General features: G+C 68.0%; 39 protein-coding genes, 1 tRNA gene, 1 other RNA gene and 2 riboswitches. Of the genes, 26 read left to right on the top strand and 15 right to left on the bottom strand.

Annotation, left to right across the window (positions count from 1 at the left end):
• Positions 1 to 122: 122 nt before the first annotated feature.
• From C996_RS0113005 to C996_RS14420, 3 genes are all read left to right on the top strand, one after another.
• A complete protein-coding gene (locus C996_RS0113005) occupies positions 123 to 452 on the top strand; it encodes a DUF1820 family protein (protein ID WP_026279324.1) in 330 nt (109 codons plus the stop codon).
• Between the two features lie 93 nt (positions 453 to 545).
• Positions 546 to 636: transfer RNA gene (locus C996_RS0113000), tRNA-Ser, on the top strand.
• 37 nt (positions 637 to 673) lie between these two features.
• Positions 674 to 819: non-coding RNA, RtT sRNA (locus tag C996_RS14420), on the top strand.
• 1,153 nt (positions 820 to 1,972) lie between these two features.
• Here C996_RS14420 and nadC read toward each other — a convergent pair.
• On the bottom strand, positions 1,973 to 2,881 hold the full coding sequence (nadC, locus tag C996_RS0112995; RefSeq protein ID WP_018867865.1) for a carboxylating nicotinate-nucleotide diphosphorylase: 909 nt from the start codon (positions 2,879 to 2,881) through the stop codon (positions 1,973 to 1,975).
• The gene (locus C996_RS0112990; RefSeq protein ID WP_018867864.1) at positions 2,871 to 4,262 is read right to left on the bottom strand and encodes a sodium:alanine symporter family protein; all 1,392 of its coding nucleotides are present in this window, start codon (positions 4,260 to 4,262) and stop codon (positions 2,871 to 2,873) included. The genes nadC and C996_RS0112990 overlap by 11 nt, the downstream gene beginning before the upstream one ends.
• A 181-nt stretch (positions 4,263 to 4,443) precedes the next feature.
• On the opposite strand from C996_RS0112990, the gene C996_RS0112985 reads away from it, so the two are divergent.
• The 9 genes from C996_RS0112985 (at position 4,444) to C996_RS0112945 (ending at position 17,817) form a co-directional block, all read left to right on the top strand.
• On the top strand, positions 4,444 to 5,364 hold the full coding sequence (locus C996_RS0112985) for a ZIP family metal transporter (protein WP_018867863.1): 921 nt from the start codon (positions 4,444 to 4,446) through the stop codon (positions 5,362 to 5,364).
• Positions 5,365 to 5,691: 327 nt separating this feature from the next.
• Positions 5,692 to 5,793: riboswitch (glycine riboswitch) on the top strand.
• A gap of 1 nt (position 5,794) precedes the next feature.
• Positions 5,795 to 5,906: riboswitch (glycine riboswitch) on the top strand.
• Positions 5,907 to 6,026: 120 nt separating this feature from the next.
• Positions 6,027 to 7,127, top strand: coding sequence for a glycine cleavage system aminomethyltransferase GcvT (gene gcvT / locus C996_RS0112980; protein WP_018867862.1), 1,101 nt, complete (start codon positions 6,027 to 6,029; stop codon positions 7,125 to 7,127).
• Positions 7,128 to 7,200: 73 nt separating this feature from the next.
• A complete protein-coding gene (gcvH, locus tag C996_RS0112975) occupies positions 7,201 to 7,593 on the top strand; it encodes a glycine cleavage system protein GcvH (protein ID WP_018867861.1) in 393 nt (130 codons plus the stop codon).
• Positions 7,594 to 7,677: 84 nt separating this feature from the next.
• Positions 7,678 to 9,030 (top strand): aminomethyl-transferring glycine dehydrogenase subunit GcvPA, encoded by a 1,353-nt coding sequence (gene gcvPA / locus C996_RS0112970; RefSeq protein ID WP_018867860.1) that lies wholly within the window; start codon positions 7,678 to 7,680, stop codon positions 9,028 to 9,030.
• Between the two features lie 87 nt (positions 9,031 to 9,117).
• Complete coding sequence (gene tpx / locus C996_RS0112965; protein ID WP_018867859.1) at positions 9,118 to 9,645, top strand: thiol peroxidase; 528 nt, start codon at positions 9,118 to 9,120, stop codon at positions 9,643 to 9,645.
• An 82-nt stretch (positions 9,646 to 9,727) separates the two neighbouring features.
• Positions 9,728 to 11,236 (top strand): aminomethyl-transferring glycine dehydrogenase subunit GcvPB, encoded by a 1,509-nt coding sequence (gene gcvPB / locus C996_RS0112960; RefSeq protein ID WP_018867858.1) that lies wholly within the window; start codon positions 9,728 to 9,730, stop codon positions 11,234 to 11,236.
• A gap of 251 nt (positions 11,237 to 11,487) precedes the next feature.
• Complete coding sequence (locus C996_RS0112955) at positions 11,488 to 13,860, top strand: PAS domain-containing protein (RefSeq protein WP_018867857.1); 2,373 nt, start codon at positions 11,488 to 11,490, stop codon at positions 13,858 to 13,860.
• Positions 13,857 to 17,468: a PAS domain S-box protein gene (locus C996_RS0112950; protein ID WP_018867856.1), complete on the top strand. Its 3,612-nt coding sequence runs from the start codon at positions 13,857 to 13,859 to the stop codon at positions 17,466 to 17,468. Before C996_RS0112955 ends, C996_RS0112950 begins: the two co-directional genes overlap by 4 nt.
• Positions 17,458 to 17,817, top strand: coding sequence for a diacylglycerol kinase (locus C996_RS0112945; protein ID WP_038035809.1), 360 nt, complete (start codon positions 17,458 to 17,460; stop codon positions 17,815 to 17,817). Before C996_RS0112950 ends, C996_RS0112945 begins: the two co-directional genes overlap by 11 nt.
• A 151-nt stretch (positions 17,818 to 17,968) precedes the next feature.
• On the opposite strand, the gene C996_RS0112940 is transcribed toward C996_RS0112945, so the two are convergent.
• Positions 17,969 to 19,087 (bottom strand): zinc ABC transporter substrate-binding protein, encoded by a 1,119-nt coding sequence (locus C996_RS0112940; protein WP_018867854.1) that lies wholly within the window; start codon positions 19,085 to 19,087, stop codon positions 17,969 to 17,971.
• Positions 19,088 to 19,185: 98 nt separating this feature from the next.
• On the opposite strand from C996_RS0112940, the gene C996_RS0112935 reads away from it, so the two are divergent.
• Together C996_RS0112935 and znuB are read left to right on the top strand one after the other, a co-directional pair.
• Positions 19,186 to 19,968, top strand: coding sequence for an ATP-binding cassette domain-containing protein (locus C996_RS0112935; protein WP_018867853.1), 783 nt, complete (start codon positions 19,186 to 19,188; stop codon positions 19,966 to 19,968).
• Positions 19,965 to 20,786 carry a zinc ABC transporter permease subunit ZnuB gene (gene znuB, locus C996_RS0112930; RefSeq protein ID WP_018867852.1) on the top strand — a complete coding sequence of 274 codons (822 nt, stop codon included), beginning with the start codon at positions 19,965 to 19,967 and terminating at the stop codon, positions 20,784 to 20,786. Before C996_RS0112935 ends, znuB begins: the two co-directional genes overlap by 4 nt.
• A 258-nt stretch (positions 20,787 to 21,044) precedes the next feature.
• Here the strand turns inward: znuB and C996_RS0112925 are convergent, their stop codons facing one another.
• Genes C996_RS0112925 through lgt form a run of 5 tightly spaced genes read right to left on the bottom strand, consistent with a single transcriptional unit; the run spans position 21,045 to position 23,663 of the window.
• Positions 21,045 to 21,539 carry a dihydrofolate reductase gene (locus C996_RS0112925; protein ID WP_018867851.1) on the bottom strand — a complete coding sequence of 165 codons (495 nt, stop codon included), beginning with the start codon at positions 21,537 to 21,539 and terminating at the stop codon, positions 21,045 to 21,047.
• A gap of 26 nt (positions 21,540 to 21,565) precedes the next feature.
• Entirely contained in the window at positions 21,566 to 21,781 is a 216-nt protein-coding gene (locus tag C996_RS0112920) for a type II toxin-antitoxin system HicB family antitoxin (RefSeq protein ID WP_018867850.1), read from the bottom strand.
• Complete coding sequence (locus C996_RS14410; protein WP_018867849.1) at positions 21,781 to 21,987, bottom strand: type II toxin-antitoxin system HicA family toxin; 207 nt, start codon at positions 21,985 to 21,987, stop codon at positions 21,781 to 21,783. Before C996_RS14410 ends, C996_RS0112920 begins: the two co-directional genes overlap by 1 nt.
• 40 nt (positions 21,988 to 22,027) lie before the next feature.
• The gene (locus C996_RS0112915) at positions 22,028 to 22,846 is read right to left on the bottom strand and encodes a thymidylate synthase (RefSeq protein ID WP_018867848.1); all 819 of its coding nucleotides are present in this window, start codon (positions 22,844 to 22,846) and stop codon (positions 22,028 to 22,030) included.
• A gap of 1 nt (position 22,847) precedes the next feature.
• On the bottom strand, positions 22,848 to 23,663 hold the full coding sequence (gene lgt / locus C996_RS0112910) for a prolipoprotein diacylglyceryl transferase (protein WP_018867847.1): 816 nt from the start codon (positions 23,661 to 23,663) through the stop codon (positions 22,848 to 22,850).
• Positions 23,664 to 23,764: 101 nt separating this feature from the next.
• Between lgt and C996_RS0112905 the strand changes: the two genes are divergently transcribed.
• The 6 genes from C996_RS0112905 to C996_RS0112880 all read left to right on the top strand — a co-directional run bounded on the left by C996_RS0112905 (position 23,765) and on the right by C996_RS0112880 (position 29,852).
• Positions 23,765 to 25,798 (top strand): thioredoxin domain-containing protein, encoded by a 2,034-nt coding sequence (locus C996_RS0112905; protein WP_018867846.1) that lies wholly within the window; start codon positions 23,765 to 23,767, stop codon positions 25,796 to 25,798.
• 152 nt (positions 25,799 to 25,950) lie between these two features.
• Positions 25,951 to 26,364 (top strand): rhodanese-like domain-containing protein, encoded by a 414-nt coding sequence (locus C996_RS0112900; protein ID WP_018867845.1) that lies wholly within the window; start codon positions 25,951 to 25,953, stop codon positions 26,362 to 26,364.
• Between the two features lie 157 nt (positions 26,365 to 26,521).
• Positions 26,522 to 27,337 carry a GNAT family N-acetyltransferase gene (locus C996_RS0112895; protein ID WP_018867844.1) on the top strand — a complete coding sequence of 272 codons (816 nt, stop codon included), beginning with the start codon at positions 26,522 to 26,524 and terminating at the stop codon, positions 27,335 to 27,337.
• A gap of 4 nt (positions 27,338 to 27,341) precedes the next feature.
• On the top strand, positions 27,342 to 28,085 hold the full coding sequence (locus tag C996_RS0112890; protein ID WP_018867843.1) for a 1-acyl-sn-glycerol-3-phosphate acyltransferase: 744 nt from the start codon (positions 27,342 to 27,344) through the stop codon (positions 28,083 to 28,085).
• 26 nt (positions 28,086 to 28,111) lie between these two features.
• Positions 28,112 to 29,347 carry a glycosyltransferase family 1 protein gene (locus C996_RS0112885; protein WP_018867842.1) on the top strand — a complete coding sequence of 412 codons (1,236 nt, stop codon included), beginning with the start codon at positions 28,112 to 28,114 and terminating at the stop codon, positions 29,345 to 29,347.
• The gene (locus tag C996_RS0112880; RefSeq protein ID WP_018867841.1) at positions 29,322 to 29,852 is read left to right on the top strand and encodes a phosphatase PAP2 family protein; all 531 of its coding nucleotides are present in this window, start codon (positions 29,322 to 29,324) and stop codon (positions 29,850 to 29,852) included. Before C996_RS0112885 ends, C996_RS0112880 begins: the two co-directional genes overlap by 26 nt.
• Before the next feature lie 147 nt (positions 29,853 to 29,999).
• Here C996_RS0112880 and C996_RS0112875 read toward each other — a convergent pair whose 3' ends face one another.
• The 7 genes from C996_RS0112875 to C996_RS0112845 all read right to left on the bottom strand — a co-directional run bounded on the left by C996_RS0112875 (position 30,000) and on the right by C996_RS0112845 (position 38,433).
• Positions 30,000 to 30,329, bottom strand: a complete 330-nt coding sequence (locus C996_RS0112875; protein WP_018867840.1) for a hypothetical protein — start codon at positions 30,327 to 30,329, stop codon at positions 30,000 to 30,002.
• 72 nt (positions 30,330 to 30,401) lie between these two features.
• Entirely contained in the window at positions 30,402 to 31,586 is a 1,185-nt protein-coding gene (locus tag C996_RS0112870) for an alanine--glyoxylate aminotransferase family protein (protein ID WP_018881514.1), read from the bottom strand.
• A gap of 64 nt (positions 31,587 to 31,650) precedes the next feature.
• Positions 31,651 to 32,916, bottom strand: a complete 1,266-nt coding sequence (gene glcF, locus C996_RS0112865) for a glycolate oxidase subunit GlcF (RefSeq protein WP_018867838.1) — start codon at positions 32,914 to 32,916, stop codon at positions 31,651 to 31,653.
• A gap of 4 nt (positions 32,917 to 32,920) precedes the next feature.
• Positions 32,921 to 34,030: a glycolate oxidase subunit GlcE gene (gene glcE / locus C996_RS0112860; RefSeq protein WP_018867837.1), complete on the bottom strand. Its 1,110-nt coding sequence runs from the start codon at positions 34,028 to 34,030 to the stop codon at positions 32,921 to 32,923.
• Positions 34,031 to 34,211: 181 nt separating this feature from the next.
• Positions 34,212 to 34,616, bottom strand: a complete 405-nt coding sequence (locus C996_RS0112855; protein ID WP_018867836.1) for a DUF302 domain-containing protein — start codon at positions 34,614 to 34,616, stop codon at positions 34,212 to 34,214.
• A 30-nt stretch (positions 34,617 to 34,646) separates the two neighbouring features.
• Positions 34,647 to 37,430: a TRAP transporter permease gene (locus tag C996_RS0112850; RefSeq protein ID WP_018867835.1), complete on the bottom strand. Its 2,784-nt coding sequence runs from the start codon at positions 37,428 to 37,430 to the stop codon at positions 34,647 to 34,649.
• Positions 37,423 to 38,433, bottom strand: a complete 1,011-nt coding sequence (locus C996_RS0112845) for a TAXI family TRAP transporter solute-binding subunit (protein WP_026279322.1) — start codon at positions 38,431 to 38,433, stop codon at positions 37,423 to 37,425. The genes C996_RS0112850 and C996_RS0112845 overlap by 8 nt, the downstream gene beginning before the upstream one ends.
• Positions 38,434 to 38,584: 151 nt before the next feature.
• Here C996_RS0112845 and C996_RS0112840 point away from each other — a divergent pair, with 151 nt between their 5' ends.
• The 6 genes from C996_RS0112840 to ribBA all read left to right on the top strand — a co-directional run bounded on the left by C996_RS0112840 (position 38,585) and on the right by ribBA (position 44,881).
• Positions 38,585 to 39,379, top strand: coding sequence for a transglutaminase family protein (locus C996_RS0112840; RefSeq protein ID WP_018867833.1), 795 nt, complete (start codon positions 38,585 to 38,587; stop codon positions 39,377 to 39,379).
• Positions 39,380 to 39,651: 272 nt separating this feature from the next.
• Positions 39,652 to 40,911 carry a serine hydroxymethyltransferase gene (glyA, locus tag C996_RS0112835; protein ID WP_018867832.1) on the top strand — a complete coding sequence of 420 codons (1,260 nt, stop codon included), beginning with the start codon at positions 39,652 to 39,654 and terminating at the stop codon, positions 40,909 to 40,911.
• 30 nt (positions 40,912 to 40,941) lie between these two features.
• Positions 40,942 to 41,523, top strand: coding sequence for a transcriptional regulator NrdR (gene nrdR / locus C996_RS0112830; RefSeq protein WP_026279321.1), 582 nt, complete (start codon positions 40,942 to 40,944; stop codon positions 41,521 to 41,523).
• Positions 41,523 to 42,698, top strand: coding sequence for a bifunctional diaminohydroxyphosphoribosylaminopyrimidine deaminase/5-amino-6-(5-phosphoribosylamino)uracil reductase RibD (gene ribD / locus C996_RS0112825; protein WP_018867830.1), 1,176 nt, complete (start codon positions 41,523 to 41,525; stop codon positions 42,696 to 42,698). The genes nrdR and ribD overlap by 1 nt, the downstream gene beginning before the upstream one ends.
• A gap of 365 nt (positions 42,699 to 43,063) precedes the next feature.
• Positions 43,064 to 43,747 carry a riboflavin synthase gene (locus C996_RS0112820; RefSeq protein ID WP_018867829.1) on the top strand — a complete coding sequence of 228 codons (684 nt, stop codon included), beginning with the start codon at positions 43,064 to 43,066 and terminating at the stop codon, positions 43,745 to 43,747.
• A gap of 27 nt (positions 43,748 to 43,774) precedes the next feature.
• Positions 43,775 to 44,881, top strand: coding sequence for a bifunctional 3,4-dihydroxy-2-butanone-4-phosphate synthase/GTP cyclohydrolase II (ribBA, locus tag C996_RS0112815; protein ID WP_018867828.1), 1,107 nt, complete (start codon positions 43,775 to 43,777; stop codon positions 44,879 to 44,881).
• The last annotated feature ends 213 nt before the right edge of the window (positions 44,882 to 45,094 follow it).

The raw sequence follows: 45,094 nt of genomic DNA, 5'->3' as shown, positions 1-45,094 counted from the left end.
GCGCGGGAACGGCGTTGCGGTTCCCTTGTGCAGAATGACTGCACGGCAGTCACCGCGCCTTGTTCGCACGCAAAAGCGACTCGAGCGCGGACGTGCGATTCAATCAGCGTCTCCTTAAGATCATGGACAAGAACATACGTTACCGGATCAGCTTTCTGAACAATGGCAAAACCTACGAATTGTTCGCCCGTGATGTTTATCAGGATGAACTGTACGGGTTCGTGACCATCGAGGGTCTGCTGTTCGGGGAGCGCTCGCAGGTCGTGGTGGATCCCTCGGAGGAACGCCTGCGTACCGAGTTCGAGGGAGTGGAGCGCTTCCACGTGCCGATGCATGCCCTGATTCGCATCGACGAGGTCACCGCCGTGGGGACGCCGCGCATCCACGACGCGGGCGCGGTGGGTGGAAACGTGCATGCCTTCCCGGGGTTGCCAGGCAAGGGTGGGTCCTGATCCGCAAGCGTTTTCCACCGGCCCTCCATTGCGCTGCTGCCGCGCCTGGTTTAGGATTCCGCGCTCTGTAGCCGTCCAGCGGTTGCGGAAAATGGAGAGGTGGCCGAGCGGTCGAAGGCGCACGCCTGGAAAGTGTGTATACGGTAACCCCGTATCGAGGGTTCGAATCCCTCCCTCTCCGCCAGATTCGAGCAAAGGGGCCTGCGTGGCCCCTTTTGCATGTTTGGCCCCGGAGGTGCCGGGATTCGAACCCGAGGAACAAGAACGCTGGTTCGACGGGTGACGCGGAGCGGCACCCGAGCGTCGCCGCAGGCGACGACCCGGAGGGCGAGGCACAACGTGCCGAGTAATCCCTCCCTCTCCGCCAGATTCGAGCAAAGGGGCCTGCGTGGCCCCTTTTGCATGTTTGGCCCCGGAGGTGCCGGGATTCGAACCCTCGATTGATAGACACGATGGTTCGACCGGTGGCGCGTAGCGACGCCGGAACGCCGAAGCGCAGCGGAGGCGGCCCGCAGGGCGGCGACTCCGTCGCCGTAATCCCTCCCTCTCCGCCAGATTCAAGCAAAGGGGCCCGCGTGGCCCCTTTTGCATGTCTGGCATCAGCGCTCGGCATTCGGCTAATGAATGCGGTGGTTCGGCTGGTCCTGGTTCGTCCTCCGGTGTTTACGTGCCTTCGGCCGGCCGCCTGCCATGCGCTGACTCGCCAGCGCGCCCCGAGGTCCTTTCTTGCTTGCCCAAGAAAGGACCCAAAGAAGGGCACCCGGATTCCGCCCGGGAACCTTGCTCCAGGGCCCTCGGGCCGGCGGCGCTGAACTCGCTACGCTGCGCTTCGCTCAGACATCCAGCGCCCCGAATTTATAGAAAACGGGCCGGCCCGAGAACCCTTCCGCAAGGGACTCCATACGGGAGGGGAAGGTCAAAACAGAAGGCATCCCAACGCCACGACACGACAACGGCCCTGCCGCCTGAACCCCCCGGCGCCCGCACCGCGGGCGCGGCACGCTATGGCCGAAGGCCGAGCGTGCCCAAGATGTGCGAAGACCTAGCCTTCATCCACTGGCAAGACCGTCGGGACAGCCGTTGTCTTGACCTTGAGCCCCCCGTTGTCGTCGCGCCGAGCGGAGAGGGTTTTCGCGGGACGATTCAAAATAGAAACGGGGGCGCTGGATGTCTGAGCGGAGCCGCAGGCGCAGCGAGTTCAGCGCCGCCCGCGAAAAGCCTCGGAGCGAGGGAAACCCCGGCCCGCACAGCGGGCCGGGGTCGCGGCAGTCGGGCGTGTTTCTTGGGTACTTCTTTGCACGAGCAAAGAAGTACCTCGCGGCGCGCTGGCGAGTCAGCGCCTGGCAGGCGGCGGACCGGAGGCACCGTAAACACAGGATGCCGAACCAGGCCCAGCCAACAATCGGCAGTATGCGGACCGAAGGCGCTGTAAACCCCAGAGGCCGAGCCAGGACCAGCCTCAACAAGGCAGGCGGCCGACCGAAGCCTTCCCGAACGAAGGCCGGTTGCGGGTCGAGCGGTTAATCGAGGCGCAGGGAGTAGTCGATCGCGTGGAGGTGCTTGGTCAGCGCACCCACGGAGATGTAGTCCACGCCGGTCGCCGCGATGGCCGCCAGGCTGTCGGGCGTGACCCCGCCGGAGGCCTCGGAGATCGCGCGGCCGCAGATGCGCCGCACCGCAGTGGCCAGGTCGTCCAGCGACAACTCGTCGAGCATGATGACGTCGGCACCGGCGGCCAGGGCCTGGTCCACCTCGTCGAGGGTCTCGGTCTCCACCTCGACCCAGCGTCCGGCACCCAGGGTGCGGGCGCGCTCGACCGCGGCGGCGATGGAGCCGCAGGCGGCGATGTGGTTTTCCTTGATGAGCACCGCATCCCACAGCGCCAGCCGGTGGTTGTAGCCGCCGCCGCAGCGCACCGCGTACTTCTGCCCATGCCGCAGCCCCGGAAGGGTCTTGCGGGTGTCCAGGACGCGGCTCTCGGTGCCTTCCAGGCGCGCGACCCAGCGCGCGGTCTCGCTGGCGGTTCCGGAGAGGGTCTGCAGCAGGTTCAGGGCCGCGCGTTCGGCGGCCAGGACGGCCCGGGCCGGCCCCTCGAGCGTCGCGATCACCCGGGGTTGGCCGTCCACGGCCACCCGGGCGCCCTCGGGTACCTGCCAGTCGATGCGGGTCTCCGGCGCGAGGCTGGTGAATACGCGCTCGAACCACGCCTGTCCGCAGACGATCGCGGGCTCCTTGAGCAGCAGCGTGGCGCGCGCGACGCGTTCGGCCGGGACCAGGGCGGCGGTCAGGTCGCCGTCCAGACCGTTGGGGCCCAGGTCTTCCGCGAGGGCGGCCTCGACCTCGCGCACCAGCATGGCGGCATCGGGCCGCGCCGGGCCCTGGGCGAACGGGTCGCTGGGGCCGCCTGCGACCGGGGCCTTATCCGTCATGACGATCCGGGATCGGGCGGTGGGCTACGTAGTCGTTGCGCAGCTTCTTCACCAGGCCACCCAGGAGGATGAGCGCGATCAGGTTAGGTGCGGCCATGGCGATGTTGGCGATATCGGAGAAGTTCCAGACCACGCCCAGCGGGATGGTGGCCCCGATCACGATCAGGATGACGAACACGATGCGGTAGGGCATGACCGCGCTCTCGCCGAACAGGAAGTAGGCCGAGCGGTCGCCGTAGTAGGACCAGGCGATCATGGTGGAGAAGGCAAAAAGCATCAGGCTGATCCCTACCACCATGGCGCCGAACGGGCCCAGGGTGGAGCTGAAGGCGGTGGCGGTCAGGGAGGCACCCACGACGTCGTCGGCGCGGTCAATGTAGGCCCCGGTAACCACGATGGCCAGACCGGTCAGGGTGCAGACCACGATGGTATCGATAAACGGCTCGAGCATGGCCACCGAGCCCTCGCGCGGCGGATCGCCGTTCTTGGCCGCGGCATGCGCCATGGCCGAGGAGCCCAGGCCCGCCTCGTTGGAGAACATGCCGCGCGCGACGCCGTACTGGATGGCGAGGCCGATCGCGCCGCCGCCGGCGGCCCACGGATTGAGCGCAAGGTTCAGGATGGTGGCGACCGCGGCCGGGACGGCATCGATGTTGGCGACGATCACCACGAAGGCACCCAGCATGTAGATCACGGCCATGAACGGGACGATGGTCGAGGCGATCATGGCGATGCGCTTGACGCCCCCGATGATCACCAGCGCCACCAGTACGGCCATGGTCAGGCCGATGATCAGGGCCATCCAGCCCATAATGTCGTCGTCGGCGCGCAGGTCCGGCACGATGAACGTCAGGCCGTCGACCACGGAGTTGGCCTGCACCATGTTGCCGATGCCGAACGAGGCGATCAGGGTGAAGGCGGCGAACAGGATCGCCAGCTTCTTCATCTTCAGGCCGTTGAGGAGCGTGAACATCGGGCCGCCGGCGATGCTGCCGTCCGGGGCGATCTCGCGGTAGCGCACCGCCAGGGTGGTCTCCGCGAACTTGGTCGCCATGCCGAAGAAGGCGGTGACCCACATCCAGAACAACGCCCCGGGGCCGCCCAGAGCGATGGCCGTGGCTACGCCGGCGATGTTCCCGGTCCCGATGGTCCCGGACAGCGCGGTGGAGAGCGCCTGGAACGGCGAGATCTGTCCGGTGCCGCCGGCCCGACCGTCCGACCCGCGCAGGGCGCGCCAGCCCTCGCGGAAGGCCACGACCTGAACCAGACCCAGGCGGATGGTGAGATAGAGCCCCGTGCCCAGCAGCAGGATCAGGGTAATCGGGTTGCCCCAGAGAAGGCCGGCGGTGTCGCCGAGGAACTGGTCGATGGTGTCGAGCATCGGTGGGTCCTTGTAATCCGGGTGGGACGGCCGCAGTGCTGGCCGAAAACTCTACCGCGCACGGCCGTCGTTTACGATAGGTTGAGCGCACCGCGGCCATAGCCTGTGCCTGTGAAACCCGCAGGCGGCCCGGGAATCCATGGTAGAAACACCACGCCGTCAGGACGTTCAAGGATCGAGCATGAGCAAATCAAACGAGCCCGTTGTCGAATACGATCACGGCAAACCGGTCCCCCGGGTCTTCCTGATCGGGTCGCTGATCGCGCTGGCGGCCTTCATCTGGCTGGTCAGTCTGGTCTGGCCTGCGCTGGAAGAGCGGCTCGTCGGCCTGAGTACGCTGCAGATCGGCCTGCTGGCGAGCTTCGTGGCCGGGCTGATGACAGCGGTGGGCGCGCTTCCGATCTTCTTCCTGCGCCGGATCAGCCAGTCGGTGGAGGACGCGATGATGGGCTTCGGCGCCGGAGTGATGCTCTCCGCCACGGCCTTCGAGCTGGTTCTGCCGTCGGTGGAACAGGCCGAGCTGCAGTATGGCGGCGTGGGTATGGCGATTGTCGTGCTGGCGGTGGGCATGGCGCTCGGGGGCGGCGCGCTGCTCGCCTTGCACAAGTGTGTGCCGCATGAACACTTCCACATCGGCCCGCAAAGCGGGGCAGACCCCGCCAAGATCCGCCGTGTCTGGTTGTTTATCTTTGCCATCGCCCTGCACAACCTGCCCGAGGGATTGGCCGTCGGCGTAGGTTTCGGGGGCGATGACGTCCGTGACGGGATCGCGCTGGCCATCGCGATCGGTCTGCAGAACATGCCGGAGGGGCTGGTGGTGGCGATCGCCTTGCTGTCGCTGGGCTATAGCAAGTGGGCCGCATTCGGGGTGACCCTGCTGACCGGGCTGGTGCAGCCGGTCGGTGGTCTGATCGGGGCCGGCGCCATCACGCTGATGGAGTTCCTGTTGCCCTGGGGGCTCGCCTTCGCGGCCGGGGCGATGCTGTTCGTCATCAGTCACGAGATCATCCCCGAGTCGCACCGCAAGGGGCACGAGGCGCAGGCGACGGTCGGCGTGCTGGTCGGTTTCGTCGTCCTGCTGGCGATCGACCTGGCGCTGTAGGGCGCCACGCACATGCACCGTCATTCCGAGGAACCCCAGACGACGCGGCACAAAAACGCGCTGCGCGCTGAACGGCCGCAGGGCGGCCCGAAAGGCGGGCGCAGCGAGTAACCTTCGAAAGCTGGCCGCGCGACAGCATCCGGTGGTTTCGTAAGGAGGTTGCTTCGTCGCTGCGCTCCTCGCAATGACGGTGCCCCGGTTGCGCGAAGGGGGCGCGGGTCGAGCGGTTGCTCCGGGCCGGAAAGTCGCCGCCGGGCGTCCGGGCTTTCGCGCCGGAGATATTTTGGTCTACAATTAGTTTCGTCTGCGGGTGCCCGACAATGCCCGCACACCGTTCTGGAAGAGATCTGCGATCGCGAGTCGATTGGCAGACGCCGAAGGCGCAACATCCGCCCGGAATCGCTCAGGCTACAGGACCGGAACGGTGCAGGAGACACACTCTGGAGAGCGGCCGGAAACGGCCCACCGAAGGGGGCGGTCACGCAGTCCGGAAATGGATTGACGCGACGCAAACTCTCAGGTTTCAGGACAGAGGGGCGGCTGGCAGATAATCCCTGCTGGCCGCCCCTTTTTTTATGCCCGGCGCACGGCGACCGGGCCTCGCGGTTCCACCGGCGGCTGCCGGCGAATCGACCACGAAACGGACGCAAGGCGAGAATCAGATGACGACGTTGAAGACAACTCCGCTCCATGCCGCGCATCAGCGCGCAGGGGCCAAGCTGGTCGATTTCGCCGGCTGGGAGATGCCGCTGCACTACGGCTCCCAGATGGAGGAGCACAAGCACGTGCGCCAATCCGCAGGGATGTTCGACGTCTCGCACATGCAGGTCGTGGATATCCATGGCCCGCAGGCGCAGGCCTTCCTGCGCTACCTGCTGGCGAACGACGTGGCCAAGCTGAAGACCGAGGGCCGCGCGCTGTACAGCTGCATGCTGAACGAGGCCGGAGGGGTGATCGATGACCTGATCATCTACTGGACCGGGGGCGCCAGTTACCGCGCGGTGGTCAATGCCGCTACCGCCGAGGGCGATATCGCCCACATGCAGAAGGTCGCGAAGGATTTCGACGTGAACGTCGAGCCGCGCCCGGAGTTCGCGCTGATCGCGATCCAGGGCCCGCAGGCGGTGGAGAAGACCCTGCCGCTGCTGCCGGATGAGCTGCGTAGTGCCGGGGATCTCAAGCCGTTCTCCGCGGTCTGGAATGACACTTGGTTCGTCGCCCGCACGGGCTACACCGGCGAGGACGGTTTCGAGGTGATGCTGCCGGCCGAGGCCGCCGACGGTTTCTGGGAGAAGCTGAAGGCCGCCGGCGTGCATCCCATCGGTCTCGGCGCGCGCGACACCCTGCGCCTGGAGGCCGGCATGAATCTCTACGGCACGGATATGGATGACCAGACCAATCCGCTGACCGCGAACCTTGGCTGGACCATCGCGCTTAAGGATGCCGAACGCGATTTCATCGGCCGTGCGCCGATCGAGCGGTCGAAGGCCGAGGGCGTGCCGGAACGCATGGTCGGGTTGGTACTGGACGGGCGCGGGGTGCTGCGCGGCGGCACCCGCATCGAGACCGAGGCCGGCGACGGCGTGGTCACCTCCGGCAGCTTTTCGCCCAGCCTCGGGGTGTCAGTCGCCTTCGCGCGGATCCCGGCCGGGGTCGAGGCCGAGGAGCTGCACGCGGACATTCGCGGCCGCAAGCTGCCGGTGCGCGTGGTGAAGCCGGTGTTCGTCCGCAATGGCGAGCCGCAGATCGAACTGAATCGCTAACGAATTATTGCCTCATGCCGCGTGTGCCGGACTACACTGCGCAGGCGGGATCCAAACGAAAAAGGAAGACGTCATGAGCGAAGCACCGAAGGACCTGAAGTACACCAAGAGCCACGAGTGGGTGCGCAGCGAGGCCGATGGCAGCGTGACCGTGGGCATCACCGATCACGCGCAGGAACTGCTGGGCGATCTGGTGTTCGTCGAGGCCCCGGAAGCGGGCAGCAGCATCGAGGCGGGTTCGGCCTGTGCCACAGTGGAATCGGTCAAGGCCGCCTCGGATATCTATGCGCCGATCTCCGGCGAGGTGACCGAGGTGAACGAGGACCTGGCGGACAGCCCCGAGAAGGTCAACGAGTCCCCCTTCGAGGACGGCTGGCTGTTCAAGGTGAAGCCCTCCGATGCCGGTGAGCTGGACGCCCTGATGGACGCGGATGCCTATGCCGCGCACGTCGAGGCCGAATCCTGAGCGTAGCTGTGCATCATCGGTCCCGGCCGCGTCCGGCCGGGACCCAACCGAAGTTCGCCGCAATCGGCGAAAGCGAGACCTGACATGCCGTTTATCCCGCATACCGAAGAAGACATCCGCGCCATGCTCGACCGCATCGGTGCCGAATCCGTCGAGGACCTGTTCGACGAGATCCCCGCCGATCTGCGTTCGCCGCCGCTTACGGGGATCCCCGAGGGCGAGAACGAGATGGGGATCACCCGCCTGATGCAGGAGCGGGCGGCGAAGGACGGCATGCCATCGAATTTCATCGGGGCCGGTGCCTACGAGCACCATATCCCGGCCGCCGTGTGGCAGATCGCCACCCGTGGCGAGTTCTACAGCGCCTACACGCCGTACCAGGCCGAGGCCAGTCAGGGCACGCTGCAGCTGATCTACGAATACCAGACCATGATCAGCCGCCTGACCGGGATGGAGGTCTCCAACGCCTCCCTCTATGACGGCGCCTCCGCCCTGGCCGAGGCCGTGCTGATGGCGGTGCGCGTGAACCGCCGCTCCAAGGCCAAGCGCGTGCTGCTGCCGGGCGCCCTGCACCCGGACTACCGCAAGGTGGTCAGGACGCTGATCGGCAACCAGGGCATCGAGCTGGTGGAGCTGCCGTTCGACGAGACCACCGGCCAGACCCCGGTGGACGCCCTGGCGCCGTATGCCGACGAGGACGTCACCGCCATGGTGATCAGCCAGCCGAATTTCTTCGGCATCCTCGAGGACGTGGACGCCCTGACCGGCTGGGCCGAGGAGCGCGGCATCCCGGTGATCGCCGTGGTGAACCCGGTCTCGCTGGCGCTGCTGAAGCCGCCGGGCGAGTGGGGCACCAACGGCGTCGATATCGTGGTCGGCGAGGGCCAGCCACTGGGGGCGCCGCTGTCCTCCGGCGGGCCGTACTTCGGCTTCATGACCACCCTGAAGAAGCACATCCGGCAGATGCCGGGGCGGATCGTCGGCCGCGCCGAGGATGCCGACGGCAAGCCCGGCTTCGTGCTGACCCTGCAGGCGCGCGAGCAGCATATCCGCCGCTCCAAGGCGACCTCGAACATCTGCACCAACCAGGGCCTGGTGGTGACGGCCGCGACCATCCACATGTCCATGCTGGGTGACGAGGGTCTGACCCGCGTGGCCGAGGCCTGCTATGCCAACACCCACGCACTGGTGGAAAAGCTGGCGGCCAAGGGCATCAAGCCGCGCTTTACCGGCGAATACTTCCACGAAGTCGCGCTGGACTTCGGCGGCAATGCCGCCAGCCGCGTGCAGACCATGGCCGACGCCGGCGTGCTCGCGGGCTTCGAGCTGGGCCGCGACTACGCGCAGCTGGATGGCTGCGTGCTGGCCTGCGCCACCGAGACCAAGACCGAATCCGACCTCGAGCAGTACGTGACCACCTGGGAGCAGGCCGCCTGAGGCGGTCCGCACCAGGGGAAACACTGATCAGTGTTTCCCCAGGGTCAACGACACCACGCGCCATACACACAACGCCGGGAGGCAACCATGGCCGAAATCAAGCTGCAAGGTAACCCGATCAACACCAACGGCGACCTGCCGCATGTGGGCTCGCCGGCCCCGGACTTCAAGCTGACCAACAAGGATCTGCAGGATGTCTCGCTGGCGGACTTCGGCGACAAGCGCAAGCTGATCTCCATCGTGCCCAGCCTGGACACGCCGGTCTGCGCCGATTCCACCAAGAAGTTCAACGAGATGGTGGCCAGCCGTCCGGATCTCGAGATCCTGATCGTCTCCGCCGACCTGCCGTTCGCGATGAGCCGCTTCTGCGCCGCCGAGAACCTCGAGCGCGTGACCGTCCTGTCGATGATGCGCGATCGCAATTTCGCCAAGGACTACGGCGTGCTGATCCAGGACGGCCCGCTGGCCGGGATCACCGCCCGCGGCGTGGTCGTGCTGGATACCGACAATCTGGTGATGCACGCCGAGCTGGTCTCCGAGATCGGCGACGAGCCGGACTACGACGCCGCGTTCGCGGCCCTGGATGACCGGGCCAACCTGAGCCCGACCCAGTAACCGGCGCGGAGAACCACTGCGCCGCCGGCGGCCGGGCCCGTGCCCGGTCGCCGTCACCCGAATATGCAAGCGAGAAACCGCTATGAGCACCACAGACGCCCATCTCATCTTCGAACGTTCCCGCGCCGGTCGCTCGGCCGTGGCCCAGGCGCCGCGCGAGCATGCCGCGACCCGCATCCCCGCGAATCTGCAGCGCAAGTCCGCGCCGGGTCTGCCGGCCGCCTCGGAACTGGACGTGGTGCGGCATTACACGCGGTTGTCGCAGAAGAACTTCTCCATCGACACCGAGTTCTACCCGCTGGGCTCGTGCACGATGAAGTACAACCCGCGTGCCTGTAACAGCCTGGCCATGCTGCCCGGATTCCTGAACCGGCATCCGCATGCCCCGGCCAGCCACAGCCAGGGCTTCCTGCAGACCATGTTCGAGCTGCAGGAGATGCTGAAGGAAGTGACCGGCATGAAGGCCGTGTCGCTGGCGCCGATGGCGGGTGCCCAGGGCGAGTACACCGGCGTGGCCATGATCCGCGCCTACCACGACGCCCGCGGCGATACCGAGCGCCGCGAGATCATTGTCCCGGACGCCGCGCACGGCACCAACCCGGCCACCGCGATCATGTGCGGCTACGAGGTGCGCGAGATCCCCACCGACGAGACCGGCGACGTGAATATCGAGGCCCTGAAGGCCGCGGTGGGCCCGCAGACGGCCGGGATCATGCTGACCAATCCGTCCACCGTGGGCGTGTTCGAGCGGCGGATCTCCGAGATCGCGAAGATCGTCCATGACGCCGGCGGCCTGCTGTACTACGACGGCGCGAACCTGAACGCGATCCTTGGCAAGGTGCGCCCGGGGGACATGGGCTTCGACGTGATCCACATGAACCTGCACAAGACCTTCTCCACGCCGCATGGCGGGGGTGGTCCGGGTTCCGGTGCCGTGGGCGTCTCCGAGCGCCTGCTGCCGTTCATGCCGATCCCGCACGTGATCGAAGCGGAGCAGGGCGGTTACCGTTTTGCCGAGGAGTCCGACCGCCCGCAGAGCATCGGCCGCCTGTCCGCGTTTGCCGGTAATGCCGGCGTGCTGCTGCGCGCCTATGTGTACATGCGCATGCTGGGCCGCGAGGGCATGGTGCGGGTCTCCGAGTTTTCTACCCTGAACGCCAACTACCTGGCCCGGGAACTGGCCGCGGCCGGTTTCGATCTGGCCTATCCCAAGCGCCGCGCCACCCACGAGTTCATCGTCACGCTGAAGAAGCAGGCGAAGGAACGCGGCCTGACCGCGGGCGACGTCGCCAAGCGCCTGCTGGACCACGGTTACCACGCGCCGACGACGTACTTCCCGCTGCTGGTGCCGGAGTGCCTGCTGGTGGAGCCGACCGAGACCGAATCGAAGGAGACGCTGGACGGCTTCGTCGAGGCGATGGCCTGCATCCTGGCCGAGTCGGAGAACGATATGGAGACCATCAAGGCCGCCCCGCACACGCTGCCCAATAGGCGCTTCAACGAGGTGGCCGCAGCCAAGGCACTGGATGTGGTGTTCCAGGCCGCCGACGAGGGAGACGACCGCGCGCCCCGCACCGGTACCCACGGCTAGACCGAGCCCGGTCACTGCCCCGGGGCGCCCGTGCGCTCCGACCGAGACGCCCCCGCTTGTCGGGGGTGTTCTCGTTTTGTACGGCAGTAATCGCGATTTTGTAGGGGCAAGCAGAAACCAGACTCGGCATCTGGTAGTTTCTGGATTCAGTCTACTCAAGCACTGTCAGGCCCGAGGGCAGCCGGCACCGCGAGCGTGTGTCGATCAAGTCTCCGCCAAGAGAGACCAAGACGGGCAAGGAATGCAATCCAATGAGCGAGATTTGTGGCATCCACGGCTATGCGGCGCTGTTCGAACATGCGCCGGTGGGGCTGGCCGAGATGGATACCGAGGGGCGCATCCTGCGCGCCAATCTCCGCCTTGGGGCCCTGCTGGCTTTTGATCCGGCGGATCTGGCCGGTGCCACGCTGGAAGCGCACGTCTGCCCGGACGACCGCGAGCGGGTGGAGGCTCATCGCCATGCCCTGCTGAATGGCGGGTGCGGCAACGGCAAGGTCGAGGCTCGGCTGCTGGATGCCACCGACCAGGCCCAGTGGGTGGAGTTGACGACCAGCCGCATCCCGGCCACCGAGGACAGCCCCGAGGCGCTGCTCGTGGTGGTCAACGATATCGGCACGCGCAAGGCGGCCGAGCAGCGCACCGAGACCCTCCTGCGGGCCAGCCCGGCGGTGATCTACACCATGGATCCGTCGGATCTGGGCACCATGACCTGGCTCAGCCGCAACGTGCAGACGGTGACCGGCTGGAGTCCGGAGCAGATCACGCGCGAGCCGGACTGGCTCCTCACCCATCTCGCCCCCGAGGACTATCGGCGCTGCGCAAGCCAGATCAAACGCTGGTTGGCGGAAGGCGCCCGCGGATTCTGTCGCCTGAACTATCGCCAGCGCATGCCCGGCGGACACTGGCAGTGGCTGGAGGACCAGGTCACCGCGATCCGGGACGATCAGGGGGCGGTGGTCGAGCTGATCGGCGCCTTCCAGGACGTGGGCGCCCGGGTGGAAACCGAGCGTCACCTCGAGAAGATCGCGCAGAACCTGCCGGGGGTGATCTATCAGTACCGTCAGTCCCCGGACGGGCATGCGACGTTCCCGTATGCCAGCGAGGGGATCGTGGATGTCTACGGGGTCACGCCCGAGGCAGTGATGCGGGACGCCCGTTGCGTCTTTGAGGTGGTCCATCCGGAGGACTTGGACCGCGTGACGGTGAGCATCGAGGCGTCCATGCGCTGTCTGACCCCCTGGCGCCAGCGCTACCGAGTGCACCATCCCGACCGCGGCGAAATCTGGCTGGAAGGGCACTCCAGCCCCGAGGCCCTGGACGACGGCAGTGTGCTCTGGAATGGCGTGATCCTGGATATCACCGAGCAGGTGCGGGCCGCGGAGGCGCTCCATCAGCGTGAGCGCGAGCTGGCCGAGGCCCAGCGCATTGCCCATATCGGCAACTGGGTGTCGGACTTCGTGCGCAACGAGATTCGCTGGTCCGACGAGGTCTTCCGGATCTTCGGCCTGCGGCGGGGCCAGTGGGGCGGGACGCACGAGGCCTTCATGCAGTCCGTCCATCCCGACGATCGTGACCGCATCCAGGCCGAGGTGGATGCGGCGATGGCCGGGGAGGGAACGCTCGATACCATCCATCGCGTGTTGCGCCCCGGCGGCGAGGAACGCGTGGTGCACGAGCGCGGCTACGTCGAATTCGCCGAGGACGGCCGGGCCTTGCGCATGATCGGGACGGTGCAGGACATCACCGAGCGTCACCAGCTGGAGCGCGAGCAGCGCCTGCTGGCGGCGACCTTCGACAGCAGTCAGGCGATCTTCATCACCGACGTCGAGGGGACGATCCAGCGTGTCAACGCCACCTTCACCGAGCTGACCGGCTTCACCGAGGCCGATGCGCTGGGCCGGAACCCCCGGATCATGAACTCCGGCCGCCAGGACCGCAGCTTCTACGAGGAGATGTTCCGAGCCGTGCGCGAGCAGGGGCACTGGTCGGGCGAGGTATGGAACCGGCGCAAGGACGGCCGCGTCTTCCCGCTGCACGAGATCGTCACCGCGATCCGGGATGCCACCGGGGCGATCGAGTATTACGTCGCCATGTTTCACGATATCTCGCGGCAGAAGGAGCTGGAGGCGGCGCTGGAACACCAGGCCTTCTACGATCCGCTGACCGATGCGGCCAATCGCGGCCACTTCGAGGCCCTGCTGGAACAGGAGGCCCGGCGCGCTGATCGCTATGCGGATCCCTGCTCGCTGGTGATGCTGGACCTGGACCATTTCAAGCGGATCAACGACACCCATGGCCATGATGTCGGGGACGAGGTGCTCCGGCGCGTGGTCGCCACCACGAGCGATCGGCTGCGCCAGGCCGATGTGCTGGGTCGCTGGGGCGGGGAGGAGTTCATGGTCCTGCTCCCGAGCACGAAGGCCGAGGCGGCCTGTAGCCTGGCGGAGGACCTGCGGCGCCAGGTGGCCGCGCTGGAGTTGCCCCATGTGGGGTCGGTGACCATCAGTCTGGGGGTGGCCGAATGTCGCCCGGGCGAGGCGATCAAGGACTGGATCAAGCGCGCGGACGACGCGATGTACCGGGCCAAGCATTCCGGACGGAATCAGGTGGTGCGACGCGATTGAACGACCATGGACGCCGAGCCGGAGCGGGGGACGCGCGGGCAGAATCCGGGCGTGACGGTCTGTTCGATCGCGCGGCCGTGGGGTTGCTGTATCTGGACGCGAACGGTCGCGTGCGGGCCGCCAACGCGCGCCTGGCGGACTGGCTGGGCTGTGCCGCGGAGGATCTCGAGGGGCGCCCGCTGGCCGAGTGTGTCCCCGAGGACGCGCGCAAGGCCCTGCGCGATGCGCTGGCCCGCGCCGGAGCGAGCGAAGTCACCCTGGACCTGGCGCTTGCGGCCCCGAGTGATCGAGGCGGAGCGGCGCTGGCCTGCACGGTTGTGCTGGCGCCCGATCCGGACGGGCGGCTGGCCACGGTGCAGCGCCGGGAGCCGGGTGACTCGGCGGCCCGGGTCTACGAGCAGACCTTTACCGCCAATACCGCGCCGAAGCTGCTGATCGATCCCGAGGACGGTGCCATCGTGGATGTCAACCCCGCCGCGGAGGCCTTTTACGGCTATTCGGTCGCGCGGCTCAAGGGGATGCACATCCACGAGATCAATACGCTGTCGGCGGCCGAGGTGCGCGCCGAGATGGCCAGGGCGGCGCGCGAGGAGCGCCGGTTCTTCCGCTTCCGGCACCGCGTCTGCGGTGGCGACGTGCGCGATGTCGAGGTGTATTCGGGTCCGGTGGTGCTGGACGGCCGGCGCTACCTCTACTCGATCATCCACGATGTCTCGGAGACCCGCCGCTACGAACGCGAGCTGGAGTTCTACGGTGTGGCCTTCGGCCGGCTGCCGGTGGGCGTGTACCGCAATACACCGGGGCCGGAGGGCCGCTTCGTGCGGCTCAACCCGGCGATGGTGGAGCTGTTCGAGGCCGCGACCGAGACCGAGCTGCGATCGACGCCGGTCCGCGAGCTCTACCGGGACCCTGCCGACCGGACGGCGCTCAGTCGCGATCTGGCGGCGTACGGGCGGGTGGTCGGACGCGAGGTGGATCTGAAGACGCTGCGGGGGCGCCCCTTCCGCGCCCGGATTACCGCCTACCGGACCGAGGATGCGGACGGTCAGTGTGTGTTCGACGGGGTGATCGAGGACATCACCGAGTTGCGCGCGGCCGAGGCGTTCCAGACGCGCCTGCTGGCAAGCCTTGCCGAAGGCGTATTCGGGCTGGATCGCTATGGCCGTTACACCTTCCTGAATCCGGCGGCCTGCCGTCTGCTGGGTTTCGAACGGGAGCTGGATGCCCTGGGGCAGGAATCGCATTCGACCAACCATCACGTGCTGACAGATGGGACGCCCTACCCGCCGGAGGCCTGTCCCATCTACCGCGTCCTCGAGACGGGCAGGCCACTGGAGGCCTGGGATGATCACTTCGTGCGCACCGACGGGAGCCTGTTCCCGGTCAGTGTGTTTGCCGCACCCACATTCGACGTGTCCGGTCGGGTGGACGGCGCCGTGGTCTCGTTCCAGGACCAGACGGCCCGGCGCGAGCGCGAGGCCCACCTGCTGAAGGCGACCGGTCATCTGCCGGGTGCGATCTACCAGTACCGGCTGTATCCGGACGGTCGTCATGAATTCCCGTTTGTCAGCGAGGGTGCGCAGCGGGTGTACGGGGTTTCTCCCGATCTCATCCAGGAGGACGCGGATGCCGCCTTTGCCCGGGTCGATCCAGACGACCTTCCGCGTATCCAGGCGAGCATCGAGGAGTCGGCGCGCACCATGGGCCCCTGGAAGGTCCGTTATCGCGTACGTCATCCACTGCGCGGGACGCTCTGGGTCGAGGGTCGCGCGACCCCGGAGGCACCGCGCCCGGATGGCAGCATCGTCTGGCACGGGGTGATGATCGACATCTCCGAGCAGGTAGCTATGGAGGACGCCCTGCGCGCGCGGGGCGAGGAGCTTGCCGCGGCACAGCGCATCGCGCACATGGGGAGCTGGGTCTGGGACATCGCGGCCGATCGCACACACTGGTCGGACGAGGTCTACCGTCTCTTCAGTCTGCGCAAGGAAGATCAGGAGGCGAACTACGCGGGATTCCTGCAGGCCGTGCACCCGGACGACCGCGATCGCGTGGCCGCGACGGTCGAGGCCTCGCTGGAGAGTGGTGAGTACGACATCCATTTCCGGATCGTGCGCCCCGACGGGCGCGAGCGCGTAGTCCATGCACGCGGATCGACGCAACACGATGCAGGGGGCAAACCCTGTCGCATGATGGGGACCGTGCAGGACGTGACGGAACGCCACGCGTTGGAGGAGAACCTGCGCCGGCTGGTCGGCATCCTGGAGTCCACTCCGGACGTGGTCGCGATGCACGGCCCGGCCGGCAACATGCTGTTCCTGAATGGTGCCGGGCGGCGTCTGTTCGGCCTGCCCCTGTCCTCCGGGGAGCCCTGGGATCCCGAAGGCGGCTGGAACAGCCGCGATCTGCCGGCCGAAACGGGCTCTCTGGAGACCGCGATTCGGCGGTTCCACCCGCCCTGGGCGGCCGACCAGATCCTCCAGGAGGCCGCACCCGTCGCGATGCGGGACGGGGTCTGGGAAGGGGAGACCGCCATACTCGACGCCCAGGGTCGGGAGGTGCCAGTGTCGCAGGTGATTGTCGTACGCCGCGATGGCCACGGGGATGTGCGACAGATCTCCACCATCCTGCGCGACATCTCGCAGCGCAAGGCGGTCGAAGAGGCCCTGCGCGAGAGTGAGCAGCGATTCCGCCAGCTGGCCGGCTCGGTCAACGAGGTCTTCTGGCTCCAGGACGCGGACTCCATCCTGTACGTGAACCCGGCCTACGAGCGGGTCTGGGGCTACAGTCGTGAACATCTGTTGCGCGATCCGGCGGCGATGCTGGAGGCGGTACACCCGGAGGACCGGGCACGGGTGGAATCCGTTTTTCTGGCGCAGCCACTGTGGAATGCCCGGACCGACGAGACTTTCCGGATCCGGCGGCCGGATGGGGAGCAACGCTGGGTGCGCGTCCACCGCTATCCGGTGACGGATCCGGAGGGTCACGTTACCCGAGTCGCGGGCACCGCCGTCGATATCACCGAACTCAAGACCACGCAGATGGAGCTGGAGCGCAATCAGGCTGAATTGGAGCGTCAGGCGTTTTACGACCGTCTGACCGGTGTCTCCAACCGGCGGTACTTCGAAAGCCTGCTGGACCGCGAACTCCGGCGTGCCGAACGCTATGGACAGGCCTTTTCCCTTGTGATGTTCGATCTTGATCATTTCAAGGCCGTCAACGATACCTATGGCCATGCCACCGGGGATGTCGTGTTGCAGGACGTCACCCGGGTGGCGGGCGAGCGCCTGCGCGCTTCGGATGTGCTGGGGCGCTGGGGCGGCGAGGAATTCATGGTCCTGCTGCCGGGGGACGACGCGGAGGCGGGTGCACGGGTCGCCGAATCGATCCGCGCACGCGTGGCCGAATATGCCTTCCCCGAGGTGGGCCGCGTGACCATCAGCCTCGGGGTGGCGGCCTTCACCTTTGGCGAACCGCGCAGTGACCTGTTGCGCCGGGTCGACGAGGCGCTTTACCGGGCAAAGCGCGAGGGTCGCAACCGGGTGGCGATCGCGGACCCGCCGGCAGGTTCGGTCGTCCGGACCGGGGACGAACCCGATGGCGCATAGCGGGCGTCGCGGCTTGAGTCGGGTGTGGCACGCCTTCGGGTATTCCTGGCGCGGGCTGCGCGAGGCATTCCGTCACGAGGCCGCCTTTCGCCAGGAGCTGGCGCTGGCGGTCGTACTCCTGCCCCTGGCGATGGTGCTGGGGCAGGATGGCGCCGAACGCGCATTGCTGGCGGGCAGCGTGCTGCTGATCCTGGTGGTGGAACTGCTGAACTCGGCGGTGGAGGCGGCGATCGACCGCTTCGGCGACGGGCATCACCCGTTGTCGGCGCGGGCCAAGGATATTGCCTCGGCCGCCGTGCTGGTCAGCTTCCTGCTGGCGGCACTGGTCTGGGGCCTGGTCCTGCTCTGATCGTCGGGGCATCCGTGCCGCTGGCCTGGCTCATCCCGGCCGTAGCGAAGTGTAGAGCCGGGATCTCTGGCGCAGGAGGTACCACGAGGCGCGAGGCTCCGGGGTCACCGCTGCGCGGTGCCCGGGATGGCGGACGCGGGGCGTGTGGCGATCAGCGAGCGTCCGCCGCCATGCAGTCGGTGAAGCCGTCGGCCAGGCCCTGCATCAGGTCGAACCAGGCATCCGGGCCCGGCTCCAGCTCCGCCCCGATGGGGTCGAGCATGCCGAGTCGGGTGTCCGTACCTTCGACCACGGTCTCGGCGAGGGCCGGGCGGAACTGGGGTTCGGTGAACAGGCAGGTGACATCGCCCTCGGCCAGGCGCGTGCGCAGTTCGGACAGTCGGCGCGCCCCGGGCATGCGCGACGGGTCGACGCTGATGGAGCCGGCCGCGTTCAGGCCGTAGTGCCGCTCGAAGTACTGGTAGGCGTCGTGGAACACCATGAAGCGCTGGTCGCGCACCGGCGCCAGTTGTTCGGCGATCCCGGCATCCAGGTCTTCGATGCGCTGGAGCAGGCGATCCCGGTTGTCGCGGATGGTGGCGGCCTGGTCCGGGTCGTGTTCCGCGAGGCGGTCGGCCAGTTGTTCGACGACGGCCGTCGCCACAGCCGGCGACAGCCACAGGTGGCTGTCGACACCGCCGTGCGCGTGCCCGTGGTCGTGGTCATGCTCGCCGTGCCCGTGCCCGTGCCCGTGCCCGTGCCCGTGGTCGTCCGACCCGTGTGCATCGGGGGCATGCTCGTCATGGGTGTGTCCGTGGTCCCCGTGCTCGTGATCACCGTGGTCGTGCGCTTCGTGGTGATCGCCGCGCGCGTCATGTCCGTGGTCGCCATGGTCGTGATGACCTTCCCATACGCCGCCGCTACGGCCTTCCAGCAGGTCCAGGTCGAGGTCGTGCATCAGGCTGATCACGGTAGCGCGGTCGGAGATCCCGCGCAGCGGCCGCTCGAGGAAGCCTTCCAGCTCCGGGCCGACCCAGATGACCACGTCGGCCTGTTGCAGGCGGCGCGCCTCGGAAGGCCGCATCGCGTAGCCGTGGGGCGATGCGCTGGCCGGGACGAGCAGTTCGACCTCGTGGGTATCGCCGGCCAGTGCGGCAACCAGACTGTGGATGGGTAGAATCGAAGTGACGATGCGCGGCGCGTCCGCCTGAGCGGGAACGGTCAGCCCCGGCAGCAACGCCAGGGCCAGCAGCAGGGCGGGGAAGATCGGACGGCGAAAGGCGGAACGCATGGGCGGATTCTCCATCGGGGCTATCAACGTTATACTATACCAACATGATCCGAAAAAGCCCTTCCCAGCCCGCTGCAGCGGAAATCGACGCATCGCCCTTGCTGGCGGCCCGTGACGTATCGCTGGAGCGTGCGGGTCGGGTAATCCTGGATCAGGTCTCCGTCCAGGTGCGACCGGCCGAGGTGACGGTGGTGATCGGCCCCAACGGAGCTGGCAAGACCTCTCTGCTGCGCGTCCTGCTGGGGCTGTGGAAACCGGGGCGGGGTCGGGTGCAGCGCCGACGCGGCCTGCGCATCGGCTACATGCCCCAGCGCCTGCAGATCGAGCCGGTGTTGCCGCTGTCGGTGCGGCGCTTTCTGACATTGCGCCAGCGGGCCCCGGAGTCGGTGCTGCGGGAACGGCTCGAACGGGTAGGGGTCCCGCACCTGCTGCACAAGCCGGTGCAGTCGCTCTCCGGTGGCGAGATGCAGCGGGTACTGCTCGCCCGCGCGCTGCTCAATCGACCGAACCTGCTGGTGCTGGACGAGCCGGCCCAGGGCGTGGATATCGTCGGCCAGGGCGAGGTGTTCAAGCTGATCGACGATATCCGCCACGAGACGGGTTGCGGCGTGCTGATGGTCTCGCACGATCTGCATCTGGTCATGGCGGGGGCCGATGCCGTGATCTGCCTGAACCAGCATGTGTGCTGTACCGGCCGGCCGGAAGAAGTATCGCGGCACCCGGAATACCAGCGCCTGTTCCCGGAGTCGGACATGCAGGGCATCGGGGTCTACCGGCACGATCACGACCATGTGCATGACGTGGCCGGGGAGGTGCACGAACACCACGCTGGCTGTGCCCATGGCCGGCAGTCCGGCCCCGGCGGAGGCGGGTCCCGATGATGGAAGGGCTGCTTGACGACTTCCTGGTGCGCGCGCTGCTGGCGGGCCTGATGGTAGCGGCTGTGGCCGGGCCGCTGGGGGCCTTCGTGGTCTGGCGGCGCATGGCCTATTTTGGCGATACCGTGTCGCATTCGGCCCTGCTCGGCGTGGCCCTCGGGGTGTTGCTGGGGCTGAACCTGAACCTGATGGTCACGCTGGTATGCGTGGCCATCGCGATCCTGCTGGTGCTGCTGCAACGCCGCCAGGAACTGGCTGCGGACACGCTGCTCGGGATCCTCGCGCACAGCGCGCTGTCGCTGGGGATCGTCGCGATCACCTTTATCGAAGGGCTGCGGGTGGACCTGATGGCCTACCTGTTCGGCGACATCCTCGCGGTCGGGACCGGGGATCTGCTGTCGATCGCCATTGGCGGCGGCGTGGCCCTGCTGCTGCTGATCGTCCTGTGGCGCCCGCTGCTGGCGCTCACGGTGCACGAGGAGCTGGCACAGGTGGAGGGCGTACCGGTGCTGCTGGTACGGCTGGGCCTGATGCTCCTGATCGCGCTGGTGATCGCGGCGGCGATGCAGGTCGTCGGGGTGTTGCTGATCACCGCGCTGATGATCATCCCGGCCGCCAGTGCAAGGCGCTTCGCCACCACCCCCGAGCAGATGGCGATCCTTGCCGGCATCATCGGCATGCTGGCAGTGGGGGCCGGGCTGTGGGGCTCCTTCCAGTACGACACGCCGACCGGCCCGACCATCGTGGTCGCCGCGATGCTCGGCTTCATCCTGGTGCATCTGCTGCCGGGCCGCCTGATCCCCCATTTCGGCGGCCGCTGAACCCCTTTGTATTCACCACGAAGCACACGAAGGCACGAAGAAAGGCCAGGTCAAAAGCAAAAAGCTTGAACAGGAAGAAAGGAAGTCAGGAAGGATTCTGAAATGGGTCTGTCCCTGCGGTGCGGGCCTGCGCACGCTGGTTAGCCCTGATTCATATCATCCTTCAAATCTTCTCATCTTCCTGTTAACGCCCTTGACCTAGCTTTTCTTCGTGCCTTCGTGTGCTTCGTGGTGAACAAAAAGGGCGCCAGGGAGCGGTCAGCGGCGGCGTTCGAGGCGTTCGAAGGTGAAGGGGCAGGCGTGGCGATCGTCGGCCTCGTGGTGTTCGGACCAGACGACGTCCCAGTCCGTGGGGTCGATCGCGGGGAAGTACGTATCCCCGGCGTGGCGCTCGTGCACGCGGGTCAGGTGCAGCACGTCGGCGCGCGGCAGGGCCTCCTCGAACAGACCCGCGCCGCCGATCACGAAGGCCGGGCCCGCCTCGATGCTGGCCAGGGCCGCGTCCAGATCCGAGTAGACCTCGACGCCGTCGGCGCGCCAGTCCGTCTGGCGGGTCAGGACCAGATTGCGCCGCTTCGGTAGCGGTCGTCCGATGGACTCGAAGGTGCGCCGCCCCATGATCATTGGGTGGCCGTTGGTCACGCGCTTGAAGTGCTGCAGGTCCTTCGGCAAATGCCAGGGAAGGTCGTTGTCGCGCCCGATCACGTGATCCGGATCGAGCGCGACCATCAGGTGGATCTCGGGTTGGCGCATGTAGAGATAGTCCGATCGCGGATGGGTCAGGCGGCGTCGACCTGAATGATTTCGCTCTGGCAGTGCGGCTCGGGAATGGGCTCCCCTTGCTCCCGGAGGCCTTCGAGATGGAACTTGATGGCCTCCCGGATTAGGGTTACGACCTCTTCGCGGCTGGCCGCCGAGGCCATACAGCCGGGCAGATCGGGCGCATATGCACCCCAACCATCCTCGCTTTCCTCGATGATCACGGTGTAGTTCATCATCGCCTCCTCGGGTTTTTGTCCTTGAGACCCGCCTGTTTCAGCGCATTGTTCAGTGTTCCGGGGGGAATATCCAGATCAGGTTTTCCCGCCACGGTTACAAGTCCCGGCTTCGTTGGATGCTTGAATTGGCGGTGGCTGCCTCTTTGTCGAACCTGAACCCATCCATCGCGTTCCAGGCATCTGATCAGTTCCTTGATCTTCATTCGGCTTCCTTGCCGGTATCCATTTGCGAGGGTAGCGGAGTCAGATGGCGATGGGGGCCTTGATCGGGGGGTGAGACTGGTAGTCGCGGACCTCGATGTCGTCGAAGGTGAAGGCGAACAGGTCGGTGACGTCGGAGTTCAGGTGCAGGGTCGGCAGCGGCAGCGGCTCGCGTCCGAGCAGTTCTTCGACCTGGTCCTGGTGGTTGCGGTAGAGATGGGCGTCGCCGAAGGTGTGCACGAATTCGCCCGGCTTCAGGCCGACCACCTGCGCGAGCATGTGGGTCAGCAGCGCGTAACTGGCGATGTTGAACGGCACCCCGAGGAAGACATCGGCGCTGCGCTGATAGAGCTGGCAGGACAGGCGGTCGTCGGCCACGTAGAACTGGAACAGGGTGTGGCAGGGCGCCAGCGCCATGCGCCCGGCCGCCGCGTTGGCCTGCGGCGAGACGGACTCGTCGGGCAGATCGGCCACGTTCCAGGCGCTGATGATGTGGCGCCGGGAATGCGGCCGGTTCTGCAGGTTGTCGACCAGTTCGGCCAACTGGTCGTGGCCGGCCCAGTTGCGCCACTGGGCGCCGTAGATCGGGCCCAGGTCGCCGTCCTCGGTTGCCCATTCGTCCCAGATGCGGACCTTGTTGTCGCGCAGGTAGCGGATATTGGTGTCGCCGGCGATGAACCACAGCAACTCGTGGATCACCGAGCGCAGGTGAGTGCGCTTGGTGGTTACCAGCGGGAAGCCGTCAGCCAGATCGAACCGCATCTGGTAGCCGAACACCGAGCGCGTGCCGGTACCGGTGCGGTCCGGACGATCCGTGCCATGGTCGCGGATGTGCCGCACCAGATCGAGGTATTGCTGCATCTCAGGAGGCCTCCGGGGCCGGGCGGGCTGCGGGCAGCGGGTTGCGCCGCGACCAGACGATCAGGGCCACGCCGAACAGGATAACCGGCAGGCTCAGGACCTGGCCCATGGTCAGCCAGTCGAAGGCAAGGTAACCGATGTGGGCGTCGGGCACGCGGACGAACTCGATCGCAAAGCGGAAGCCGCCGTAGAGCGTCAGGAACAGCCCGGAGATCAGCCCCGTGCGACGCGGCTGGCGCGAGACGATCCACAGCACCACGAACAGCACCAGCCCCTCGAGAAAGGCCTGGTATAACTGCGACGGGTGGCGCGGGATGTAGTCCGCGGCCGGGAAGACCATGGCCCAGGGCAGGTCGGTGGGCTTGCCCCACAGTTCGCCGTTGATCCAGTTGCCGATGCGGCCGGCGCCGAGGCCGATCGGGATCAGCGGGGCGATGAAGTCGGTCAGGCGGAAGAACGGCTGGCCGATCTTGCGGGCATACAGCCAGCAGGTGACCAGCACCCCGGCGAGTCCGCCGTGGAAGGCCATGCCACCTTCCCAGATGCGGAACAGGCTCACCGGGTCGGCCAGTGTGGCGTCCAGGTTGTAGAACAGGGCATAGCCGAGCCGTCCGCCGACCACGACCCCGACCACGCCCCAGAACAGCAGGTCGCCGACCTGCCAGGGGTGCAGGGGGTCCCAGTCGCGGGTACGCGTGCGCCAGACGCCGAGTGCCCAGAAGGCGATGAAGCCGACCAGGTACATCAGGCCATACCAGTACAGGGTCAGCGGGCCGATGGACAGCGCGACCGGGTCGATAAACGGGTGTGTGGGCATGGGCGCTTGCGGATGAAAAACCGGCTGCACATGCTACCCGGCCGGGCGCCGGCATGCACCTGCATGCGGGTCGCCGGATCCACTTTCCAGGAGGTCGCGCGATGAATCGACTGGCCGGGGCCAGCAGCCCTTATCTGTTGCAGCACGCCGACAACCCCGTGGACTGGTATCCCTGGGGCGAGGAGGCGCTGGAACGCGCCCGCCGCGAGGGCAAGCCGATCCTGCTGTCGATCGGCTACTCCGCCTGCCACTGGTGCCATGTGATGGCGCACGAGTCCTTCGAGGACCCGGACACCGCCGCGGTGATGAACGAGCGGTTCGTCAATATCAAGGTGGACCGCGAGGAGCGCCCGGATCTCGACCGCATCTACCAGAACGCGCATATGCTGCTGTCGCAGCGTCCCGGGGGCTGGCCGTTGACCGTCTTCCTGACGCCCGACCAGGTGCCGTTCTTTGCCGGGACGTACTTCCCGAGCACCCCGCGCCACGGCCTGCCGTCGTTCGTGGATCTGATGACGCGGGTTGCCGACTTCCTCGCCGAGCACCCCGACGAGATCCAGCGCCAGAACGAATCGCTGCAGCAGGCGCTGGGTCGGATCTACCGCCCCGCCGGCGGCGCGATCCCGGCGCTCAGTGTCATCGACAAGGGACGCGCGGAACTGGCGAAGACCTTCGACGAGCAGTTTGGCGGCTTCGGGGATGCCCCCAAGTTTCCGCACCCGGCCTCGCTCGAGTGGCTGGCCTGGCATGCGGCGCGCCATGGCGATGCCGAGGCCGACCGCATGCTGGGGCGCACCCTGGACGCGATGGCCGCGGGTGGCATCTTTGATCAGGCGGGGGGTGGCTTCTGTCGTTACTCGGTAGACGCCCGCTGGATGATCCCGCACTTCGAGAAGATGCTCTACGACAACGGCCCGCTGCTGGGGCTCTACGCCGAGCGCGCGGCCGGCGGCGATCTTCGCGCGCGGCGGGTGGTGGAACAGACGGTCGCCTGGCTGAAACGCGAGATGCGGGATGGCTCCGGGGCCTTCTACTCGAGCCTGGACGCGGACTCCGAGGGCGAGGAGGGACGCTTCTACGTCTGGGATCCGGACACCGTGGAGGCGTTGTTGCCGGAGGTCGAATGGGCCGTTGCCAGCCGCGTCTGGGGGCTGAACGGCCCGGCCAATTTCGAGGGACGCTGGCATCTGCACGAGGTCGCGCCGCCGGCGACCGTCGCGGAGGCGCTGGGGATCGACGAGGCGGAGGTGAACCGGCGGCTGGATCAGGCCCGGGAACGTCTGCTGACGGCCCGCGCGGAGCGGGTGCGACCGCACCGGGACGAGAAGATCCTCGGCGCCTGGAATGCCCTGATGATTTCCGGACTGGCGCGGGCCGCGCGCGCCCTGGGGCGTCCGGAATGGCTGCACCTGGCACGTGACGCGATGACCGCCGTGCGCGAGCGCCTGTGGCGCGACGGCCGGCTGTACGCCAGCGTGCGCGAGGGGGCCACCGGTGCGATGCCGCGCGCCTATCTCGACGATCACGCCCTGTTGCTGGAGGCCACGCTGGCGTTGCTGGAGACTGAATGGGACAGCGAGCTGCTGGGCTGGGCCGTGACTCTGGCCGATACCCTGCTGGCGGAATTCGAGGACCGCGAGCACGGCGGTTTCTTCTTTACCGCCGGCGATCACGAGGCGCTGATCCAGCGCCCGAAAGTGTATTCCGACGATGCCATGGCCAATGGCAACGGTGTCGCGGCGCAGGCCTTGCAGAAGCTCGGGTTCATGCTGGCCGAGCCACGGTATATCGAGGCGGCCGAGCGCACCCTCGCCAACGCCGGACCGATGATCGAGCAGGCCCCGGTGGGACACATGAGCCTGCTGATGGCGCTGGACATCCACTACCAGCCGCCGGCCCTGGTCGTGCTGCGCGGGGCGGCGGACGAACTTCCCGCGTGGCAGCAGCGCCTGCGGGCGCAGGCTGCTCCGGTATGGGCCCTCGCGATCCCGGCCGATGCCGGCGACCTGCCCGCTGCGCTGGCGGAGAAGGCCGCGCCGGAGACGGGTGTGCGTGCCTATCTCTGCCGCGGCCTGCAGTGCGAGGCGCCGGTGACTGACCCTGCGGCGCTGGACAGCGCGCTCTCACAGGGTTGAAACGCCGGGTCGCGTACCCACGGTAGAATGCGTCCGGTGGTAGGAGCCTGCTTGCAGGCGAAGCCCCTGCCAAACTCCGACATGGGCAGGGGCTTCGCCTGCAAGCAGGCTCCTACAAAGACATCCAGATCATTGCAAAAGGGAAGATTCGAATGAGCGAGAAGAAGCTGATGGATTTCGTCGCCGAGGCACGCAAGAACGTGAAGGAGATTGCCCCGGCGGATCTCGCCGAGAAGATGGAAGCGGGCGAGGACTGGCTGGTGGTCGACGTGCGCGAACCCTATGAGTTCGAAAAGATGCACGCGCCGAATTCCATCCTCGTCCCGCGCGGGCTGCTGGAGGGCGCGGCCGACCCCAACACCCCGCACCGCATCGACGCCCTGGTGGAGGCCCGCGAGAAACCGGTGGCCGTGATGTGCGCGACCGGCGGCCGCGCCGCGATGTCCGTGCAGCGGCTGCAGGAGATGGGCTTCACCAACGTGGTGAATATCGCCGGTGGCATCAAGGGCTGGGAAGGCGAGGACCTGCCGGTCGAATCCGGCGCCTACACCGGCAAGCTGCCGTAGCACGGCCTCGCGGGGCGGGGGCTGGTGCCTCCGCCCCCAATGCCACCCTCTGCGGGTGGGCATCCGACGGCGGATTCACCCGACCGTCATCGTTTCTACACGGGATGGTCAAGCGCGCGGCGTAGTCTCCGGGGCAGTTCAACCGGAGGTCGCCACCATGACCGCACCGCCTCGCTCCCTGTCCGTGTCCTCCACGGATGCCGAAACTGCCTATCGCGTCCATCTGGCTTCCAGCCCCGCGGATCTGGAAGCCGCCCAGCGCCTGCGCCACGAGGTCTTCGCCGGCGAGATGGGGGCAGCGCTGCCGGACACCGCCTCGGGGCTGGATCGTGACCCGCTGGACGCCTTCTGTCATCACCTGCTGGTGCGTGACCGACGTTCGGGCGGTGTGGTGGCCTGCACGCGCATCCTGACCGAAGAGAGTGCGAGCACGGCCGGCGGTTTCTATTCGCTGTCCGAATTCGAACTGGGCCCGCTGATGAATCTGCCCGGGCGCACTCTGGAGGTCGGTCGTACCTGCGTGCGCGCGGACCATCGCCAGGGCGGCGCCATCAACGCACTGTGGACCGGGCTGGCGCGTTTCATGAATGCCCATCGCTACGACTACCTGATGGGCTGCGCCAGCCTGCCCCTGACCGAGCAGACACCGGCCCAGCTGGCCTGGCTGCGCATGTTCCATCGGGCCCCGTCGCGCCTGCGGGTCACCCCGCGCCGACCGCTTCCCAACGCCCTGACCATCTGCCACGGCACGCCCAGCCGCAGCGGTATGCCGCCGCTATTGAAGGCCTACCTGCGCCTGGGCGCGCGGGTCTGCGGCGAGGCCTGTTTCGATCCCGATTTCAATGTGGCCGACGTGCTCGTCTTGCTGGATGTGCGCGCCATGCCGGACCGTTACCATCGGCACTTCCTGGGCGCCGCGGCGCCTGCAAGCCGAGGAACGGAACATGACCGGAACACTGCGGGCACTGGCTAGGCTGATGCGTATCGTGCTGCACATGCTGGCGGGGGTCTGGCTGACCTGGCGGATGGCCCGCCGCGAGGCCGACTTCGAGGAGCGCAGTCGCATCCGCCGGGCCTGGTACGACCGTGCCCTGTGGATCGCGGGGGTGCGTTTCCGGATCCATGGCGAGCCGCCCCGGCGGCCGTCGCTGGTGGTCTCCAACCATGTCTCCTGGCTGGATATCCCGTTGATCGGGGCAGCGCTGGACCCGTGCTTCCTGTCCAAGGCGGAGATCGCGCGCTGGCCGGTCATCGGCTGGCTGGCCCGGCAGCACGACACCCGCTTCATCGAGCGCGGTGCGCACCAGGCCTCCGCCCATGTCGAGGCCATGCGGGCTGGCCTGGACGAGGGCCGCCATTTCGTGGTGTTTCCGGAGGGGACGACCAGCCGGGGCGAGTTCGTGCGCCGTTTCCACCCGCGCCTGTTCGCGGCCGTCACCGGCACTCGGCATCCGGTGCAGCCGGTGGCGCTGGCCTACGAGCGGACGCCCGATGGCGCGGTTCCGGTGTCGTATTCCGGCGGGGATCGCCTGATCCCCAACGTATGGCGCTTGCTGTGCCGCCGCGAGACGCGTGTGGACCTGCATTTTCTGGCGCCGCTGGAAGTCGCGGATCAGGACCGGCGCAGCCTGGCGGACGGTGCCCGTGAGGCCATCGTCCGCGTGCTGGACCTGCCACTGGAACCGCCAGCTGGTCGCGAAAGCGATCGCTCGCCTGCATAGCGCCGGCCGCGGCACGGGGATTCATCATGTGGTCGCAACCGCACATCGAGTCCCCGGGCCCCTGCCGCACACGCCTGCATCTGGCGCTGGTCACCGAGACCTGGCCGCCGGAGGTTAACGGCGTGGCGCATACCCTCGCGCGGCTGGTCGAGGGGATGCGCGAGCGTGGCCACCGGGTGCAGGTCGCCCGCCCGCGCCAGCCGGGCGAGGTGGCGCGCCCCTGCGGGGCGGGCGACGAATCAGGGGCGTGTGACCACCTGCTCGCGGGCCTGCCGCTGCCTGGCTACAGCGGCCTGCGCATGGGTCTCCCGGCGCGCCGCCGGCTGCAGGCCCTGTGGTCGGAGGACCGCCCGGATGCCGTGTATATCGCCACCGAGGGTCCGCTGGGGCATGCGGCCCTGCGCGCGGCGCGGCGCCTCGGGATTCCGGTCGCCTCGGGTTTTCATACCCATTTCGACGGCTATGCCCGCTACTACGGTGTCGGCTGGCTGACCCCGCTGGTGCGCGCTGTCCTGCGCCGTTTCCACAACCGCTGTGACGTGACTCTGGCCCCGACCGGGGCACTGGCGCACACGCTGGCGGCGCAGGGATTCCAGCGCGTGCGGGTGATGGCGCGGGGCGTGGATACCCGGCGTTTCACCCCGGCGCGGCGGTCATCGCGCCTGCGCCAGCAATGGGGTGCGGCGACCGCCACACCGGTCGTGCTGTACGTCGGGCGCCTGGCACCGGAGAAGAATCTGGCCCTGGTGGTGGATGCCTTTCGCGCCATCCAGGCGGCGCGCCCCGGCGCGCGCCTGGTGGTGGTCGGCGATGGCCCCTCGCGAACGGAGCTGGAGCGGGCCAATCCGGACGCGATCTTCACCGGCCAGCAGGTGGGCCAGGCCCTGGCACAGCACTACGCCAGCGCCGATCTGTTCCTGTTTCCGTCGACTTCCGAGACCTTCGGCAATGTGGTGATCGAGGCCATGGCGAGCGGGCTCCCGGTGCTGGCCTTCGATTCGGCCGCGGCTCACGAGCATGTGACCAGCGGCGTGAGTGGCGCCCGGGTGCCGCTGACGGGAACGGCGTCCGAGGATGCCGCCGCCTTCGTCGGCGCGGCGGGCGCTCTCGCGCAGGATCCGGAGGCCTGGCGCGAGATGGGCCGTCAGGCGCGAGCGCATGCCCGCGGGCTCGACTGGGTCGAGGTGGTGGCCGAGTTCGAGTCCCAGTGTCTGGGAATCCTCAAGGAGGGTCGCGATGCGCGTCCTGCAATGGATGGATGAGCTGGAGCTGGCGGTCTGCCGGCAGTTCAACCACTACAATCGGCGCCGCGTCGTCAGCGGGTTCTTTGGCGGGGTGAGCCGGCTGGGCGACGGGGTGGCCTGGTATGCGCTGATGCTGGTGCTGCCGTTGCTGCACGGGCCGCAGGCGGCTTGGGTCAGCCTGCAGATGGCGGTGGTGGGGCTGGCGTCGCTGCCGGTGTACAAGTGGCTGAAGCGACGCACCAGCCGGCGGCGGCCCTGCCACCGTGATCGCCCGTTCACGCGGACGGTGGACCCGCTGGACGAATTCAGCTTCCCCTCCGGCCATACCATGCACGCGGTGGGATTCACCGTGGTCCTGGTGGCGTGGTTCCCGGTCTGGGCCTGGCTGGTGGTGCCGTTCGCGGCGCTGGTGGCCGCCTCGCGGCTGGTACTGGCGCTGCACTATCCCAGCGACGTCGCCATGGGCGCGCTGATCGGGGCGTCCATGGCCGGCGCGGTGCTGTGGCTCGCCGGGTTGTTCTAGGGAAACACCTCGCGTCATCCCGGCCGTAGCGCAGCGAAGAGCCGGGATCCCCGCTTCGCGGAAGCCCCATCGCCCTGATCTGCCCCGGCGTTGGAGATCCCGGACAACCGCTGCGCGGTTTCCGGGATGACGCCTTAGCGGGCGGGATCAGCCGCGGGAGGCGAGCGCCTCTTCGTTGTAGGCGGCGTCGATGGTGACGATGGTTTTCTCCACCAGGCGGAAGCCCTCCACGGGTGCGTCATCGCCCATGTACTTCAGGCGGGTCGGGCCAATGGCCTTGACCGCCTCGGCGCGTTCCAGGGTGGTGTCCGGGCTGTCGGCGCCGGCCCCGTCCATCAGCGCGACCAGGACCTCGGCCGCGATGGGGTTGCGGTGTTCGCCGCTGCGCGCCTTTTCCAGCGACGCGGCAGGGTCGCCGTCCAGGAACACGCCGTCCATGTGTTCATCCAGGTACTGCAGCAGTTCGCTTAGCGTCATGATGCGCCTCCCGTTGGGTCTCGAGTGGCCGCCAGCGCGCATGGGCGCGGCGGCGACCGGTGATCGGTGGGTTCAGCCCTGCTGCGCGTAGGCGGCCCGGGCGGCGGGCATCGCGCGGCCGGGGGTGACGGCCCCCATGTCGGCCAGCACGGCCTCCAGCGCGGACAGGCACAGCAGGACGTTCTTCTCGTTCGCGCCGTAGCCCATCAGGCCGATACGCCAGACCTTGCCGGCATACGGTCCCAGCCCGGCGCCGATCTCCAGGCCGTAGCGGTTCAGCAGTTCGCCGCGCACCGCGGCCTCGTCCACGCCCTCGGGCACGTGCACCGCATTGAGCTGCGGCAGGCGATGCTTGGCATCCACCAGGAAGCTCAGGCCCATGGCCTCAAGGCCGGCGCGCAGGGCGTCGTGGTGGCGGCAGTGACGCGACCAGCTGTTCTCTAGGCCTTCCTCGGCAAGGATTACCAGCGATTCGTGCAGGGCGTACAGGGCGTTGACCGGGGCGGTGTGGTGGTAGGCGCGCTTGCCGCCGCCGCCCCAGTACCCCATGACCAGGTTCAGGTCGAGGAACCAGCTCTGGACCTTGTGGCTGCGCGCCTGGATGCGCTCTACCGCGCGTTCGCTGAAGCTGACCGGCGACAGGCCCGGGGTGCAGGACAGGCATTTCTGCGAGCCGGAGTAGATTGCATCCACGCCCCAGTCATCCACGTACAGCGGGCTGCCGGCGAGGCCGGTGACCGAGTCGACGATGCTCAGACAGTCGTGTTCGCGCGCCAGCCGGCAGAGGGTCTCGACGTCCGAGCGCGCGCCGGTGGAGGTCTCGGCGTGCACGAAGGCCAGGATCTTCGCATCCGGGTTGCCCTTCAGCGCGTCCTCGACCTTCTGCGGGGAGACCGGGGCGCCCCAGTCGTCCTCGACCACCACGGCAGTGGCGCCACAGCGCTCGACGTTTTCCTTCATGCGCGTGCCGAACACGCCGTTGATGCAGACGATTACCTTGTCGCCCGGCTCGACCAGGTTCACGAAGCAGGTCTCCATGCCGGCGGAGCCGGGGGCGGAGACCGGCAGGGTCAGCGCGTTACTGGTCTGAAAGGCGTACTGCAGCAGGCCTTTCATCTCCTCCATCATGCCGACGAAAACCGGGTCCAGGTGGCCGATGATCGGGCGGCTCATCGCGCTCAGAACACGCGGGTTCACATCGGAGGGGCCGGGGCCCATCAGGGTGCGCTGCGGGGGGAGAAAGGATTTTGCCTGCATGGATGCGTCTACCGGATTGGAAAAGGGGGAATCTAGATCGCCGCCGGGGCGCGGGCAAGCGCCCCTACGCACCGGCGGGAGTTGCCGGACAGTGACGCTCGAGCAGCGTGAGCCAGTGCTCGACCGGGGTGTCCGTGCCACTTTGCATATGGGTCTGGCAGCCGATGTTGGCGGTGACGATGCGCGCGGGGCCCGCGGCCTCGAGGTTGTCCAGCTTGCGCTGGCGAAGCCGACCTGCCATCTCCGGCTGCAGGATCGAGTAGGTGCCGGCAGAGCCGCAGCACAGGTGCGGCTCGATGACCGGAACCAGATTGAAACCGGCGGCCTGCAGGAGCGGTTCCACGCGCCCGGGCAGGGCCTGGCCATGTTGCAGGGTGCAGGGGGCGTGCCAGGCGACGGGCGGATGATCGTCCGGCGCGCGGATACCGAGCGCGCGGATGGCCTCGGCATCGAAGAGCTCGACCGGGTCGCGCACGCATTCGGCCAGCCGGGCCGCGCGCTCGGCGTACGTCGGGTCGTCGGCCAGGATGTGCCCGTAGTCGCGCAGGAGCACGCCGCAGCCGCTGGCGGTGCTGACGACCGCGTCGACCCCGCGTTCCAGGACCGGCTGCCAGGCGTCGAGGTTGGCGCGGACCCGGGCGCGGGTTCGTTCCTCGAAGGCCAGATGATGTTCCACCGCTCCACAGCAGCGGGCCGCCCCGGTCTCCACTACCTCGACGCCGCGGCGGGCCAGCAGGTGGCGCAGGGCGGTGTTGATGCGGGCGTCAATGGCGTCATGCACGCAGCCGCCCAGCAGCAGCACGCGCCCATGCTGGAAGCCGGGTCCCGCAGCACCGTTGGCGGGCCGGGGTACGGCCCCGGTGGCCTGGCGCGGCGGCACGCGCCGCTTCAGTCGCGCGGGCAGGGCCGGGCGGGCGAGACGCCCCAGCCCGAGGGCCAGACGGAACGGCCAGCGCGCCGGCAGGGCGCGCGCCAGCAGGCCGCGCAGCAGCCGCTCGCGCCAGGGGCGGTCGAGGTCGCGCTCGACGACCTCGCGGCCCACCGCCACCAGGTGGTTGTAGTCCACGCCGGAGGGGCAGGTGGTCATGCAGTTGAGGCAGGTCAGGCAGCGGTCCAGATGGGTGCGCGTCGTGGCATTGGCCTCGCCGCTCTCCAGGACCTCCTTGATCTGGTAGATCCGGCCGCGCGGGCCGTCCAGCTCGTCGCCCTGTTCCTGATAGGTCGGGCAGGTCGCGTTGCAGAAGCCGCAGTGCACACAGGCGCGCAGCGCGTCCTCGGCGATGCGCGCCGCCGGGTCGTTCTCGAAGCGGGGGTGCAGGCGGGTTTCCATAGTCTCAGCTCGCCCGGGCGGGGCGTGGATGGGGGGCAATCAGTGGGGCGAAAAATACCCCGTCCGGGTCCATCGCCGCGCGGACTTCCCCTTCCAGGCGCGCGTGCGGCGCGGGGCGCGGATGCAGCCAGGAGCCGCCGGCGGGATTGCCCAGCCACAGCCGGGCATGCCCGCCCGCGTCTGCGACCGTCGTGCGGACCGTTTCCGGGGCCGCGCTGGAGCGCAGCCAGCGCTCGCCGCCGCCCCAGTTCATCAGCCACTCACCCGGCAGGTCGAGGGGCGGGGTCGCCGGCGGCAGGCTCAGACGCCACAGGCGTTCGTCGCCGGTCACCGAACCGGTCAGGAACGGCAGGTGACGATCGCGCAGCCGGGTCCAGAAGGGCGGACCCTCCAGATCGGCATCCGCGCCCAGGCGCTCGGCGGCCTCCTGCACGGCCTCCTGCCCACCGCCCAGGCGGATCCGGGTGATCCCGTCGGCCCAGGCCAGACCGGAGAAGGGCAGGGCGGTGCGTCCCCAGTCCCGGGCCTGGTGGATGAATTCGGCCGCGGAGGCCTCGCGGCGCAGCCAGGCCTGGTAGGCGGGGGCGGGGAGCAGCTTGAAGCTGGCTTCCAGCAGCAGGCCCAGACTGCCCATGCTGCCCGCCATCAGGCGCGAGACGTCGAAGCCGGCGACGTTCTTCATGACCTCGCCACCGAAGCGCAGGATCTCGCCGCGGCCGTTCACGATGCGCGTACCCAGCAGCGCGTCACGCAGACTGGCGGTCCAGGGGCGGCGCGCGCCGGACAGCCCCAGGGCGACCATGCCGCCCACGGTGCTGGACGGGGTGGGCATGGCCGGCTCGAAGGGCAGCATCATGCCGACCTCTTCCAGCGCGGCCTGCAATTCCATCACCGGTGTGCCGGCACGCACCGTCACCACCAGCTCGCTGGGGGCCAGATTGACGATGCCGTGGTGGCGGCCTGCCTCCAGCAGCTGCACATCCGCCGGATATCCTTCGGGGAACGCGAGGGCACGCTGACTGCCACTGCCGGTGATGGCCAGGCGGTGGCCGGCTGCACTGGCCGAACGGATGCGCTCGGCCAGTAGCAAGGACTGGTCGGTTCCGGGTTCCATCAGATGCGGGCGCGGCCGGGGCTAGTGGGCCTCGTGGAAAGTTCGGTAACGGATCGCTTCGCCAGAAGCGCCGGCGCTGCGTTGGGCAAGTTTGAAATAGCGTGGCTATTCCGGCACTTGCCCGCCTTGCTCCGGCACTTCTGGCTGTGCTCCATCGTCACCGAACTTCCCGCATGGCCCACTAGCCCGTCTCCAGTGTCAGGCGTACCCGTTCCAGGCGATGCCGCACATCTTGAGCAAGGTCCTCGACACCGGGCTTGTTGACCAGACCCATCACCGCGACCGGGTCCATGAAGCCGACCGTGCAGGTCCCGTTCTCGTTGTCCTGTACCAGGACGTTGCAGGGCAGCAGCAGCCCGATGTTCGGATCCGCCTCGATCGCCTGGCGGGCCAGGTTCGGGTTGCAGGCGCCGAGGATGCGGTAGGCCCGATGATCCAGGTCCAGTTTCTTCTTGAAGGCCGCGGCCACGTCGATCTCGCTGAGAATGCCGAAGCCTTCCTCGCCCAGGGCGGCCGTGGTGCGCTCGATCACCTGATCGATCGCGCCCGGCACGATCACGTTGAAGCCGTATTGAGGTTGTTCCATCGCGGGTCCTCCGTTCGTGGTGAGGTCGGGTTACGCCGACAGCGCCGGGGCGTCGGCGGATGGCCCGCCTCCCGGTGGTGTCGTGCGCCGGCGCTGGTTCCAGGCGACCAGGAGCCCCAGGGCCAGTGCGGGGAGGTAGAACCAGTAGGGACTCGGACGGTCGGTGGGCACCAGCACGCCGGTGATGGCCCAGCCACCCTCCAAGCCTACCCGGCCGGCCGGGCTGCCGAAAGCAACCGTTTGTATCTGCGCCTTCTGCGCGTCGGGATCGAAGCGCACGTCCAGGCCGGCATCGGCCAGGCGTTCGCGCGGGGCCAGAACCGGGCTGCCCAGTGGGAACATCACCGTGCGGGTGATCTCGCGGCCCTCCAGGTCGATGCCGGTGGCCTCCACGCGCAGCGAGTCACGATCCGGGATCGTTTCGACGACCTCCAGCAGGGTCTCCGGCGGCTGGTGCGCAAAGGGCGGCGCGATGCGGTCCATCAGTACCGTGGGCACCAGCAGCACGAAGGCCACCACCAGCAGGGCGCCGGATTCCCAGTAGCGGCTGCGGGTCAGGAACCAGCCCTGGGTGGCTGCGGTAAACGCGAGGATGCCCGCCAGCGAGCCGAGGAATACCAGCGTCAGCTGGAACACGTTGTCCACGCCGATCAGCAGCAACTGGCTGTTAAAGATGAAGAAGAACGGCAATGCGATGGTGCGCAGGCTGTAGGCAAAGGCCTGGATCCCGGTGCGGATCGGGTCGGCCTTCGCGATCGCCGCGCCGGCAAACGAGGCCAGACCCACCGGCGGCGTCACGTCGGCCATGATGCCGAAATAGAACACGAACAGGTGGGCCGCGATCAGCGGGATCAGGATGTCGTGCTGGGCGCCCAGGTCGACGATGATCGGGGCCATCAGGGTCGCCACGATGATGTAGTTCGCGGTGGTCGGCAGGCCCAGCCCCAGGATCAGGCTGATCAGGGCCGTCAGCACCAGCACCAGCAGCAGGTTGCCGCCGGACAGGGTGTCCACCAGGTCGGTCAGCACCAGCCCGACGCCGGTCATTGCCACGGTGCCGACGATGATCCCGGCCGCGGCGGTGGCCAGGCCGATACCGATCATGTTGCGCGCGCCGGTCTCGAAGCCCTGAAACAGCTCCCATACCCCGACCCAGGTCGCCTGCAGCAGCCGGCCCTGGCGCCGGAACAGCGCGACCAGCGGGCGCTGGGTCAGGACGATGAAGATCATGAAGGCCACCGCCCAGAACGCCGCCAGCCCCGGCGACAGGCGCTCCACTACCAGGGCCCAGACCAGCACCACCAGCGGCAGCACATAGTGCAGACCGCCCAGTACCGTGGGTAGCACGCGCGGCAGGGATTGCTCGGTGTCCAGGGGTTCCGGCTCGGGTTCGCGGGCGACGATCCACAGCAGGATCAGGTAGGCGGCGAACAGCAGGCCGGCGATGATCCAGGCGGCGGCGTCGCCGGCCACCTCCTTGATCCAGCCAAGCCCCCAGTACACCGCGGCGGCCAGGATGATCAGGCTGGAGACGGTGATTCCGAAGCTGATCAGGCGCCCGCGCCAGGTGGTCACGGTGGCGCGCTGGAGCCCCTCCATGCCGTTCTTGCAGGCCTCCAGATGCACGATATAGATCAGCGCGATATAGGCGATCAGCGCCGGCAGAATCGCGTGTTTGAGCACCTCCACGTAGGGGATGCCGACGTACTCGACCATCAGGAAGGCGGCGGCCCCCATCACCGGCGGCATCAACTGGCCGTTGACCGAGCTGGCCACCTCCACCGCGCCGGCCTTGTGCGGGGCGAAACCGACCCGGCGCATCAGCGGCACGGTGAAGGTGCCGGTGGTGACCACATTGGCGATGGATGAACCGGAGACCACCCCGGTCATCCCCGAGGCCATCACCGCGGCCTTGGCCGGCCCCCCGCGCAGGTGCCCGAGCAGGGAGAAGGCGACACGGATGAAGTAGTCGCCGGCGCCGGCGCGTTCCAGCAGCGCGCCGAACAGCACGAACAGGAACACGAAGCTGGTGGAGACCCCGAGCGCGATCCCGAACACGCCCTCGTTGGACAGCCACTGCTGCGCCATCGCGCGCGGGTATCTGGCGCCGCGATGGGCGATCAGGTCCGGCATCAGCGGTCCGGCGAAGGTGTAGAACAGGAAGATCGCCGCGATGATGGTCAGCGCCGGGCCGAGCACGCGACGGGTCGCCTCCAGCAGCAGGATCAGGCCGATCCCGGCCATCACCAGGTCCAGCTCGGTGGGGGCGCCGGGGCGCGCCGCCAGGGCCTCGTGGAACAGGTAGAGGTAGAGCGCACTGAAGGCCGCGACCGCGGCGAATACCCAGTCGCCCAGGGGCACACGATGCACGGGGTCGTTCCCGCGCAGCAGGGGCCAGGCCACTACTACCAAAGCAATGCCCAGGGCCAGATAGACCTCGCCGAGGCGTTCAAGGCCCAGCAGCTGCCATAGCCCTAGTGCGATCAGGGCCAGGCCGCCGAGGGCATAGAGGATGCCGATCGCGTGCTGCCAGCCCTTGCCGCGGGCGGTGGGACGTACCGCGGGGAAGAGCAGGTAGCCGAGGAAGATCGCGAAGGCCAGATGGATGGAGCGGGCCTCGGTCTCGGAGACCACGAAGACATCCACCCAGTCGGCCATCGGCGCGGCGATCCAGATCTGGAACAGCGACCACGCGACGGCCGTGATCCAGATGAGACTGCGGGTCGCGCGGCCGGGGTGGCGGCCGCCGGTCTCCAGCTCGGCGACCTGACGGTCTTCCGGGCTGGCGGCATCCTGGGCTCGGGTATCAGTCATCGATCAGTCCTGCCTCGCGAAAGTAGCGTCGGGCGCCGGGGTGCATGGGCGCGGACAGGCCCTCGTCCACCATGCCCTCGCGTTCGAGCCCGCTGAAGGCCGGGTGCAGGCCGCGGAAGGTCTCGAAGTTCTCGAACACGGCGCGGGTCAGTTCAAAGGCGGCGGTATTCGACGTGCGGTCCGAGGTGACCAGGGTGGCACCCACGCCGTAGGTGCGGATGTCCTGGTCCTGCCCTGGGTAGGTATCGGCGGGGATCACGGCGGTGAGGTAGTAGGGGGTCGAGCGGATCAGTTCCTCGATGGCCGGCCCCTCGATGGAGACCAGGCGTGCATCACAGGTGGCGATGGGCTCCTGGATCGCCGCCGAAGGGTGGCCGACGGAGAACACGAAGGCGTCGATGCGATTGTCGCACAGGGCCTGGGCCTGCTCGCGCGAGGGCAGCTCGCTGACTCGGCGGAAGGTATCGTGATCCCAGCCGAGCTTCTCCATCAGCTCTTCCATCAGGGTGCGCTGGCCGGATCCGGGGTTGCCGATGTTCACGCGCTTGTCCGGCAGATCATCCAGTCCGGCAATCTCCGCGTCGGGGCGCACCACCAGGGTCAGGGGCTCCGGGTGCAGGCTGAACATGGCCCGCAGGTGCGTGGCCGGCCCGAAGGCCTCGAAGCGGCCGCTGCCATGGTAGGCGTGGTACTGCAGATCCGACTGGGCCACGCCGAAATCCATGTCACCGGAGCGCACCATGTTCAGATTGAACACCGAGCCCCCGGTGCTTTCCGCGGTGCAGCGCATCCCGTGTTCGTCGCGGCGAGTGTTGAACAGGCGGCACAGGTGCTGGCCGGCCGGGTAGTAGACCCCGGTGACACCGCCGGTACCGATATTGATGAAGCGCTGCTCGGCCGCCGCCAGGGGCGCGAGCAGCAACAAAGCCAGGCTCAGGCCCAGGGCCGGCAGCCCGCGGGTCAGGTGACGTGTAGGGATGCGGTGCACGGGGGATCCTCGCATGTGTTCTCCCGGGAACAGACGGTATCGCGAGTGTAGGGAATCGGGCCGTAATGTACACGCCCGCCGGTCCGGGTAACGCGGCAAGGTTTTTCTGGTTCTGCGGCCAAGCGGCGCGTAGGGTGGGGCCTCCATCCGACGCAGGCATTGCCCCATGTGGCTTGAAACCCGCTGTGACTTCGAATTCGAGATCCCCGTCCCGACACCGTTCGTGCTGATGCTGCGCCCGCGCAGCGGCCCGCTGCAGTGGATCGCGCGCGAGGAGTATCGCCTGGTGCCGAACGCCCCGGTGACCGAGTTCGTGGATGTCTACGGCAATCTCTGCCAGCGTCTGGTCGCGCCGCCGGGGCCATTCTCGATCCACACGGCGGCCGAGGTGCAGACGGCCGATGCCCTGGATCGCGCCCCCGGCGCCCCGTTTGTCGAGGTACAGGCCCTGCCGGACGCGACCCTTGGCTACCTGCTGCCCAGCCGCTTCTGCGAATCGGACCGTTTCAATCGCATGGCGACCGAGATCACCGCCGGGCAGTGGCTGGGCTACGACCAGGTGGCCGCCATTGAGCAATGGCTGCGTGACCGCATCGAGTATCTTCCCGGCACCAGCGACATCCCGATCTCGGCGGTGGAGGTGAACCAGCGCGGGAGTGGGGTGTGCCGCGACCTGGCGCATCTGGGCATCGCCCTTTGCCGCAGTCTCAGTATCCCGGCGCGCATGGTGGTCGGGTATCTGCACGGCCTGCAGCCGATGGACATGCACGCCTGGTTCGAGGCCTTCGTCGGCGGTCGCTGGTACAGCTTCGATGCGACCCAGCCCGAGTTGCGGGGCGGCTATGTGGTGGTGGGCTATGGCCGCGACGCGGCGGATGTGGCGATCTACAACCAGTTCGGGCTCCCGGTCTACCCGGTCCGCCACGACGTGGATGTCCATCGCATCGAAGCACCCGCCTGACGCGCGCCGGGCGCGGTATTCCACGGTCACGGGAAGGGGCTTGAGCCGGCCCCGTCCGCGCCGAAGGGACCGGCATCAAAGTACTTGATCGGGCTCGCGAAACCCGCAATTTCGGAGCGTTCGCGAGGCGTCGTGGTGGGCGCCCCGGGAGCCGCCCGGTCTGAAAAGAGGGGCCGGATGACGTATGATAAGCGGCCTTTTTGACGGCAGTGCCGCCTTCCGGCGGGCGCGCCGCAATCCGCCGAATCCGAAGCCTTGAACGGGAGAACCGAATGTTTTCGATCGACATGAGTATCCACGGTTACGACGACGAACTCTGGGGCGCCATCAGCAAGGAAGCGCAGCGCCAGGAAGAGCACATCGAGCTGATCGCCTCCGAGAACTACACCAGCCCGCGCGTGATGGAGGCCCAGGGCTCCGTGCTGACCAACAAGTACGCCGAGGGCTACCCGGGCAAGCGCTACTACGGTGGCTGCGAGTACGTGGATATCGTCGAACAGCTCGCGATCGACCGTCTCAAGGAGCTCTACGGCGCCGACTACGCAAACGTGCAGCCGCATTCCGGCTCGCAGGCCAACGCGGCCGTGTACATGGCCCTGCTGCAGCCGCATGACACCGTGCTGGGCATGAGCCTGGACGCCGGTGGCCACCTGACCCACGGCGCCAAGCCGAACTTCTCCGGCAAGATCTACAACGCGGTGCAGTACGGCATCACCGACGAGGGCCTGATCGACTACGACGAGGTCCAGCGTCTGGCCACCGAGCACCAGCCGAAGATGATCGTCGCCGGCTTCTCCGCCTACTCGCGCGTGGTCGACTGGAAGCGTTTCCGCGAGATCGCCGATTCCGTGGGCGCCTACCTGATGGTGGACATGGCCCACGTCTCCGGCCTGATCGCCGCGGGCGAATACCCGAACCCGATCGACCACGCCCACGTGGTCACCTCCACCACGCACAAGTCCCTGCGCGGGCCGCGTGGCGGCTTCATCATCACCAAGGGTCAGCCGGAGCTGAACAAGAAGTTCCAGTCGCTGATCTTCCCGGGTACCCAGGGTGGCCCGCTGATGCACGTGATCGCCGGCAAGGCGGTGGCGTTCAAGGAGGCCCTGGAACCGGAATTCAAGACCTACCAGAAGCAGGTGATCGCCAACGCCCGCGCGATGGCCGAGGTCCTGGTCGAACGCGGCTACGACATCGTCTCCGGAGGCACCGACAACCACCTGTTCCTGCTGAGCCTGGTGTCCAAGGGCATGACCGGAAAGGCCGCGGATGCCGCGCTGGGTCGCGCCAACATCACGGTCAACAAGAACGCGGTGCCGAATGACCCGCAGTCGCCGTTCGTGACCTCCGGCATCCGCATCGGCACCGCCGCGCTGACCACGCGTGGCTTTACCGAGGCCGAGTCGCGCGAGCTGGCCGGCTGGATCGCCGACGTGCTGGACGACCACGAGAACGAGCAGGTGATCGACGCGACCCGCGACAAGGTCGTCGAGATCTGCCGCCGCTTCCCGGTCTACGGCGCGCCCGAATAATCTCGGCGAGTCACGGGTCGCGGGCGCGGGATGCGCTGTCCGTCCTGTCATGATCAGGATACCCGCGTGGTCGATTCGCGGGTGGCCGGCCCGGAGCAGGAACAGATCCGGCGCCGGCGCCAGTGCCGCGCCTGCGGGGCGCGCTTTACCACCTTCGAACGGGCGGAGTTCAGCCTGCCGCGGGTGGTCAAGCGCTCCGGCGAACGCGTCGCCTTCGACGAGGAGAAGCTGCGCAGCGGTCTGCGTCGGGCCCTGCACAAGCGCCCGGTGAAGACCGACGATGTCGAGCGGGTCATCGACGACATCAAGCGCCAGCTGTCCGCGCTCACCGCCCCCGAAGTGAAATCCGACCGGATCGGCGAAATGGTCCTGGCCGCCTTGCACGGCCTCGACCATGTGGCCTATATCCGGTTTGCCTCCATTTATCTCAGCTTCGCCAGCGTGCAGTCCTTCCGCGAGGCCATCGAACGGCTGGAGGAAGACCTCAGCCCGGAGATGCGCCGCTCGCAGCTGCGCCTGATCGACGAGGAGGCGCCCGGTCCTGCCCCGGAATCGGCGGCGGGCGGCCCGCAGGTGCCACCGGGGAGTGGTGACTCGTCCAGGGGGGAGTGATGGAAGCACCCACGACCGAGCAGGCGATCACGGACCGCCGTTACATGGCGCGGGCCCTGGAGCTGGCCGACTACGGCCGCTTCACCGCGGACCCGAACCCGCGGGTCGGGTGCGTGATCGTGCGCGACGGACGCGAAGTCGGCGCGGGACTGCACTGGAAGGCCGGCGAGGCCCATGCCGAGGTGAACGCACTGCGGGCGGCCGGCGAGGCCGCGCGTGGCGCAACCGCCTACGTCACCCTGGAACCCTGCAGCCATCACGGCCGGACTCCGCCCTGCACCGATGCCCTGATCGGCGCCGGGGTAGCCCGGGTCGTGATCGCCATGCAGGACCCCAACCCGCAGGTCTGTGGCGGCGGGATCGAGGCCCTGCGGGCAGCAGGTATCCCGGTCGACAGCGGCGTGCTGGAGGCCGAGGCGCGTGCCCTGAATCCCGGATTCGTGCGGCGCATGGAGCAGGGACGCCCCTGGGTGCGCGTCAAGCTTGCCGCGAGCCTCGACGGGCGTACCGCCATGGCCTCCGGCGAGTCGCAATGGATCACCGGCGAGGCGGCGCGCCGCGACGTCCAGCAGTGGCGGGCCCGCGCGGGCGCGATCCTGACCGGCAGCGGCACCGTGGTCGCCGACGACCCGCGCCTGAACGTGCGCATGAAGCCGTTCGACCTGGCCGCCCATGCCGGATTTCCGGACGACCCCCGCTATTACGACCTGCCGGGACGTCAGCCCCTGCGGGTGATCCTGGACGCCCGCCTGCGGACGCCGCCGGGCGCGCAGATCCTGCGCGAGGGACCGGTCTGGATCCTCACGGGGCCCGATGCCGCGGACTCGCCGGCCGCGGACACCCTGCGCGGCCGAGGGGCGGAGGTCCGGCCCGTGCCGTTGGCGGAGGAATCCGCCGAGGGCGGGCTGGATCTGGGCGCGGTGCTGGCGGAGCTGGGCCGCGCCGAGGTCAACGAGCTCCACGTGGAATCCGGACCGGGTCTGGCCGGCGCGCTTGCGCGCGGTGGCTGGGTCGACGAATGGCTGATCTACCAGGCCCCCCTGCTAATGGGCTCCAATGCTCGCCCTCTGGTCGAGTGGCCGCTGGCCCGCATGTCCGAGCGCGCCGAACTCGAGATCGTCGATTCCCGCTGGGTCGGCGAAACCCTGCGCCTGCGCGCCCACCCGCGTTCGTGAAGGCCGATTTCACCACGAAGCACACGAAGGCACGAAGAAGGGAAAGGTCAAGGGCGGTCTACAGGAAGACGGAAAGAGTGGAAGGATGACTGGGTTTGAAACGGGGTGCGCAACCGCATCGCATGGGCAGACCATGACCATCCGCTATTGTGCTTTACCGAAAAACCCTTCCAATCTTCCCATCTTCCTGTGAACCGCCTTTGACCTTCTTCGTGTCTTCGTGTGCTTCGTGGTGAACAAGGGTTTTCCGGGCAGGAACCGGGTAAAAGGGCGGGGCGTGGTGCGAACTCATTAGGGTTTCCCTATGATGGGCGGCGAGCAGCCCGGCGCGGTCCGTGCGGGCACCCCGGAACGAGCGGACGTCCATGTTTACCGGAATCATCGAGACCCTAGGCAGCCTGGAGCGCCAGACCCCCAGCGGTGGCGACGTGCGGCTGCACGTGAACGCGACCGGGATGGACCTGTCGGACACCCGGCTGGGGGACTCGATCGCGGTGAACGGGGTCTGCCTGACGGTGACCGACCTGGCGGGCAGCGGCTTTGCCGCCGATGTCTCGCGCGAGTCGCTGGAGGTGACCACGCTGGGCCATCTCGAACCGGGGGACCGGGTGAATCTCGAACGGGCGCTGGCCCTGGGCGACCGCCTGGGCGGGCACATGGTGTCCGGGCACGTCGACGGCGTCGGCGAGGTGGTGGCGATGGAGCCCGATGCGCGCTCGACCCGCGTGCGCTTTCGCGCGCCACCGGCACTGGCCCGCTACATCGCGGCCAAGGGCTCGATCACCATTGATGGCACCAGCCTGACCGTGAACCGCGTGGACGGCGCCGAGTTCGAGGTCAACATCATCCCGCATACCTGGTCCCTGACCCGCTTCGCCGTCTATACGGTGGGCACCCCGGTCAACCTCGAGGTCGACCTGATCGCCCGCTATCTGGAGCGTCTGATGCTGGGCGAGCGGGCGGCCGAGCCCGGCGCGCAGGCGGGCGACCTGTCGGAGGCCTGGCTGGCTGAACAGGGCTTTCCCAATCAATCCGGGCCGCGCGACTGAACGCACGGCCCCCGACCGAAGGCACGCATGGAATTTTCCAGTACCGAAACCATCCTCGAGGAACTGCAGGCCGGACGCATGGTGGTCATCGTCGACGACGAGGACCGCGAGAACGAGGGCGACCTCTTGATGCTGGCCTCGCACGCGCGGCCCGAGGACATCAACTTTATGGCCAAGTACGGCCGCGGCCTGATCTGCCTGACGCTGACCCGCGAGCGCTGCAAGCAGCTGGCGCTGCCGTTGATGGTGACCGACACCAATGACGTGCATGGCACCAACTTTACGCTGTCGATCGAGGCCGCCGAGGGCGTGACCACCGGCATCTCGGCCTACGATCGCGCACACACCATCCGGACCGCGGTCGCGCCCAACGCGAAGCCCGAGGATATCGTCCAGCCGGGGCACGTGTTCCCGCTGATGGCACAGCCCGGTGGGGTCATCGTGCGCGCCGGCCATACCGAGGCCGGGTGCGATCTGGCGCGCCTGGCCGGGGCCGAACCGGCGGCGGTGATTGTCGAGATCCTGAACGAGGACGGCAGCATGGCGCGCCGTTCGGATCTCGAACGCTTCTGCGCCGAGCATGACCTCAAGATGGGCACCATCGAGGACCTGATCCGCTATCGCATCGAGAACGAGAAGACCGTGCGTCGGGTTTCGGAGCGTCCGTTCCCGACCGAGCATGGCGAATTCCGCCTGCTGGCGTTCGAGGACGAGGTGGATCACGAGCTGCATTTCGCGCTGGTGCGCGGGGAGCCGAAGCCGGACCAGGAGACCCTGGTGCGTGTCCATCTGGAGAGCACGCTGTACGACACGCTGGGCTATGCCGGCCCGGACCGTGGCTGGCCGCTGGATGATGCCCTGCGCCGGATCGACGCGGCCGGCGAGGGCGTGGTGGTGGTGCTGCGCAAGCACGAGAGCCCGGAGGCCCTGGCCCAGCGTCTGGAGCATATCGGCCAGCCGGCGCCGGAGGAGCGCAGTGGGCGGGAGAACTCCGCCGAGTGGCGCATGTATGGCATTGGTGCCCAGATCCTGGCCGACTGTGGCGTTGGCCGCATGAAGCTGATGTCCGCACCCAAGCGTTTCCACGGCCTCGGCGGCTTCGGCCTTGAGGTGGTGGACTACGTCCACGAGTAGCCCCCGGCCGCCTGCCTCGTGGTGGCTGGCCATGGTTCGTCGCTCGGTGTTTACGGTGCCTTCGGTCCGCAACCTGCCAGGCGCTGATTCGCCAGCGCGCCGCGAGGTCCTTTCTTGCTTGCCCAAGAAAGGACCCAAAGAAGGGCACCCGGATTTCGCCCGGGAACCTCGCTCCGGACGCGCTGGGCCGGCGGCGCTGAACTCGCTGCGCCT

The sequence above is a fragment of the Thioalkalivibrio sp. ALE25 genome (assembly GCF_000377285.1).
In the GTDB taxonomy this organism is placed as follows: Bacteria; Pseudomonadota; Gammaproteobacteria; order Ectothiorhodospirales; family Ectothiorhodospiraceae; genus Thioalkalivibrio.
Note: the sequence above shows the minus strand (reverse complement) of the source record. Positions and strands in the feature narration are given on the sequence as shown.

Bases quoted from the DNA above. Each gene is read 5' to 3' on its own strand.
- C996_RS0113005 (WP_026279324.1), top strand. From the start codon at position 123: ATGGACAAGAACATACGTTACCGGATCAGCTTTCTGAACAATGGCAAA.
- nadC (WP_018867865.1), bottom strand. From the start codon at position 2,881: ATGACGGATAAGGCCCCGGTCGCAGGCGGCCCCAGCGACCCGTTCGCC.
- C996_RS0112990 (WP_018867864.1), bottom strand. From the start codon at position 4,262: ATGCTCGACACCATCGACCAGTTCCTCGGCGACACCGCCGGCCTTCTC.
- C996_RS0112985 (WP_018867863.1), top strand. From the start codon at position 4,444: ATGAGCAAATCAAACGAGCCCGTTGTCGAATACGATCACGGCAAACCG.
- gcvT (WP_018867862.1), top strand. From the start codon at position 6,027: ATGACGACGTTGAAGACAACTCCGCTCCATGCCGCGCATCAGCGCGCA.
- gcvH (WP_018867861.1), top strand. From the start codon at position 7,201: ATGAGCGAAGCACCGAAGGACCTGAAGTACACCAAGAGCCACGAGTGG.
- gcvPA (WP_018867860.1), top strand. From the start codon at position 7,678: ATGCCGTTTATCCCGCATACCGAAGAAGACATCCGCGCCATGCTCGAC.
- tpx (WP_018867859.1), top strand. From the start codon at position 9,118: ATGGCCGAAATCAAGCTGCAAGGTAACCCGATCAACACCAACGGCGAC.
- gcvPB (WP_018867858.1), top strand. From the start codon at position 9,728: ATGAGCACCACAGACGCCCATCTCATCTTCGAACGTTCCCGCGCCGGT.
- C996_RS0112955 (WP_018867857.1), top strand. From the start codon at position 11,488: ATGAGCGAGATTTGTGGCATCCACGGCTATGCGGCGCTGTTCGAACAT.
- C996_RS0112945 (WP_038035809.1), top strand. From the start codon at position 17,458: ATGGCGCATAGCGGGCGTCGCGGCTTGAGTCGGGTGTGGCACGCCTTC.
- C996_RS0112940 (WP_018867854.1), bottom strand. From the start codon at position 19,087: ATGCGTTCCGCCTTTCGCCGTCCGATCTTCCCCGCCCTGCTGCTGGCC.
- znuB (WP_018867852.1), top strand. From the start codon at position 19,965: ATGATGGAAGGGCTGCTTGACGACTTCCTGGTGCGCGCGCTGCTGGCG.
- C996_RS0112925 (WP_018867851.1), bottom strand. From the start codon at position 21,539: ATGCGCCAACCCGAGATCCACCTGATGGTCGCGCTCGATCCGGATCAC.
- C996_RS0112920 (WP_018867850.1), bottom strand. From the start codon at position 21,781: ATGAACTACACCGTGATCATCGAGGAAAGCGAGGATGGTTGGGGTGCA.
- C996_RS14410 (WP_018867849.1), bottom strand. From the start codon at position 21,987: ATGAAGATCAAGGAACTGATCAGATGCCTGGAACGCGATGGATGGGTT.
- C996_RS0112915 (WP_018867848.1), bottom strand. From the start codon at position 22,846: ATGCAGCAATACCTCGATCTGGTGCGGCACATCCGCGACCATGGCACG.
- lgt (WP_018867847.1), bottom strand. From the start codon at position 23,663: ATGCCCACACACCCGTTTATCGACCCGGTCGCGCTGTCCATCGGCCCG.
- C996_RS0112905 (WP_018867846.1), top strand. From the start codon at position 23,765: ATGAATCGACTGGCCGGGGCCAGCAGCCCTTATCTGTTGCAGCACGCC.
- C996_RS0112900 (WP_018867845.1), top strand. From the start codon at position 25,951: ATGAGCGAGAAGAAGCTGATGGATTTCGTCGCCGAGGCACGCAAGAAC.
- C996_RS0112895 (WP_018867844.1), top strand. From the start codon at position 26,522: ATGACCGCACCGCCTCGCTCCCTGTCCGTGTCCTCCACGGATGCCGAA.
- C996_RS0112890 (WP_018867843.1), top strand. From the start codon at position 27,342: ATGCGTATCGTGCTGCACATGCTGGCGGGGGTCTGGCTGACCTGGCGG.
- C996_RS0112885 (WP_018867842.1), top strand. From the start codon at position 28,112: ATGTGGTCGCAACCGCACATCGAGTCCCCGGGCCCCTGCCGCACACGC.
- C996_RS0112880 (WP_018867841.1), top strand. From the start codon at position 29,322: ATGCGCGTCCTGCAATGGATGGATGAGCTGGAGCTGGCGGTCTGCCGG.
- C996_RS0112875 (WP_018867840.1), bottom strand. From the start codon at position 30,329: ATGACGCTAAGCGAACTGCTGCAGTACCTGGATGAACACATGGACGGC.
- C996_RS0112870 (WP_018881514.1), bottom strand. From the start codon at position 31,586: ATGCAGGCAAAATCCTTTCTCCCCCCGCAGCGCACCCTGATGGGCCCC.
- glcF (WP_018867838.1), bottom strand. From the start codon at position 32,916: ATGGAAACCCGCCTGCACCCCCGCTTCGAGAACGACCCGGCGGCGCGC.
- glcE (WP_018867837.1), bottom strand. From the start codon at position 34,030: ATGGAACCCGGAACCGACCAGTCCTTGCTACTGGCCGAGCGCATCCGT.
- C996_RS0112855 (WP_018867836.1), bottom strand. From the start codon at position 34,616: ATGGAACAACCTCAATACGGCTTCAACGTGATCGTGCCGGGCGCGATC.
- C996_RS0112850 (WP_018867835.1), bottom strand. From the start codon at position 37,430: ATGACTGATACCCGAGCCCAGGATGCCGCCAGCCCGGAAGACCGTCAG.
- C996_RS0112845 (WP_026279322.1), bottom strand. From the start codon at position 38,433: ATGCGAGGATCCCCCGTGCACCGCATCCCTACACGTCACCTGACCCGC.
- C996_RS0112840 (WP_018867833.1), top strand. From the start codon at position 38,585: ATGTGGCTTGAAACCCGCTGTGACTTCGAATTCGAGATCCCCGTCCCG.
- glyA (WP_018867832.1), top strand. From the start codon at position 39,652: ATGTTTTCGATCGACATGAGTATCCACGGTTACGACGACGAACTCTGG.
- nrdR (WP_026279321.1), top strand. From the start codon at position 40,942: ATGCGCTGTCCGTCCTGTCATGATCAGGATACCCGCGTGGTCGATTCG.
- ribD (WP_018867830.1), top strand. From the start codon at position 41,523: ATGGAAGCACCCACGACCGAGCAGGCGATCACGGACCGCCGTTACATG.
- C996_RS0112820 (WP_018867829.1), top strand. From the start codon at position 43,064: ATGTTTACCGGAATCATCGAGACCCTAGGCAGCCTGGAGCGCCAGACC.
- ribBA (WP_018867828.1), top strand. From the start codon at position 43,775: ATGGAATTTTCCAGTACCGAAACCATCCTCGAGGAACTGCAGGCCGGA.